Source organism: Exiguobacterium sp. SH4S7, from assembly GCF_004336795.1.
GTDB classification, from domain to species: Bacteria; Bacillota; Bacilli; order Exiguobacteriales; family Exiguobacteriaceae; genus Exiguobacterium; species Exiguobacterium aurantiacum_A.
Map to the genome: position 1 here is coordinate 170,808 of NZ_SJUT01000004.1, position 47,819 is coordinate 218,626.

The 47,819-nt window shown below is 55.0% G+C and carries 46 protein-coding genes and 2 riboswitches (1 of these 48 only partly in view); of the genes, 14 read left to right on the forward strand and 32 right to left on the reverse strand.

Features of this window, described 5'->3' with window-relative positions; all coding sequences use genetic code 11:
• On the forward strand, positions 1 to 871 hold the 3' portion of the coding sequence (gene cls / locus EVJ29_RS09890; protein ID WP_131505061.1) for a cardiolipin synthase. 596 nt of this gene lie to the left of the window's left edge; 871 of the gene's 1,467 nt are visible here — the last part of the coding sequence; the start codon falls outside the window, past its left edge; its stop codon occupies positions 869 to 871.
• A 49-nt stretch (positions 872 to 920) separates the two neighbouring features.
• Here cls and EVJ29_RS09895 read toward each other — a convergent pair whose 3' ends face one another.
• From EVJ29_RS09895 to EVJ29_RS09915, 5 genes are all read right to left on the reverse strand, one after another.
• Complete coding sequence (locus EVJ29_RS09895) at positions 921 to 1,898, reverse strand: hypothetical protein (RefSeq protein ID WP_131505062.1); 978 nt, start codon at positions 1,896 to 1,898, stop codon at positions 921 to 923.
• On the reverse strand, positions 1,895 to 2,923 hold the full coding sequence (locus EVJ29_RS09900) for a DUF58 domain-containing protein (RefSeq protein WP_131440713.1): 1,029 nt from the start codon (positions 2,921 to 2,923) through the stop codon (positions 1,895 to 1,897). Before EVJ29_RS09900 ends, EVJ29_RS09895 begins: the two co-directional genes overlap by 4 nt.
• A gap of 1 nt (position 2,924) precedes the next feature.
• Positions 2,925 to 3,833, reverse strand: coding sequence for an AAA family ATPase (locus EVJ29_RS09905; RefSeq protein ID WP_131442828.1), 909 nt, complete (start codon positions 3,831 to 3,833; stop codon positions 2,925 to 2,927).
• A gap of 96 nt (positions 3,834 to 3,929) precedes the next feature.
• Positions 3,930 to 4,625, reverse strand: a complete 696-nt coding sequence (locus EVJ29_RS09910) for an amino acid ABC transporter permease (RefSeq protein WP_016508715.1) — start codon at positions 4,623 to 4,625, stop codon at positions 3,930 to 3,932.
• A 6-nt stretch (positions 4,626 to 4,631) separates the two neighbouring features.
• Positions 4,632 to 5,480: a transporter substrate-binding domain-containing protein gene (locus EVJ29_RS09915; protein ID WP_070327248.1), complete on the reverse strand. Its 849-nt coding sequence runs from the start codon at positions 5,478 to 5,480 to the stop codon at positions 4,632 to 4,634.
• Between the two features lie 422 nt (positions 5,481 to 5,902).
• Here EVJ29_RS09915 and EVJ29_RS09920 point away from each other — a divergent pair, with 422 nt between their 5' ends.
• The gene (locus EVJ29_RS09920; protein ID WP_131505063.1) at positions 5,903 to 6,412 is read left to right on the forward strand and encodes a flavodoxin family protein; all 510 of its coding nucleotides are present in this window, start codon (positions 5,903 to 5,905) and stop codon (positions 6,410 to 6,412) included.
• A gap of 255 nt (positions 6,413 to 6,667) precedes the next feature.
• On the opposite strand, the gene EVJ29_RS09925 is transcribed toward EVJ29_RS09920, so the two are convergent.
• From EVJ29_RS09925 to EVJ29_RS09935, 3 genes are read right to left on the reverse strand one after another with little or no spacing between them, the layout of a single operon-like run.
• Positions 6,668 to 7,117, reverse strand: coding sequence for a GNAT family N-acetyltransferase (locus tag EVJ29_RS09925; RefSeq protein ID WP_016508735.1), 450 nt, complete (start codon positions 7,115 to 7,117; stop codon positions 6,668 to 6,670).
• A gap of 18 nt (positions 7,118 to 7,135) precedes the next feature.
• Positions 7,136 to 7,852, reverse strand: a complete 717-nt coding sequence (locus EVJ29_RS09930; protein WP_070327246.1) for an MBL fold metallo-hydrolase — start codon at positions 7,850 to 7,852, stop codon at positions 7,136 to 7,138.
• Between the two features lie 15 nt (positions 7,853 to 7,867).
• A complete protein-coding gene (locus EVJ29_RS09935) occupies positions 7,868 to 8,479 on the reverse strand; it encodes an NUDIX hydrolase (protein ID WP_131505064.1) in 612 nt (203 codons plus the stop codon).
• A 173-nt stretch (positions 8,480 to 8,652) separates the two neighbouring features.
• Between EVJ29_RS09935 and EVJ29_RS09940 the strand changes: the two genes are divergently transcribed.
• Positions 8,653 to 9,162 carry a DinB family protein gene (locus tag EVJ29_RS09940; protein ID WP_131505065.1) on the forward strand — a complete coding sequence of 170 codons (510 nt, stop codon included), beginning with the start codon at positions 8,653 to 8,655 and terminating at the stop codon, positions 9,160 to 9,162.
• Between the two features lie 71 nt (positions 9,163 to 9,233).
• Here the strand turns inward: EVJ29_RS09940 and parC are convergent, their stop codons facing one another.
• The 3 genes from parC to EVJ29_RS09955 form a co-directional block, all read right to left on the reverse strand.
• Positions 9,234 to 11,639 (reverse strand): DNA topoisomerase IV subunit A, encoded by a 2,406-nt coding sequence (gene parC / locus EVJ29_RS09945; protein ID WP_070327244.1) that lies wholly within the window; start codon positions 11,637 to 11,639, stop codon positions 9,234 to 9,236.
• A 2-nt stretch (positions 11,640 to 11,641) separates the two neighbouring features.
• Positions 11,642 to 13,609, reverse strand: a complete 1,968-nt coding sequence (gene parE / locus EVJ29_RS09950) for a DNA topoisomerase IV subunit B (protein ID WP_071397535.1) — start codon at positions 13,607 to 13,609, stop codon at positions 11,642 to 11,644.
• Positions 13,610 to 13,741: 132 nt separating this feature from the next.
• Complete coding sequence (locus tag EVJ29_RS09955; protein WP_131505066.1) at positions 13,742 to 14,146, reverse strand: CoA-binding protein; 405 nt, start codon at positions 14,144 to 14,146, stop codon at positions 13,742 to 13,744.
• 352 nt (positions 14,147 to 14,498) lie between these two features.
• On the opposite strand from EVJ29_RS09955, the gene EVJ29_RS09960 reads away from it, so the two are divergent.
• Both EVJ29_RS09960 and EVJ29_RS09965 read left to right on the forward strand, forming a co-directional pair.
• Positions 14,499 to 15,551 (forward strand): GGDEF domain-containing protein, encoded by a 1,053-nt coding sequence (locus EVJ29_RS09960; protein ID WP_131505067.1) that lies wholly within the window; start codon positions 14,499 to 14,501, stop codon positions 15,549 to 15,551.
• 16 nt (positions 15,552 to 15,567) lie between these two features.
• A complete protein-coding gene (locus EVJ29_RS09965) occupies positions 15,568 to 16,578 on the forward strand; it encodes a tyrosine-type recombinase/integrase (protein WP_131505068.1) in 1,011 nt (336 codons plus the stop codon).
• Between the two features lie 58 nt (positions 16,579 to 16,636).
• Here the strand turns inward: EVJ29_RS09965 and EVJ29_RS09970 are convergent, their stop codons facing one another.
• The 3 genes from EVJ29_RS09970 to EVJ29_RS09980 all read right to left on the reverse strand — a co-directional run bounded on the left by EVJ29_RS09970 (position 16,637) and on the right by EVJ29_RS09980 (position 20,227).
• Entirely contained in the window at positions 16,637 to 17,776 is a 1,140-nt protein-coding gene (locus tag EVJ29_RS09970; RefSeq protein WP_131464976.1) for a hypothetical protein, read from the reverse strand.
• Positions 17,773 to 18,984, reverse strand: coding sequence for a hypothetical protein (locus EVJ29_RS09975; protein ID WP_131464974.1), 1,212 nt, complete (start codon positions 18,982 to 18,984; stop codon positions 17,773 to 17,775). The genes EVJ29_RS09970 and EVJ29_RS09975 overlap by 4 nt, the downstream gene beginning before the upstream one ends.
• A 70-nt stretch (positions 18,985 to 19,054) precedes the next feature.
• The gene (locus EVJ29_RS09980; protein WP_131469297.1) at positions 19,055 to 20,227 is read right to left on the reverse strand and encodes a MalY/PatB family protein; all 1,173 of its coding nucleotides are present in this window, start codon (positions 20,225 to 20,227) and stop codon (positions 19,055 to 19,057) included.
• 117 nt (positions 20,228 to 20,344) lie between these two features.
• Between EVJ29_RS09980 and EVJ29_RS09985 the strand changes: the two genes are divergently transcribed.
• Entirely contained in the window at positions 20,345 to 21,001 is a 657-nt protein-coding gene (locus EVJ29_RS09985; RefSeq protein WP_131464970.1) for a M48 family metallopeptidase, read from the forward strand.
• 49 nt (positions 21,002 to 21,050) lie between these two features.
• On the opposite strand, the gene EVJ29_RS09990 is transcribed toward EVJ29_RS09985, so the two are convergent.
• From EVJ29_RS09990 to EVJ29_RS10005, 4 genes are all read right to left on the reverse strand, one after another.
• Positions 21,051 to 21,956 carry a methyl-accepting chemotaxis protein gene (locus tag EVJ29_RS09990; RefSeq protein WP_201739010.1) on the reverse strand — a complete coding sequence of 302 codons (906 nt, stop codon included), beginning with the start codon at positions 21,954 to 21,956 and terminating at the stop codon, positions 21,051 to 21,053.
• Between the two features lie 367 nt (positions 21,957 to 22,323).
• A complete protein-coding gene (locus EVJ29_RS09995) occupies positions 22,324 to 23,574 on the reverse strand; it encodes a hypothetical protein (protein ID WP_131489726.1) in 1,251 nt (416 codons plus the stop codon).
• 9 nt (positions 23,575 to 23,583) lie between these two features.
• Positions 23,584 to 24,885 (reverse strand): hypothetical protein, encoded by a 1,302-nt coding sequence (locus EVJ29_RS10000; protein WP_131489725.1) that lies wholly within the window; start codon positions 24,883 to 24,885, stop codon positions 23,584 to 23,586.
• 97 nt (positions 24,886 to 24,982) lie between these two features.
• The gene (locus EVJ29_RS10005; protein ID WP_131489724.1) at positions 24,983 to 25,366 is read right to left on the reverse strand and encodes a DUF302 domain-containing protein; all 384 of its coding nucleotides are present in this window, start codon (positions 25,364 to 25,366) and stop codon (positions 24,983 to 24,985) included.
• 174 nt (positions 25,367 to 25,540) lie between these two features.
• Between EVJ29_RS10005 and EVJ29_RS10010 the strand changes: the two genes are divergently transcribed.
• Positions 25,541 to 25,936, forward strand: coding sequence for a Spx/MgsR family RNA polymerase-binding regulatory protein (locus EVJ29_RS10010; RefSeq protein ID WP_070327923.1), 396 nt, complete (start codon positions 25,541 to 25,543; stop codon positions 25,934 to 25,936).
• 30 nt (positions 25,937 to 25,966) lie between these two features.
• Here the strand turns inward: EVJ29_RS10010 and EVJ29_RS10015 are convergent, their stop codons facing one another.
• The 5 genes from EVJ29_RS10015 to EVJ29_RS10035 all read right to left on the reverse strand — a co-directional run bounded on the left by EVJ29_RS10015 (position 25,967) and on the right by EVJ29_RS10035 (position 30,877).
• Entirely contained in the window at positions 25,967 to 26,629 is a 663-nt protein-coding gene (locus EVJ29_RS10015) for a methionine ABC transporter permease (RefSeq protein WP_131489723.1), read from the reverse strand.
• Positions 26,601 to 27,635, reverse strand: coding sequence for a methionine ABC transporter ATP-binding protein (locus EVJ29_RS10020; RefSeq protein ID WP_131489722.1), 1,035 nt, complete (start codon positions 27,633 to 27,635; stop codon positions 26,601 to 26,603). The genes EVJ29_RS10015 and EVJ29_RS10020 overlap by 29 nt, the downstream gene beginning before the upstream one ends.
• Positions 27,636 to 27,644: 9 nt before the next feature.
• A complete protein-coding gene (locus EVJ29_RS10025) occupies positions 27,645 to 28,466 on the reverse strand; it encodes a MetQ/NlpA family ABC transporter substrate-binding protein (protein WP_131463527.1) in 822 nt (273 codons plus the stop codon).
• 77 nt (positions 28,467 to 28,543) lie between these two features.
• A riboswitch (SAM riboswitch) is annotated at positions 28,544 to 28,647 on the reverse strand.
• Between the two features lie 41 nt (positions 28,648 to 28,688).
• Positions 28,689 to 29,705 carry an iron-containing alcohol dehydrogenase gene (locus EVJ29_RS10030; RefSeq protein WP_131489721.1) on the reverse strand — a complete coding sequence of 339 codons (1,017 nt, stop codon included), beginning with the start codon at positions 29,703 to 29,705 and terminating at the stop codon, positions 28,689 to 28,691.
• Complete coding sequence (locus tag EVJ29_RS10035; protein ID WP_131505069.1) at positions 29,702 to 30,877, reverse strand: aminotransferase class I/II-fold pyridoxal phosphate-dependent enzyme; 1,176 nt, start codon at positions 30,875 to 30,877, stop codon at positions 29,702 to 29,704. The genes EVJ29_RS10030 and EVJ29_RS10035 overlap by 4 nt, the downstream gene beginning before the upstream one ends.
• 76 nt (positions 30,878 to 30,953) lie before the next feature.
• A riboswitch (SAM riboswitch) is annotated at positions 30,954 to 31,054 on the reverse strand.
• Between the two features lie 177 nt (positions 31,055 to 31,231).
• On the opposite strand from EVJ29_RS10035, the gene EVJ29_RS10040 reads away from it, so the two are divergent.
• The 3 genes from EVJ29_RS10040 to EVJ29_RS10050 all read left to right on the forward strand — a co-directional run bounded on the left by EVJ29_RS10040 (position 31,232) and on the right by EVJ29_RS10050 (position 35,471).
• On the forward strand, positions 31,232 to 32,332 hold the full coding sequence (locus EVJ29_RS10040) for an AI-2E family transporter (protein WP_131463531.1): 1,101 nt from the start codon (positions 31,232 to 31,234) through the stop codon (positions 32,330 to 32,332).
• 258 nt (positions 32,333 to 32,590) lie between these two features.
• Complete coding sequence (locus tag EVJ29_RS10045; protein ID WP_131489720.1) at positions 32,591 to 33,835, forward strand: MDR family MFS transporter; 1,245 nt, start codon at positions 32,591 to 32,593, stop codon at positions 33,833 to 33,835.
• 142 nt (positions 33,836 to 33,977) lie between these two features.
• Positions 33,978 to 35,471 (forward strand): peptide MFS transporter, encoded by a 1,494-nt coding sequence (locus EVJ29_RS10050; RefSeq protein WP_131489719.1) that lies wholly within the window; start codon positions 33,978 to 33,980, stop codon positions 35,469 to 35,471.
• Between the two features lie 52 nt (positions 35,472 to 35,523).
• On the opposite strand, the gene EVJ29_RS10055 is transcribed toward EVJ29_RS10050, so the two are convergent.
• Positions 35,524 to 36,819 carry a glutamine synthetase family protein gene (locus EVJ29_RS10055; RefSeq protein WP_131440764.1) on the reverse strand — a complete coding sequence of 432 codons (1,296 nt, stop codon included), beginning with the start codon at positions 36,817 to 36,819 and terminating at the stop codon, positions 35,524 to 35,526.
• A gap of 306 nt (positions 36,820 to 37,125) precedes the next feature.
• Between EVJ29_RS10055 and EVJ29_RS10060 the strand changes: the two genes are divergently transcribed.
• Entirely contained in the window at positions 37,126 to 38,163 is a 1,038-nt protein-coding gene (locus EVJ29_RS10060; protein WP_070327226.1) for an SDR family oxidoreductase, read from the forward strand.
• Between the two features lie 51 nt (positions 38,164 to 38,214).
• Here the strand turns inward: EVJ29_RS10060 and EVJ29_RS10065 are convergent, their stop codons facing one another.
• Positions 38,215 to 38,538: a general stress protein gene (locus EVJ29_RS10065; RefSeq protein ID WP_035386614.1), complete on the reverse strand. Its 324-nt coding sequence runs from the start codon at positions 38,536 to 38,538 to the stop codon at positions 38,215 to 38,217.
• 103 nt (positions 38,539 to 38,641) lie between these two features.
• Positions 38,642 to 38,869 carry a hypothetical protein gene (locus tag EVJ29_RS10070; RefSeq protein ID WP_070327225.1) on the reverse strand — a complete coding sequence of 76 codons (228 nt, stop codon included), beginning with the start codon at positions 38,867 to 38,869 and terminating at the stop codon, positions 38,642 to 38,644.
• 134 nt (positions 38,870 to 39,003) lie between these two features.
• Here EVJ29_RS10070 and EVJ29_RS10075 point away from each other — a divergent pair, with 134 nt between their 5' ends.
• On the forward strand, positions 39,004 to 40,047 hold the full coding sequence (locus EVJ29_RS10075; RefSeq protein WP_233589544.1) for a GTP pyrophosphokinase: 1,044 nt from the start codon (positions 39,004 to 39,006) through the stop codon (positions 40,045 to 40,047).
• An 89-nt stretch (positions 40,048 to 40,136) separates the two neighbouring features.
• Complete coding sequence (locus tag EVJ29_RS10080) at positions 40,137 to 40,574, forward strand: MarR family winged helix-turn-helix transcriptional regulator (protein WP_071397555.1); 438 nt, start codon at positions 40,137 to 40,139, stop codon at positions 40,572 to 40,574.
• An 88-nt stretch (positions 40,575 to 40,662) separates the two neighbouring features.
• Here the strand turns inward: EVJ29_RS10080 and EVJ29_RS15420 are convergent, their stop codons facing one another.
• The 6 genes from EVJ29_RS15420 to EVJ29_RS10110 all read right to left on the reverse strand — a co-directional run bounded on the left by EVJ29_RS15420 (position 40,663) and on the right by EVJ29_RS10110 (position 46,482).
• Complete coding sequence (locus EVJ29_RS15420; RefSeq protein ID WP_131505070.1) at positions 40,663 to 40,842, reverse strand: hypothetical protein; 180 nt, start codon at positions 40,840 to 40,842, stop codon at positions 40,663 to 40,665.
• A 215-nt stretch (positions 40,843 to 41,057) separates the two neighbouring features.
• A complete protein-coding gene (locus EVJ29_RS10090) occupies positions 41,058 to 41,612 on the reverse strand; it encodes a class F sortase (RefSeq protein ID WP_236633503.1) in 555 nt (184 codons plus the stop codon).
• 31 nt (positions 41,613 to 41,643) lie between these two features.
• Positions 41,644 to 42,441, reverse strand: a complete 798-nt coding sequence (locus EVJ29_RS10095; protein WP_070327221.1) for a DUF4397 domain-containing protein — start codon at positions 42,439 to 42,441, stop codon at positions 41,644 to 41,646.
• A gap of 250 nt (positions 42,442 to 42,691) precedes the next feature.
• A complete protein-coding gene (locus EVJ29_RS10100; RefSeq protein WP_131489717.1) occupies positions 42,692 to 43,405 on the reverse strand; it encodes a glycerophosphodiester phosphodiesterase in 714 nt (237 codons plus the stop codon).
• Between the two features lie 11 nt (positions 43,406 to 43,416).
• Positions 43,417 to 44,883 carry a carboxypeptidase M32 gene (locus EVJ29_RS10105; RefSeq protein WP_131463540.1) on the reverse strand — a complete coding sequence of 489 codons (1,467 nt, stop codon included), beginning with the start codon at positions 44,881 to 44,883 and terminating at the stop codon, positions 43,417 to 43,419.
• Between the two features lie 66 nt (positions 44,884 to 44,949).
• Positions 44,950 to 46,482 carry an FAD-dependent oxidoreductase gene (locus EVJ29_RS10110; protein WP_131505072.1) on the reverse strand — a complete coding sequence of 511 codons (1,533 nt, stop codon included), beginning with the start codon at positions 46,480 to 46,482 and terminating at the stop codon, positions 44,950 to 44,952.
• 202 nt (positions 46,483 to 46,684) lie between these two features.
• On the opposite strand from EVJ29_RS10110, the gene EVJ29_RS10115 reads away from it, so the two are divergent.
• Positions 46,685 to 47,662, forward strand: a complete 978-nt coding sequence (locus EVJ29_RS10115; RefSeq protein ID WP_131505073.1) for a D-alanyl-D-alanine carboxypeptidase family protein — start codon at positions 46,685 to 46,687, stop codon at positions 47,660 to 47,662.
• The last annotated feature ends 157 nt before the right edge of the window (positions 47,663 to 47,819 follow it).

Sequence of the window (47,819 nt, forward strand, 5' to 3'; positions counted from 1 at the left end):
GCTGCTTGAAAGCGGAGGCGAGGTCAAGTCGTTCTTCCCGTCGAGCCTCGGCATCAACTTCCGCGTCAACAATCGCAATCACCGCAAGCTGTGTGTCATCGACGGGGACATCGGCTATATCGGCGGCTTCAACGTCGGCGACGAGTACATGGGGACGAACCAACATTTCGGCTATTGGCGTGACGTCCATCTGCGGATGAACGGGGAGGCGGTCCAAGAGTTGCTTGAACGGTTCTTGCTCGATTGGAACCGTTCCGTCCCGACGAAACGAAAAGCGTTGAAAGAAGAGTTCATTTGGCCAAGCAAGACACTCGAGGCGTTCAAGTCACCCGTCCAGATCGTCACCTCCGGTCCGAACTCGACGACGGAGCATTTAAAGAACATGCTCGTCAAGATGATCGGGGAAGCGAAAGAGACGATCTACATTCAGACGCCATACTTCATCCCGGACGCGAGTTTCCTTGACGCCTGCCGGATCGCCCTCATGTCAGGGACGAAGATTCAACTGATGATCCCGAACAAACCGGACCACATGTTTGTCTACTGGGCGACATACGCCAATGCGGCCGAGCTCGTCCGGTACGGGGCCGAGGTGTATACGTACGAGGGCGGTTTCTTGCATGCGAAGACGCTCGTCATCGACGGCGAGGTCGCTTCGATCGGGACGACGAACATCGACGCCCGCAGCTTCCACCTCAACTTCGAGATCTCGGCCCTCGTCTATGATGAGGCTGTCGCCCGGTCCGTCATCGACGCGTTCGACCGCGACAAATCGTGCGCTGAGCTGTTGACGCTCGAACGTTATGAGACACGGACGAAATGGATTCGCTTCAAAGAGAGCGTGTCGCGTCTGTTGAGTCCAATCCTATAAAAAAACCAGTCAAGACGCCCGGGTTCAATCCCGAACATCTTGGCTGGTTTTATTTTTTCAACACGTGTTTGACGTGTCGTTCAAACGCCTCGACGACCGTGGTCGGCGCTTCTTTCTCACCGTACTCGGCCGCCTCGAGCCAACTTGCGAACAAGCTTCCATCGGTAAAGTCGATCCGTTCTAACCACTCGTGCGCGGTCTCCTCGCGATGGCGAGGGTGCACCTGTTCGAGCCGGCGTCCGGCCTCGAGCAGGCGGACATCACGTGGCGTCCGCGTCAAGCGACGTTCCGTCCGTGCCGTCTGATGGGCCTTTTTCGGGACCGACAACACTTCGTGGATGTCTTTTCGCTTTTGTAAATAGAAGAACAACAGGACACCGCCGACGAGCAGGACGATGAAGAAGATGACTAGCGCGGAAGACTGATTCTTCGCCGATTCGAGCAACGTCTCGTTCGCGATCGTCTCGGCATCAATGTTCGGGTTGTCCGGTATCATGAATCGATTGACCCGGTCGGACGGGTCGAGCGTGATCCCATCGAACCAGCCGCCGATCCAAAGCAAGAACGGTCGGATCCAGGTGATGAGGTCGCCGAACAACAGCTCTTTGACCGTCCGGATGACAAAAGCCAGTCCGAGACCGACCGCTAGGCCGACGACGAGCGTCGACAACATCCGTTTATAGTCGCGACGGTAATACAGGCTCCGTTGCCAAAACAAAAACAGGAACGGGAACACGATCATGAGGAGCCGTTGCTCGGCTGGTGGGAACAGCCAATCCGTGATCAAGAACAACACGCTCGCGATCGCGTAACGGTCGGTCCAATCGAGCGTGCGGATGAAGGCGTGCACATACGTGAACAACAGCAACGTGATGCTCATCTCATACGAGAACCAGAGCGCACCGATACTGAGCAAAGTCTGGACGCCGAGCTGCCAGTTCCGCGGCAGACGGAGCGTCAACAGGAAGACGAGCGGATAGACGTGACCGACATAAAATGCCGCGAACAACCACCAGAGCCAGTTCATTTGCCGTCACCTCCGAGCCGAAGAATCGATTGGCTGCCGCCGTATTTGGCGACTTTCCGTTCGAACAATGACCGGGCCATCGGGAAGTCTCGTTCCGACAGACAAGCGAGCGTCGTCATGACCTTGCGGAAATGGGTCTCGCCGCTCCCGGGTGCGAGGTCGTACGTGATCCCGTCTTTCGTCAGCGTCGGGACGATCAGCCCATAGCTCGCGTTCTCTTTCTCGAAGTCACGGCACAGCGCCGCCGCTTGCGAGATCACGCGTTCCATCTGATGGGTGAGGGAGCGCCCGTCTTTCGTCAACAGGTCCAAGACGACGACGTACTCGTTCGCCTGGACGGGCTGTTCGGTCCGGGCCAGCAGTTCGCCCGTCTTCGCGTAAGCCGACCAGTACAGTTGACGCATCGGTTGACCGTGATACGGGGCGACCGACTGGAACGTCTCCGGGTCACGATAGGCGCTATGACGGACCATCTCCTCGCCCGGTAGCGTCGGCGGGCGTTTCGGGATCGGATAAGGCAGGAACTCTGGGAAGACGTACCCTATCCTTGCGAGCGGTTCCTCTTTATAGAGCGAGAACATGCGGAGCGGGTCACGGATCTCCATGCCGATCGCCTCGACACGGATCGGACCTCGCTTGATGGCTTTGAGCGGTAGGTCGTAAGAGACGACCGCCTCGCCGCCGACATAATTCTCTTGGCGCCAGAAGGCGTGGTTTTCCACTTCGACGGTCGGGTGGAGATAACCCGACAAGCGGACGACACCGAGCGGGACTTTCGCAGTCGAGATGAGGCGGATGACGTACGACTCTTCGTCACCCGGAAACAGTTTCAGTTCGTCCGTCACTTCGACACGGACGTGTTCGGCCAGGCGGAACAACAGCTCGGGCATGACGAGCGCGTAGATGCTGACGCCGAGCAAGGCGCTCGCGAGGAACACGTTCCCGTAAAGCGCCGTGAAGACCCCGACGACGAACAAGAGCCACATGTAGCCGGATTCTAGATAGCGCGGGCTGACGAGTTGCATGTCACACCTCGGATGGGACCGCGATGGTCTCTAACACAGATTTGATCAGTTTCGACGGTTTCGTCTTGAGCGATGCCTCGACCGTCAAGACGATGCGGTGCCCGAGAATCGGCAAGGCGAGCGCCCGGATGTCTTCCGGTGCGACGTAGTCCCGTCCGTCCATGTAGGCGTGGGCCCGGGCCGCCATCGTGTAGGCGAGCGTCGCCCGCGGGCTCGGCCCGACCTCGATGTCCCGGTGGTGCCGGAGCGCCTCGACGAAGTCGAGCAGATAGTCTTCCATTGCCTCGTGCAGCGTCACGTCACGGACGGCTTGCTGCATCACGGCGAGCTCTTCATGTTTCAACGTGAACGGAGCGGCGCTCAAATGCTCGTTCCGGAGCAGTCGGCGCTCTGACTCCCGTGACAGCGGGGCGAGCGAGAGCTTGAATAAGAACCGGTCAAGCTGTGCCTGCGGAAGCGGGAACGTCCCTTGTCCGTCGAACGGGTTCTGCGTCGCGATGACGAAGAACGGGTCCGGCAAACGGAGCGACACCTCACCGAGCGTCACTTGACGCTCTTGCATCGCTTCGAGCAGCGCCGACTGCGTCCGTGGCGTCGTCCGGTTGATCTCATCGACAAGTAAGATCGACGTGAAGATCGGTCCGGTCCGTCGCTCGAACGCACCCGTCGTCGGATTGAATAATTCCATCCCTAAAATATCACTCGGTAGCGTATCCGGCGTACATTGCACGCGCTGGAACGCGGCCGATACGGAGGAGGCGAGACTCCGTGCGAGCGTCGTCTTCCCGGTCCCCGGCCGGTCCTCGAGTAAGACATGTCCCCCTGAAAGCAAGGCAATCGTCGATAGCTTGATCGCTTTCGACTGCCCAATCACTAAACTATTTAAATGAGTCGTCCATTGTTGCACCATAATCAAATTTCCCCCGTCTGTTTTCTGATAATTAAGAAAATCATAGCACATTCGACGCTTACACAAAAAGGAAAACAAAAAACGATGACCGCTAAGTCATCGTTTCGGTGTATCCAAATAGCGTTCGAAATGCCGCTCGAGCCAGTCTTGGAAGAACGACATGAACGTACAGATTCCCCAGTAGATCAGAGCGACGACCAAATAGACGGTCATATAGTCGAACTCACGTCCGCCGACGATCTTCGCCTTGTTGAAGATCTCAGGGACGGTGATCATCGCGGCGAGCGAGCTCGCCTTGATCAGATCAAGGAACACGTTCGAGAGCGGGGGCAGGGCGATCCTCGTCGCTTGAGGCAACGTGACCCCTTTCAACGTCAGCCACTTGTTCATGCCGAGCGACCGGGCCGCTTCAATCTGTCCCTGATCGACGGCACGGATCGAGGCGCGGATGATCTCCGCGATATAGGCGGCCGAGTTCAAGCTGAAGCCGATGATCGCTGCCGTCAACGCCGCGAACTCGATCCCGATGAACGGGAACCCCGAGTAGAGAATGAACAAGATAATCAAGATCGGGACGCCGCGCATGAACGAGACGTAAAACGTCGACGGATAACGCACTAACCTTGACGGAGACAGCTTCCCGAGCGCGAGCACGAGCCCTAACACTAAACCGAAGAACATGCTGAGGAAGGAGATCCAGAGCGTGTTCGGTAGCCCACCTAGCAAGTATGGGAACGAGCGGATGGCGAGGTCGGCGTCAAAGATCGCTTCCCACTTCACACCTTCGAACATATCGCCTTAGTCCAATTCGACGATTGTCGCGTCGACGTCCGGTTCGACGGATACGTCAGCACCGTTATAGAACTGTTCGGAAAGCTCCTTCACCGTGCCATCCTCAAGCATCTCTTCGAGGACGCGGTCGATGTTCTCTTGCAAGTCGACGTTGTCTTGATTCATCAAGAGTGCGACGTCTTGCGGGTTATAGGCGATATCCGGGTGGATCGCGATATCGAATTCCGGGAAGAAGGCGAGGGCGAGCGTCTGGAGGTAGTAGTCGTTCAAGATGACGTCGGTCCGACCTGTCGACACGTCGCGAAGATACTGATCGTTCGTCGCGTTGTCGTAGATGACTTCTTCAGCCCCATACTGGCGCGCCACGTCCATGAAGACGGTCGTCGCTTCACCAGCTGCCTTTTTACCTTTCAAGTCTTCGAGCGACTTGATGCCTGAAAGATCGCTCTTCCGGACGATCGCCGTCCCGTACGTGTGCTTATACGGTACGGAGAAGGCAAACTTCTCTTTCCGGTCTTCCGTCACCGAGATGTCGTTCGCCACGACATCGACTTGTCCGTTCTGGACGCTCGTCAACATGTTATCGAACGCCATTTCTTTGAACTGGACCTCGAGGTCGAGACGTTTTCCGATCTCTTTCATGACCTCGACGTCAAACCCTGTCAAGTCGTCACTTTCTTCTTCGCGGAACGAGGCAGGGTAGAGTGTCCCGGCCGTACCGACCGTGAGCGTACCTTCTTCTTTGATCTCATCCCAACGTGTCGTATCGGCCTGATCGGTGCTAGAATCACCACACGCCGCGAGCGGGACAGCGAGCAAGATAACTGCTGCTAAACCTTTTGTCATACGTTTCATTCATGTTCCTCCTTAAAGTATCATCTGTCTAAAAATAGCATGATGAACGCCTAGAGGCAACTACGAAGAACATAGAAACAGCAGGTAAGATATTTTTGAAACGTTTATTCTAAAAGCGCTATCATGTCATTGAATCAGGGTTTCATACAGGTAATACAGATAAGAATAATTTATGAAACAGCATGCGATTCACCAACCTTCAACCTCTAGAGAATCGACAGGTGCGCAAGTGGGAGATAGAGGCAAGATGAGTCCACAGCTTTTTAAATCAGGTGAGAGGACTGTGCTAGGTCCCGAGAGGAAGGCCTATGCTACCCTGTCCAAGAACAGGCGAGGACAGTTAGGTTCTTTGCCATCGTTTAAGGGTATTTCCTCTGTAGATAGAGGGAGGGAAAACTAAAAACGATGGAAGGAGTGACATAATGAAGAATAGTAGCTTGATTGTGTATTACTCATGGATCGGCAGTACAGAAGTAGTCGCGAAAGAAATTCAAAGGCTTACAGAGTTTGACATTCAAAGAATCGAAGATAAAAAGAAGCGAAAACTCGGTAACATCGCCGGTGCAGCAATGGGAGCGTTTTTTGGTCTGAGAGGCGTTATCATGCCAATGGACTTTGCATTAAAAGAATATGAGCATCTATTCCTAGGAACCCCAGTCTGGGCAGGAAAGACGCCCCCGGCCATCAATAAATACTTAAAAGAGACTTCCTTTAAGAACAAGAAAGTTTGGCTGTGCATAACTAAAGGTGATGAAAAAGTTCCCCAACAGGTTATCGACTCAATTACAAAAAGGATTGAGAAGAAAGGCGGAAAAGTGATGGGCAGTATTTCGATAACGACAAAATGGGATCCCAAGACGAACATTCCTATTGCACTTGAGGATGTCCAGAAACCGATCTATGACTGGCTGAAAAGAGGAGGCATTTTATAAAATCTGAACGGAATCAAGCTGTGCCAACGTCTGAGCGAGGAAAAACAAAACGAATCGGTGGCTAAGGGAAGCACGACCTGCCGACATAACTGATCACGTGAACGTGGGAAGCAGGTGAGTCCTGAAAACTACCGAGGAATCGGTTCAAATTTTATTAGTTTACATAACATATATTATCAGTAAAAATAAAACTCCGTCTCAATCCTTTAGTATACTTAAAGTAGTGAGACAGAATCTGAAATTATGAGATCGGGATCAAATTCGCGTAAACCGGATCAATGTGACACCTGGTTCCGGTTCGAACTCGGCACTCGGCTCGAAGCCAAGCTTCGAATACAATCGTTTGGCCGGACCGTTATGTTTGCCGGTATGCACGTAGACAAGTTTGTCCTCGTGTAGACTGAGCACGTGTTCTAACAACGTCGTCGCGAGCCGCGCCCTGAAGTATGTCGGATCGATGCACAGCTTCGTGATCTCGACCGTGTTCTCGGCCGCCTCGATCGTCACAAACCCGATCATCCGCTCCTCGTTGTATAAGCCGTAGCTCAGACCCGGCAAGTTTTGAATGACTTCGACCGTCTCATATCGGGCCGGGATCTCGTCAAATCCGATCAGTTCGGCCTCGACCGCATAGGCGTTCCGTTGAATCTCGAGCATTTGCTCGGCTTGCCGGTAATCCGTCGTCCGAATCTCCCGTAACTCCATCTGTCATACCCCCAAAGATTATCGTGAAAAGCGACGGGCTTGCTTACGCTTAGCTCGTTTCAGTGCCAAATAGAGCCGATGTGTGCCTTCAAGCGCTTTGCCGTGGCCGACGAACGTATGACGCGGCGCCAAGTCAAGCAACCGCTCGGCATGGTCGACCGCGGCCCGCTTGTCCCATGTCGCCAGACCCGGGAGCGGGAACAACGGACGCGTGTCCCCTGCCACTGCGACTCCCCCATGTGATTGGAACGCGTCACCGGCGAACAACAGGCGATGCTGTTCATCGAAATAAGCGATCGAGCCCGGGGTGTGGCCGGCGGCGGCATAGACGCGAAGACCGAACAGCCGCTCACCCGGGTCGAGCAGCTTGTCCGGTAGCGACCGGATCGGCGGCAACGAGCCTCTTATGTTGAGTGGCCGCTCACCTGAGTCCGTCGTTCGGTCCCCTGCTAACAAGCGGGCGTCACGGCGTGAGACGTAAAGCTCGGCGTGTGGATGCGCCTTCAGGATCGTATCGACCCCACCGACGTGGTCCCCGTGGGCGTGGGTGAGCAGAATCGCGAGGAGGGGGCGATCTTGTGCCTCGATATACGTTAAAATGTCAGCGGCGTTCTGCTTCAACCCGGTATCGATCAAGACGAGGCCGAGCTCTTTCTCGATCAATTGGACGTTGATCGGCAAGACGGGTGAATAGAACGTCAGCTGGTGGACATCTTCAATCCGTGTGACTTTCATAAGACCTCCCCTTTCCTAGTCGAACAGTGTGACCCAATCGTCCTGCCACCGGGCGTCAAAGCACATATGGAGCTGTTCGAGCGTGTTGCGGGCGAGCGACAACGGCGGCAAGGCGTCACGCGAGAAGAAGCCGACCTCGCTCGTCTCATGGCTGACTTGAGCTTCCCCGCCGATCAGCTCACACTCGATGAACAGTTTATAATAATGTTGTGACAACGGCGGGTGCGGGTGACGGTGCATATCGAACAAGGCGACGAGGCGCATCGGGGCGACATCAAAGCCTGCCTCTTCCCCGATTTCCTTGATGATATTGTCTGACGGTGACAGCCCGACCTCACAGAAGCCACCTGGCAGCGTCCATAGCCCGTCCGACCGCTCACGCACGAGCAACAGCTCGTCGTCTCGGAAGACGACACCGCGTACGTCGAGCTTCGGTGTCGGATAGCCGTTGACGTGCGTCAGTTCAGTGATCTCATGCAAGGCGAGGTTCGACTGTCGGTCGAACATATCGGTCGCAATCTGCTGGAGCTCGAGATAGCGCTCACGGTCGAACTCGTCCTTCGTGAACGTCAAGCCCGCTTGCGACAGTGCTTGTAGCCGTTTGGCCCAAGTGAGCCAGTCTGACATAGAAATCCCTCCATCGTTTGTCCTGCTTATCCCATTCGCCATCGGGCTTGATTGTTCCTTTTCATAATACCCGCTCCCACAAGAAAGTATTTGTCGCGCCAGTCTGGAGTTTACGACACCCGGCTCATGGTATACTCGACGGAAGCATCCGTAGCAGTAGAAGGAGGAGACATATGACCGCCATCGAATTGTTGTCCCGGTTCAAGCAAGACCTCGACCAATACTCATCAAATCAACTCCGCTATAAGGAGAAGACGGATGTTTGGTCGATCGGGCAGATGTATGACCATATCATCGTCGTCGCCCATGAGTATCTAGACGAGATGGAAGCGTGTCTGACGAATGCTGAGCACCAACCGCTCGGGAAGACCGAGTTTGGGGAGCTGTTGTTTAGCGACGGTGGATTCCCCCCTATTAAAATCAAACTACCGGACGAAATGAACGGCCCGCCCGACAATACCGATAGCCGTGAAGCTTTGAAACGCCGTCTTGACGACCTCATCACACGGTTGGAGAAGTGTGCGCCGATGATTCACGCGGCCGACCCGAACTGTAAAGCGCTACATGGCGGCTTCGGCTGGTTGAACGCGCAAGAGTGGTACACGCTCATCGAGATGCACACGCGCCATCATCTACGGCAACAGACGGACTTGGAACGGTATCTTAGAGCGTTCCATGACTGACAAAGACGAATAGAGACAAAAAAAGCCTGCACACATGACATATACTGTCGCGTGTGCAGGCTTTTGCTGAATCAATCGAGATAGACGTCCTCGATGTCACCGAACGTCTCCTCGTCGAAGACGAATGAGCCGTTGGCGTAGCGGTCGAGCAGTGTCAGTTGTTTCGCGTTGACCGTCTTCGCGGTCTCTTTGCCGACGATGTGGATCGTTTCATCCCCATGCACCGGAAGCACGCGGCGGATCTGGTGCGGTTTTGATTTGACCTCACGGATGAGCATCGTGCCACGCAAGTTGCGGTTCGTGCAGTCGAATTGGTCTTCGAGCTTCATCTTCTTGACCGCTCCGCGTTGCGTCACGAGGACGAACAGCGGCGGTGTGAAGAAGGCGAACGCGTCGGCGACGACGTCACCGTCTTTCAAGTTCATCGCTTTGACACCGGCGGCACGCTGTCCGACGACCGGGACGTCGTCTTCTTTGAACCAAAGCCCGTATCCACGCTCAGAGACGAGGAAGAGTTGGCCTGGACCGTCACTGATGCCGGCGAAGACGACCTCGTCGTCCCCTTTCAGTTTCAGCGCCATGAGCGCCTTCGACTTGCGCTGGGCGTCATAGTCACGGAGCGGCGTCCGTTTGACCATGCCGTCTTTCGTGACGAACAGGCAGTGCGCGTCCGTCTCGAACGTCGAGACGACGTCGGCCGAGACGACTTGCTCGCCTTCGATCGGCACGAGGTTGGCCACGTGTTGGCCCGCGTCTTTCCATTTCGTCTCCGGGATCTGGTGGACCGGGATGAGCAGGTAGCTGCCTTTGTTCGTCCAGACGAGCAAGTGATCGGTCGTCATCGCCTGGGTGAGGAGGACGGACCGGTCTTTTTGTTTCATCTCCGGCATATCCTCGCTCGAGGCGCCGTATGAGCGCATCGACGAACGTTTCACGTAGCCGTCACGGCTGACGAACACCATCGTCTCTTCGACGGCGATCATGACCTCGGTCTTCAGTTTCAATTCTTCGACTTCGGCCTCGATGACCGAACGCCGCTCATCACCGAACTCGTCGCGGAGCGCCGTCAACTCTTTTGAGATGAGTTTCCGCTTCGTCGCGTCGACGTTCAAGATGTTGGCGAGGCGCGCGATCTCTTTTTGCAACACTTTCGCTTCTTTTTGGAGCTCGACGATGTCTGTGTTCGTCAAACGATACAATTGAAGCATGACGACCGCTTCGGCTTGACGGTCCGTGAACGAGAAGCGATCCATGAGCTTCTGCTTCGCCTCGGACTTGTCCTTGGCCGAACGGATCAGTTCGAGCGTCTCGTCAAGCACTGAGATGGCTTGTTCGAGCGCGTCGACGATCTCGGCGCGTTTCTTCGCCTGTTCGAGCTCGAACGTCGTCCGGCGGGTGACGACTTCCTCGACATGTTTCAAATAGGCATCGATGATCGGTAACAGACCGAGCTGTTTCGGTGTCCGCTGCACGATCGCGACCATGTTGTAGTTATAGGCGAGCTGCAGGTCGGTATGCTTCAAGAAGAAGTGGAGCACACCTTCCGCGTCCGCTTCTTTCTTCAATTCGATGACGACGCGGACCCCGGTCCGGTCGGTCTCGTCACGGACTTCGGCGACGCCTTCGACTTTCTTGTCGAGGCGGAGCTCTTCCATCTTCTTGACGAGGTTGGCTTTGTTCACCTCATACGGGAGCTCGGTGATCGTGATCTGTTCACGGCCGCCCTTGAGCGGCTCGATGACCGATTTGGCGCGGATGATGATCTTGCCTTTACCGGTCTCGAACGCTTTCAAGATGCCGTCTTTGCCCATGACCGTGCCACCGGACGGGAAGTCGGGACCTTGCATGTAACGGAAGGCGTCATTCGGTGTCTCGACTTCGCCGGCGAGTCGGGCGATGGCGAGATTGAGCACTTCGGTCAAGTTGTGCGGTGGGATCTCGGTCGCATACCCCGCCGAGATCCCGGTCGTCCCGTTCATGAGCAGGTTCGGTAGGAGTGACGGCAAGACGAGCGGTTCCTCGGTCGAATCGTCAAAGTTCGGCGTGTAGTCGACCGTGTTCTTGGCGATCGACGTCAGCATGACACCGGCGATCTTCGACAGCCGTGCCTCGGTATACCGCATCGCGGCAGCCGAGTCGCCGTCCATCGAGCCGTTGTTCCCGTGCATGTCGATGAGCGGGTAGCGGAGCTTCCAGTCTTGCGACAGGCGCACCATCGCCTCATAGACAGAAGAGTCACCGTGCGGGTGGTAGTTCCCGATGACGTTCCCGACCGTCTTGGCCGATTTCCGGTACGCCTTGTCGTTCGTGTTGCCTTCATGGTGCATCGCATACAAGATCCGGCGCTGTACGGGCTTGAGCCCGTCGCGCGCGTCCGGGAGCGCCCGGTCTTGAATGATATATTTCGAGTAACGCCCGAAACGGTCTCCGACGACCTGTTCGAGCGACAAGTTTAAAATGTGTTGAATCGTCGACATCGTTACATCACTTCCTCAATCGCTTTAGTCACATGTTCATTGGCGATGATCGAATCATCTTCTTGGAGGCCGAAGGCGACGTTCTCCTCGATCCATTCGCGGCGGTGGGCAACGTTGTCCCCCATTAGCACCGAGACGCGCTTGTCGGCGACGGCAGCGTCATCGATTGTCACGCGGATGAGTGTCCGTGTGTCCGGGTTCATCGTCGTCTCCCACAGTTGATCGGCGTTCATCTCACCGAGACCTTTGTAGCGCTGGATGATATAGCCTTTTTTGTACACTTTGACGAGTTTCTCGAGCGCTTCCTCGTCCCAGGCGTATTCGAACTGCTCCGACTTGCCTTTCCCTTTCGAGATGCGATAGAGCGGCGGCAAGGCGACGAACACTTTGCCCGCCTCGACGAGCGGTCGCATGTAACGGAAGAAGAACGTCAACAAGAGCACTTGGATGTGGGCCCCGTCTGTATCGGCATCGGTCATGATGATGACTTTGTCGAAGTTGCAGTCACTGAGATCGAAATCGTGTCCGACCCCGGCGCCGATCGCGTGGATGATCGTGTTGATCTCCTCATTTTTCATGATGTCATTGAGTTTCGACTTCTCCGAGTTGATGACCTTCCCGCGGAGCGGCAAGATCGCCTGGATCGTCCGGTCACGGCCTTGCTTGGCCGAACCGCCGGCCGAGTCCCCCTCGACGAGGAACAGCTCGTTCTTGGCGGCGTTTTTTGATGTCGCCGGCGTCAGTTTCCCGTTCAGAATGCTCGAACGTTTCTTTTTCTTGCCGTTACGCGCCTCTTCACGCGCTTTCCGGGCCGCTTCACGGGCCTGGGCCGCGCGGATCGCTTTCTTGATGAGCATCGTCGCCATCTGCGGGTTTTCCTCGAGGAAGATCGTCAGCTGCTTGGCCATGACGGCGTCTGCGCTGGCACGGGCTTCAGGCGAGCCGAGTTTCGACTTCGTCTGTCCCTCGAACTGGAGGAACTCCTCCGGGATCCGGACCGAGACGATGAGCGTCAAGCCTTCACGGACGTCGCCGCCGTCGAGGTTCTTGTCTTTTTCTTTCAACAAGCCGTTTTTGCGGGCGTACTCGTTCATGATTCGGGTCATCGCCGTCTTGGCGCCGACTTCATGCGTCCCGCCGTCCCGGGTGCGGACGTTGTTGACGAACGACAACACGTTCTCCGAGTAGGCGTCCGTGAACTGGAAGGCGAGTTCGAGCTCGATGTCGTTCTCGGTCCCTTCGAAGTAGACGGTCGGGTGGAGCGTCGCCTTGTCGTCATTCAAATAGTGGACGAACTCGGCGATCCCGTTCTCGTAATGGAACGTCTCTTGCTTGTCCGAGCGTTCGTCGGTCAACGTGATCGTCAACCCTTTCAATAGGAAAGCCGACTCCCGGAGCCGTTCGGCGAGCGTGTCGTAGTTATACGTCGTCGTCGAGAAGATGGTCGTGTCCGGCTTGAAGTAGACGCTCGTCCCGGTCTGGCGGGCTTTCCCCGTCTCGAGGAGCGTCGTCTGTGGCACACCGCCGTCAGCGAACGTCTGCTCGAACACCTTGCCGTCGCGATAGATCGTGACGAGCAGCTTGCTCGAGAGCGCGTTGACGACCGAGGCGCCGACCCCGTGCAGTCCGCCAGACGTCTTGTAGCCGCCTTGGCCGAACTTTCCGCCGGCATGGAGGACCGTGAAGATGACCTCCGGCGTCGGTTTTCCCGAGGCGTGCATCCCGGTCGGCATACCACGCCCGTGGTCACGGACCGTGATGGCATCGTCTTTATGGATCGTCACATCGATCTGGTCACCGAAACCGCCGAGCGCCTCGTCGATCGCGTTGTCGACGATCTCGTAGACGAGATGGTGCAGCCCGCGATGGTCGGTCGAGCCGATATACATCCCTGGTCGTTTCCGAACGGCAGCGAGCCCTTCGAGCACTTGGATGGCGTCTTCATTATAATTAAATAGTTTTGTTGACATGTCAGTCACCTCATCTTCGAACACATGTTCGTTTTTCATACCTAATTGTATAGCTGTTTCGGGTTTCTGGCAAGCCTTCCTCTCCGCGCCGTCGACGCGTGAAAAAAAGTAGACCTGCCGCAGGGGCAGGTCTCAGCCGAGGAGTCGAGCGTGCTCGACGTAAATACACCGGTTCTCGATGTAGTCAAGTCCGGCAGCATGAACGATTCGTTCGGCGTCCTTGCTCGACAGACCGAGCTGGTTAAAGACGAGTCCGACATCCCCATGACGGACCGCGTCCTCGGCAACGCCGGCCAAATATTCGTTCCGGCGAAACACGTCGACGATATCGATTCGTCCCGGGATGCTCTCGACCGTCGGATACACCTTGCGGCCGTTCCACGTCTCAAGCGTCGGATTGACAGGGATGACCGTATACCCGTGCAGGAGCAAATACTCCGCAATCTGGTTGGCGGTCTTGTTCGGGTTCGATGACACACCGACGACAGCGATCGTCTTCGCTTCAGCGAGATGTTGTTTCAAACGTTGGTCGTCCATCCTGAAATCCCCCTTTTGTTTACGTTCTCAGTGTAACGTTACCTCGTTCCCCGTTTCAAGCTTTATTTTCGCCTAACGGATGAACGGCTGTCGAAACAAAAGTTTATATCCCTCATAGTGGTTTACATAATAATGTATTGTCACCCTGTTGATTCGCTCTTAAATCGGAAGATGCCACCACGTCTGTTTTAACGAATCAAACGACGCTTCTATAAACCTTGCGTGAAATATCTATTTCACGCAATTATAACGTCATGAAATCAACGTTTACAGAGAGTGGATTGACTCGATTCTCGAACAGGCGTAGGCAAATCCTTACAGTTTCGGTATACTGGAACGAGGAGGTGTTCACGTGGGGACTGCCTATGAGGAACGTCGCGGTACACTGTATAATTACCGCATCACTTTTTACGGGAACGCGCTCGCATGGCTCATCCATGTCGTGTTCTTGGTCACGTTTTGGCGTCTCGACGTCACGGTGCTCGCCTGGTCGAACGTGTTCAGCGTTCTTTATTACACGCTCTCATTTTATTTCGTACATAAACGGTACTACCGGACGTTCTTTATCGGACTGTTCGTCGAAGTCGTCTATAACGCCATCATCTCGACGATCGTCCTCGGGTGGGGCGCGAACGTCCATTACTTCATCATCATGGTGGCGTACGGTGTGTTCTTCATGCCGAACGTCAGCCGCTTGGTCCGCGTCATGTCGACCGGGCTCGCGATGGCGATCTACGGGTTCCTCTACTGGAACGTCACGGTCGGGACACAGCCGCTCGCCCCCATGATCGAGCAAGTGATCGGGCTGACTTGTCTGCTGTCGACGATCGCACTCATCGCCGGGCTGACGTTCGTGTTCGAGAACTCGGTCGTCGAGGTGACGACCGAGTTAGAACGGTCGAACGAACGCTTGAACGTCCTCGCTTCACGGGACGGATTGACCGGGCTGTATAACCGGATGACCGGCTATCAACGAATCGAGCAAGCCATCGCAGAAGCGGTCGCAGACGGCCGCCCATATGCCGTCGCACTCGCCGATATCGACCACTTCAAAGCGTTCAACGAGCGCCACGGCCATGATTGTGGCGACCTCGTCCTCAAACAAGTCGCCGCCGCCCTCGAGCGGACCGACGGGATCTGTGTCCGTTGGGGTGGAGAAGAGTTCTTGCTGTTCATGAGCAATCAGACAGCAGATGAGGTCGCAGAGACGCTCGACTGTCTCCGGGAACGGATCAAGACGACCGAGACGATCTATGACGGGCGTCGCCTCAGTGTCACGATGACGTTCGGCGTCTCGTGCCGTGACGGATTAGAGGCCGTCGACACACTTGTCAAAGAAGCAGACGACCGCCTCAGGGCCGGGAAACAGGCCGGCAAGGACCGGATCGTCACATCGATCAGTTAACAAAAGGAGAGATTTTTTGAGTATATTCCGCCAGCTCGGGCAAGCGCCGGCACGTGTCACGACGCAGCGTTTCAAGCTGAACGGATACGAGCGCATGCCCGGCTTCATCCAACGTTTCTTGAACCATTTGGCCGCGAAACACTATTCAGAACAGACCGCGCAGCGGTACTTATACGATTTCTTCGACTTCTTCCGGTGGGTCGAGGCCGCGAGCGCATCCGAGGTCGACCCAACCACGGTCGACCTCGCCTCGTTCGTCGAACTCGATTATGCGGGCGCGGATGCCTATGCGTCCTATCTCGCGCTCGAGCTCGATAACGCCCCGAGCGTCATCAACCGAAAGTTGTCGACGATGCAGTCGTTGTTCAACTTCTTGATCGAGTCCGGGATCGCGTCACACAACCCGTTCCAAGCGGTCGAGCGTCCAAAGCGCGCCAAACGGAACCCGGTCTATTTGACGGAACACGAGTGGCTCGACTTCTCGACGCTCGTCCGCAGCAACGTCGGCATGTCCGACCGCGAGGCGAGCTGGTACGAACGGAACCGCGACCGTGATTTTCTGATCATCCAGCTGCTCGGACTGACCGGGATGCGCGTCTCCGAACTCGTCGGGCTCGACTGGAGCGACATCGACCTCGCGACCGGGACGATCCGTGTCATCGGGAAGGGGAACAAAGAGCGGGTCATCCCGCTCGCCTCCCCGCTCGAGCCGTTGCTGCTTGACCATCGTCAAGACGGGAACGGGCCGCTGTTCCGTTCCGAGAAAGGAAGACGCATCTCGGTCAGGACGGTGCAACACCTGCTCAAAGGACATATCGACCGGTTGAAACCGTATCTCCCGTTCTTGACCCACAAGCAGGTCACGCCCCACAAACTTCGCCACACGTTCGCTTCCCGGTTGGCGATGAGCGGGGTCGACGTCTTGACGATCCAACAACTGCTCGGTCACGAGTCGGTGGCGACGACGCAAGTCTATGCCCATATCGGTGACGAGAAGAAAAAACAAGCGTTATCCGGTTTACGATAATATATTATGTAAACCATACTGTAAAAGCACGGCCCTCGATTCGTAGAGGGCCGTGCTTTTACAGTTGTTTCGTCGACAAGATGACGATCGTCTCGTCGAGTACCGTATAATAAGCGTCTTCGAACGCCTGTCGCTCGTTCGCCTCCAAGTTGAAGATGCTGACCCCGCCGTTGCGCCCATCGGCCGATTCGTGGATGAAGTAGTTCGCGTCGAGCACCCGTTCGAACGGTGACGTGTCCAAAAATCTCGCCCCGGTCGTCGCATCGATCAACTCCGTATGCTCCATCGATTCTTCGACCTTGATGAAGATGGTCGAACTGACGTCGTCATACGTGAAATCGATCGGCTCATAGGCACCCCAGTCGACGACGGCGAGCTCGTGCAGGACGTCCGGTGCCGCCAGTTCGTACACCGTCTCCTCATTGGCTGCGTCGATGAACGCCGCAAACCGGAGTTTTTTGTCACGCTCCCCGAGATACTGGACCGTGTCCCCCTCCCCTTGCAATCGGATCAAATCATCGAACGGGATCTCGTCCGCTTTCGACCAAACGGCCTCGACCGCCTCGTCGAGCGGACAGATGAGAATCGCTTCGGAATGGTCGATCGGGTCATCGGGTGAGATGCGTCCCGATTCGAGCGCGTCATAGTAATCAAACTCGTCCAACCGTGCGTTACATACAATGTAAGACACGCCTTCGAGCTCCGTCGTGAACAAATACAGTTCACGGAAGCGCCCGGCATGGCCGACGAGCCGCTCGTCACGAATACGTTCTTCGCGGGACGTCTCGGCGTCGAACAGCCACGCCTCGTCCGTAGCCTCGAAACTCGTCAAAAAGAGGAAGTAACGGTCGGCGAGCACCCAGTATAACGTGCTGTTGCCCCGTTTCTCGAACGTCGTCAGCACTTCTTCATCACCTGTACGGTAGTCGAACGCGATCAGTTCCGTGCTCACGACCCCGGTCCGGTCCGGGGTCTCGTTCAAAAAATAGACACGGTCGGCGCTGATGAACAGTTTTGATATGCCATAGTCTTCGAAGACGCGGCGATTGATTTGCGTGATGGTGCCATCCGCTTCATCGTATCGAAAGATGGAAAAGCTCGTCTCCCCCGTCTTCTCACGGTAGTACACGGACGACTCGGTGACGGCGATCAAGTCTTCGTGGCTGATTGACATGGCACGTGCATCGACGATTCTCATAGAGCACCTCTTTCATAAGTGGATTCGATCGGTTCGACTGTGACGATACCGGGAGGACGTTTCGGGAACGAGATCCGAAGGTGGGCGTACTCGATGATCGACTGGTGAGAGTCTGCCTTCTCGACCCAGCGGATCCGTTGCTGGTTCGCGAGCGCGTGGCCGATCTTCTCTTCGATTTGAAACTTGGAGATGCCGCGATAAGCGACTTCTTGAATATAGGTCGACTCATCGGACTCGAACTGCTGCCACACTCCCATGACGAGCTGTCCGAGGGCCGAGACCCGGTTCTCGGGTAAACGGACCGTGCGCAACGTCTGCTCGACTTCTTTCAGACAGACGACCGGGTCGTCGGCGACCGCGAACAGCCGCTTCGCCGAGTTGTTCATGACCCGATAACGGCGCTTCCCGCTCTCGAGCCGAAGCACTTGGGCGTACGGTTCGACCGGTACGCCGTGGAAGAACGTGTCCGTCCCGCCCCAGGCGAACCCGAACGACGGGTCGAACTTCCGGATCGTTCGCATGAACGCGAGCATGAAGTCTTCGACTTCCCTGCGCTCGAGCCGGAGCCATTCGGCGAGCGCCAACGGTCCGTGCTGTTTCGAGATCCGGTCGACCGGAAAGAACAGGTCCCCTTCGGCGAGACGGTGGGGGCGCAATTCGACCCCATCGGCCCGGTAGTCGGTCGCTTGACGGCCGCTGCGCCCCGCGTAGATGATCCACTCGTCGTCCGTGCTCTCGATGGCGTACGCCTGATGCGCCCAAGGCGGCGTCACATATAGCGCCGGGAACTCCTCATACGTCTCGAGATGCAAGTACGAGCGGTCGTTCCAGATTTGGGCGAGCAACCGGACGATCTCCCCCGTATCCGAGTCTTTCGGGGCGATATAGTTGCCGGTGTTCCCGATATAGGTCAAGACGTGGAAGTCGTAGGCGTGGTAGAGATGCCGGACGATCCGTTCGAACACCGCTGCGATCATCCGCTCGAACAACGGGTGGTCCTCGCTCCGGTCGACCGTCGTCGCATCGACGGTACACATGAGCCAGCCCATGCGCACATACAGCCGGATGCGGAGCGGATAAGAGATCAACGGCGACGAGGACGCGTGGATCTCCGTCATTCCGATGTTGGCCATATTCTCAACCTCTAGCGTAAACCCGCTACGCCTCAGCTGCTCCTCCATCTTCTTCTTCCAATTGATCGTCTCCATCTGCCTCACTCGCTTTCTGTCGCCACGTCATCTTGACTGACTCGTTCTGAAATTTTTCCCGTTTCTCGTTTCATACAAACGCTTTTCCATCGGAATGGGTCTTGATCCGTCCGAGCGCCTCGTCAACGATCGTCCGGGATGTACCGAAGTTGAGACGCTCGAACGTCGACGCCGCCCCCCCGAACGGAACACCCGGTGACAAGAAGACCCGCACCTCCTCGTGGAGCCATTTCTTCCGAGCTTCGGGCTCAAGGCCGAGCGCGGCGAAATCGATCCATAACAAGTAACTCGCCTCCGGCATGAAGCACGTCAGCCGGGGTAACTCGGCATTCAGGCGCTCGACGACATAGGTGGCTTGTTCCTCGAGCTCGGCCGTCAGCTGGTCGAGCCATCGTTCCGCCCGGACGTCTGTGTAGGCGGCGATGATGGCCGTATTGGCGAACGGTGTCGGTAGGACGTGGTGTTTGTTTTGGACTTGGATGATCCGTTTGCGCCAGGCGTCATCCGGACAGATGATGTACGACGCGAACAAACCGGCGATGTTGAACGCCTTCGACGGGGCGCTCACCGTGATGACCCGGTCGTCGAGTCGATTGATCGCCGTATGGTGCTGCGACGGATATGTCAGATCGGCATGGATCTCGTCGGCGACGATGATAACGTCGTACGTTCTCGCCAACTCGACGACACGAGCGAGCTCGGACTCTGTCCAGACGCGACCGACCGGATTATGCGGTGAACAGAGCAAAAACAGTTTCGCCTGTCGCATTGCGTGTTCGAGGGCGTCAAAATCCATCTCATACTTGCCATCGACTTGTTTGAGCGGGGCGTCACGCACAACGCGTTTCAACCCGGTCACGAGTTCATGGAATGGTGGATAGACCGGTGATTGGATGACGATCCCGTCCCCTTCCTTCGTCAACGCCTCGACGATGTGGGTCAGTCCGGGCACGACCCCGCTCGAGAACAACACATGTTCGGGGGTGACGTCGAGTCCGTGTCTCCGCCCGTACCAAGAGCTGACGGCTTCCTGGGCTTCTTTCGCGAACATCGTATAGCCGAACTCTCCGGTCGCCGCACGCGCCGCGAGCGCTTCCGAGATCGAAGGTGCCGTCCGGATATCGATATCGGCCACCCAGAGCGGCAGTACGTCAGACTTCACATGGAACCAGCGCTCGAGGCCGTCCCATTTCACCGAGTCGGTGCCGACTCGGTCAAGCGGTTGATGTAAGATTGATTTCATAGTGATCCCTCCTGTCCCTACTGTAACAAAAATTGAAGCAACTGGTCGTCAAAAGCGTGGCGGATTTTCGAGACGTCGGCTATAATCGACCGAGAACAGTGTTTGGAGGTGACAACGATGAGCGTAAGTATCATCCGCCATAAACGGCGAAAGAAAGCGGCTTTCTACATAACGGCCGAAGGGATCGAGCTCCGCATCCCGGCCCGACTGTCGAACCGGGTCGTCGAGACGATCTTACGCGAGCATGCGGACTGGATAAACGACCGGCTCGCGGCATTACCTAAAGCCCCGTCATTGCCGAACGACCGGCTCCGTTATCGAGGTGAGACCGTGCCGCTCGTGCGCACGAACACCGTTGACGCCTTCGACTACGACGGGACAGCTTTCCGTTGCCCGGACCGGTGGGACGAGTCCAGGATAGGGGCCGCATACGAGGCGTGGCTCCGCGACGAGGCGCTCACTTATGTCACCGGGCGGGCGCCCCACTATGAACGTCTGCTCGGGGTGAGCGCCGCGCGCATCCGCATCGGCCATCAAAAGACGCGCTGGGGCTCGTGCAGCTCGCGCGGAACGATCTCGATCAACGTCCGGCTCATGCTCGCCCCGGTTGAGGTGATGGATTACGTCATCGCCCATGAGTGGACGCATCTCGTCCATTTCGACCACTCCAAATCGTTTTGGTCGACTTTATCCTCTGTTTATCCGGACGTCGATGGTGCGATGGCCTGGTTGAAACAACACGGTCATACGCTCGTCGTCAAAAAAACCAATTGAGCGGACTCGCCACCGACGACGGTGGCGGTTCCTTCAATTGGTTTTTTCGTCAGATCGCCGAAGTGAACTGTTCGGCCGTCCCGTTCAATGACTGGGCCGACTGCTCGATCTTCCCGAAGCGTTCGAGCGTCGCTTCCATGATGTTGACACTCGCATTAATGTCTTCGTTCGATCGTGAGACGCCGTCGACGATCGAGGCGAGCTCTTTGTTCATCCCCTCGGTGTTGGCCCGGACCTCGATGACGGCGCGCTCGACGAGACGAGACAAGTTACGGACCTCGGTCGCGACGACGTTGAAGCCGAGGCCGTGTTCACCTGCCCGCGCCGCCTCGATGGCGGCGTTCAGTGACAACAGGTTCGTCTGGGCCGCGATCTCTTTGATCGTGCTGGCGATTTTCGTGATCTCTGCCGCTTGGTCTTGAAGGTTGCCGAGCGTCTTCAAGTTTACCGATGCGTCCGACTCGAGCCGCTCGATCGTCCGCTTCAAATGTAGGCTCTCCTCCATGCCACGGCGGGCCCGGTCATCAAGATTCTCGGCCATATCACGGAACGTGCGGGCGTATCGTTCGATCGTCTGTTGCCGCTCGGTGATGTCCGAGGCGATCTTGACGACACCGATGACGTCATCCCCCTCATAGATTGGCATATACGTCGCCTCGAGCCAAATCGAGTCGCCCCGGGCGTCGACGCGCTCGATCTTGTCGGCCGAGCTGAACCCGTCGAACAACTTGTTCCAAAACGCTTGATAGTCCGTACTGTTGACGAAGTTCGGCGTACAGAACAGATGGTGCTGCATCCCGATCATCTCGTCGCGTTTGTATTTCATCGCCTTGGCGAAGGCGTCGTTCACATCGACGACACGGCGCTGGCGGTCAAATCGAATCATCGCCATGTTCGCTTCGATGGCGCGAAGCACGTCTGGTGACGATAGGCTGACATCTCTCGTTTCAATCATTCCGATAATTCCCACCTTTATAATTTGAGTTATTTCAGGACATTTTTCCTTTGTTAGTACAATCGAGTTCAAGTGTAACTTGTGATAAAAGTCCTGACTAGCGCCGTTTTTAACAGTAAGTCAATATCTTGAGTTTGAAGTATTTACCAACTTCATCACAGGTTATCAGACAATGAATCGCAAAAAAAGAACTCCTCGTTTACAGGAGTCCCATTCGACCTTTTCGTGAAAATGACGGTGCTGATCTTGTAAAAAGATTTGCTTCTACATAGTTGTCGATTCTTCGGTCAGTTGCGTGCGACTGTCGGATTCATCGACACCGCCAATCGTCGCTGCAGCCGAAGTCTCATCAAACCAAACGCTCTGCTTACTCCACTGCACTGGGGAAAATTTCATGGAATATTTTCGCACCTTCACTCGACAACTTGAACTGTTCGTCCGTGTTCATATCTTTCACGAAGACATCAACTTTCTGCGAACGTTTGTGGTAACTCAACTCGAACTGTTGACCACGATTTCCTTTCAGCAGCGTCAAATACATGTACTCTCCCGCTTCCCCATTCTTGGTCGAAGGTGTCCCCGTCTCGAGCGCCTCGGTCAATCGTTCATAGCCTTGCCCCTCGGTGCTGACTGCGTCCGGATAGTAAAACGGGACACTGGGATGGTACGGGTATTTATGGACATAACCGATCGAGACGGCATCGGTATCGGTCGGCTCCGTGATGAATGGATTCGGTTTGAATCGAATCGAGATCGTCTTCGTCATCTTTTGACCGTTTGACTCGTAGGTTAATTCGTATAACGGAAACGGTTCGAGCGGTTCGAGCGTACCGCCTTCAAGAAGCGTCCGGACACTTAAGTTGTCGACTCCGTCCAGTAATTCGCCATCGTTCAACGAATGCTGTCCATAGTGAATCCCGTCACTCGACATTAACATGTATGGCGTCTTCGTCTTCGTGCCATATCCTAACGCAACATGAGTGTCCTCCCTGACCACGTAAGGAGCAAAATCTAAATACGGTGTGAAGACCCCGTCGTCCCCGATTCCAAACTCGATGGACCCGTTGAAACCGGGCGAGATCGTATAAAGACTATCCAAGAATGGACGAATGGTGAGGTCTTGCCCGTAAGGATGGATCGCTTCTTCCCGTGATAACCTTTCCCGAATTTCTTCTGTCCCGCTTACTACGCTAGGTAGCAATGGAATCTCTCGCGCGGTCTCGTCTTTCAAAAACTCCGGCCTTGCCTCCAGCTTGACCGCCCGGTATCCCTCAACGTGGTCCGACTTACACAGCGCGTAAACGGAATCACCTTCGACGAACGATGTCTCATTGAAGGCGTATGTTTCAGTATCGGGCTCAGTGAACGGCATTCGGCTTGCAAACGTCACGCCAAGTAAGGATAGATGGTCCTCCTCGATATCGTTGAGTAACTCGCCTTGTTCACAATAGGTCAACATGTCCTTGGCCTTGATTGCCTGCACTTCAAGGTCATGTGTGATGTGCTCTGCCGTCCAATGGGCCTCGACAACATCATATCGGACTACTTCTTGGTCCCGGGCGCATCCTGCAGCCAAAACGAATAGCGATAGACAGATTCCTAATCCGAACTTTTTCATCAGTTCACCTCAATTCTTCGGTTTCTTCTTCAAGTCGGGGAAGTAGGACAAGAACGTCTCGGCCCCTTCGCTCGTCAGTTTGTACGTCTCACCGGTCAGTTTATCCGTCAAGAAGATATCTATCTTTTTTGAGCGCTGTTTATACGTCACTTCAAACTCTTGGCCTTTCAGCCCATCGAGAATCGTCAACTGATGATACTCGCCCGCATCCCCACTGCGATTGACCGATTCTGCCGCGTCTATGGCGTCGATCAAGTCGGTCATGTCGGTCCCGGCTGCCTTGAGGACATCCGGATAAGCAAGAGGCTGTTCATGGCTGAACGGTTTCTTATGTAAATAGACGAACGGTTCATCAGATTGCCACATGGACTGCATGTCGGTATGCTCCTGCTGAAGATCACGTTCTTCTTCCGTGATGAACGTCTCTTCCCGATACGTGATTGTCACCGTGTCCGTGATCGGCGCTCCGTCTTTCATGTACGTGAACGTAAAGATCGGGTAGCTCTTGCCGGACTCAAGTACCTGTTCGGTGAGCGGAATCCGTTCAATTTTTAATGATTCATATCTCGGGGCCGCCTCGGTCGCGTCAAACGTGACTTCAATCGGTTGAGACGAGAAAGAACCGTTCTGATGCCCCATCAACACGTACGGAAGCTTCTCTTCTGGACTGAAAGCCATCATCATTTGGACGTCACCCATCGACGACGTCGCCGGTTCGAACGTATTGATCGGGAACAGCGTCGGCCAACCTTCGACAGCGATCTCCATCTCCCCATACAGCGCCTGTGAGAAGCTGAATAACGAATCTGGAAACAATTCAAGTTCATGGTCATATCCGCTCTTTACCTCTGATTGCAGGAACATCGCTCCGTCCGAGGCTTTCGTCTGTAACACGGCAGGAGCACGGCCGATCGAAGTTCCTGTCGACGCGCTTATCTCTTCTGGGAAAGAGGGAATCACTTCCGCTTGGAGACGATGAGAGACCATATCGCGGCAGATTGCATAAGATTTATCCCCTTTGACGTATGTCACACTTTTGAACATGTAATCTTCCCCTGAGTTCGTCAAGGGGGACCGGCTCGCCACGACCGTGTCGAAGACCGTTAACTCCCCGTCTAGCGACGTCGTCAAGTCACCCGTGCACGCCGCTAACGTCTCATCGATATCGGTGACCGGCTCTGCCTCAAGCGAATATTTATTCACGGTCCAATGGTGATCGATATAATCCAATTTCAACGCGCTCGTCTCGTCTTTTCCGCATCCGGAAAGTAAAACCGCGCTCAACAGCATCCATTTGACAGATTGTTTCAACGTTTCCGCCCCTCGTCTTCTTGATGACCCAATTTTACCATTATCTTACTTATTAAAGAACATAAAAAAACCCGCCTTTGTCGGCGGGTGTCATCTCTTATATACTGCGGTCGATGGCGCGTGTCAGTCTAGTCTCGACATCCAGTGCGATGGACTGGAGCGACTCGTCCTCGATCAATTCGATCAGTTTCGTCGGTTTCGGCATGCCGACGTGGGTCGCCCCGTCTTTCGTGAAGACGGCGAGCTTGCACGGCAGGAAGTAGCCGCCCTCACGGTGCGCCGTGATGACTTTCTTGGCCTCTTTCGGGTTGCACACTTCGAGGATACGATAGTCCCCGTCGATGGCTTCACCTTTCTCTTTGAGCGTATCACTCAAGTCGAAATCCCACAGCACGCCGAACGCTTCGTCCTTGAGCGTCGCTTTCAACTTTTCGACCACTGCTTCGACCGACTGATCCGTCTTCACCGTATAATCAAACATGTAAGCCCCTCCTTGTTTGTTGTCTCTCTCGTCATGTACCCGAACTCGCTTGAAACGAATCGTTCCGACGATTTCGAAAAAAGTATATGTGATTTGAAACATATTCTACGCCGAACCCGTATAATCGAGAGACAATAAAGTAATCCAACCTTAGGAAAAGGAGAAGTGGTTGTCGTGACGGTCACCGTATTCACGCATACAAGCTGCAGTTCTTCCCGCAAGACGCTCGATTGGTTACGCGAACAGAATATCCCGTTCATCGAGAAGAAATTGACCGACCAAGGAATGTCGTTCACCGAGTTCAAGGAGATGCTCCGGCTCACCGAAAACGGGACGACCGATCTCTTGTCTGTCCAAAAAAGTGTCTACAAACAAGCGGCCGACCAGCTCGACGAGATGTCGCTCCGCGAACTGTACAGTTTTGTCGCGACGCATCCGCAGATCTTGAAGAGTCCGATCGTCGTCGATGACAACCGGATCCAGATCGGGTTCAGCGAGAAAGAGATCCGGACGTTCATCCCGCGGCATAACCGGATCGCCGACTTGAAACGACTATTAGACAAACAGTAAGAGCGCCGCAAATTTTGCGACGCTCTTTTGTCAGGCTTTCTTTAGACGGGCCGCCAAGCGGTTGCCGAATGATTGGATCGACTGCACGAGCAGGATCAAGACGAAGATCGTCACGTACATGACTCCCGGCTCGAACCGGAGATGCCCGTACTGATAGGCGATATCGCCGAGTCCACCCGCACCGACGAGACCCGCCATCGCCGTCGCACCGATCAGACCGATCGTCGCGATCGTCAGACCGAGCACGATCGACGACCGCGCCTCACGGATCAATACGTACCAGATGATCTTACGCGTCGAGATGCCCATCGCCTCGTACGCCTCGACGACGCCGCGATCGACTTCGAGCAGTGCCGACTCCATCAAACGGGCGATGTATGGCGCCGTGAAGACGATGAGCGGCAACAGCACGCCTTGGACGCCGATCGTCGTCCCCATGATGAAACGGGTGAACGGCAAGATGAAGAATAGCAGAATGATGAACGGGATCGAGCGGACGACGTTGATCACGCTCGACAATGCCCCGTAAAAGTAACGGTTCGCGAGCCGTCCATTCGGCCGCGTCAAGACGAGGAGCGTCCCGAGCGGCAAGCCGATCAGTGTCGAGATGACGAGCGCGATGCCGGTCATCGTCAGCGTCTGGATCGTGCCCGTCCAAATCAAGTCACCCCAATTTCCCCAAAACTGCAGCATGGTTCGTCACCTCCTTCACTTTGACGCCGCTCGCTTCAAGGTAGCGGACGGCTTGGTCGGTCTGTGCCTGGTCCCCGTCGAGATGGACGAGCAAGTTGCCGACGAGACCGCCTTTCAGCTTTTTGATCCCGCCCCCGATGATGTTCGGCAGCAGGCCGAACCGTTTCGTCAACTCGGCGAGGACGGCCTGTTCGGTCTGGTGACCGATGAACGACAAGTTGACGAGCGTCCCGTGCGAGCTCAACACGTCGACGACTTCTTTCGGCACGTCGAGGTTCGCTTTCAAGAAGCGGCGCGTCGTCGGATGTTTCGGGTCCGAGAAGACGTCGAGGACGTCCCCTTCCTCGACGATCTTGCCGGCGTCGATGACGGCGACCCGGTCACAGATGCGCTCGATGACTTCCATCTCATGGGTGATCAAGAAGATCGTCAGCCCGAGCTCGCGGTTGATCTCGAGCAACAGATCGAGGATCGACTCGGTCGTCTCCGGGTCGAGCGCGCTCGTCGCCTCGTCACTGAGCAGGATGTCCGGCTCGTGGGCCAAGGCCCGAGCGATGGCGACGCGCTGTTTCTGGCCGCCGGAGAGTTGCTCCGGGTAATGTTTACGGTGATCGGTCAGTCCGACGATATCGAGATACTTGTCGACCCGCTCGCTGATCGAGCGTTTATCGAGTCCTTCTAGGCGGAGCGGGATGGCGACGTTGTCTTCGACGGTCGCAGTCTTCAGCAGGTTATAGTGCTGGAAGATCATCCCGATGCGGTGACGGAGCTTTGATAACCCTTTTTTGTCGAGCGTCGTGATGTCTTGCCCTTCGATCTCGACTTGACCTGACGTCGGCCGTTCGAGCAGATTGATCATGCGGATGAGCGTGCTCTTGCCGGCGCCGCTCCGACCGATGATGCCGAAGATCTCACCCTTTTCAATCGTCAGCGAGACATCGTCGAGCGCAGTGACGGTCCCTTTGTTTACCGTGAACGTTTTTGAGATCTGTTTGAGTGCGATCATAGTGCCTCCTTAAAACGCCGGGACGATCGAGCCGTCGAACGTCTCTTCGATGAACGTCCGGACCTCGTCCGAGTGGTAGTAAGATTTGAGTGTCTCGACGACTTCATCGTCTTTGTTGTCGGTACGGACGACGACGTAGTTCGGGTACGGGTTGTCGACCGTGTCTTCATGGAACAAGGCGTCCTCATTGATCGATAGGCCGGCACCCATCGCGAAGTTCGTGTTGATGGCCGCGAGCGCGACTTCCGGGAGCTGGGTCGGGAGTTGTGACGCCTCGAGCTCGATGAATTCGAGGTTGAGCGGGTTCTCGGCGATGTCACGTTTCGTCGCCTTGTCCGTCAATCCTTCTTTCAAGGTGATGAGTCCGGCCGTCTCATACAGGCGCAGCGCCCGAAGTTCGTTCGCCGGGTCGTTCGGGACGGCGACTTTATCGCCCTCCTTCAACTCCTTGATGTCCGTCAGCTTGTCCGAATAGAGCCCCATCGGGAAAGCGACCGTCTTGAACACGTCGTCGATCTTATAGCCTTTGTCCGCCTTCTGTAGCTCGAGGAACGACAGCGTCTGGTAACTGTTCACGTCGAGACTGCCTTCGTCGAGTGCGGTGTTCGGCGTGTTGTAGTCGTTGAACACCTTGATGTCGAGCTCGAGGCCATCCTCGGCCGCGAGTTCTTTTACTTTCTCGGCGATCTGCTGGTGCGGTCCGCCTGTCACGCCGATCGTGAGGGCTTCTGTGCTGAGCGCTTCGCTCGCGTCCGATTGGCCGCACGCCGACAAGGCGATGGCCGCGAGTAGAGATGTTCCTGCGAGTACTGTTTTCTGTTTGATGTTCATGAATGATTCCTCCTCCAAAATAAAAGCCCGCTACTCATAAAGAGTGGCGGGCACGACAAGTCAAAGACAGTCGGACACGCTCATCTCCCAGACGTTTCGTCTGTTGGAATTAGCACCATGATCATTACGATCTGGTTGCCGGGTTTCATAGGGCCAGTCCCTCCACCACTCTTGATAAGCTATCGGTCTTATTTAATTGTTATCATCTTACTTTTAATTCTTTTATTTGTAAACAGAAAATACTAAATTTTCAAAAATTATTTTCAAATAGTCAATATCGAGCGGGACGGGTGAACGTTGCAATTCGGTCTCGACCCGGACCGCCTCGACCAGTTGCGGGATGTCGGCCGGCACGAGTCCGAGCGTCTCAAGTGACGTCGGCGCGCCGATCCTGGCGAGCCACGCCTCTAAATATGGGGCGTCAGACGAGCCACGCAACCGTTCTTGGACAAGGAGGCCGAAGCCGACCTTGTCGCCATGTAAGAACGGATGGGTCGACTCGAAGCGGCTGAGCGCGTTGTGGACAGCGTGGGCGACGGCAACGCGTGTCCCGGCGTCCCCGAAACCACCGACGGCACCGCCGACGGCAAGGATGTGATCGACCGCGAACCGGGTCTCTGGCCCATACGCGGTGAAACTGGACTCACTCAAGTCGAGTTCGACGAGCCGGCCGCATTGCTCGGCCAAGGCGAGACCGGTATTGACGCCGGCATCAGGCGAACTGTCGCCGCTCAAATAGCGGGCCTCGTAAAACTTGGCGACCGTGTCGATGACGCCGGCCCGGAAGTAGTCGTACGGCGAGTCGGTCACGACCCTTGCGTCGACGATGACCCGCTCGATGACGACGCGAAACACGTCGTAGCGGTCATAGGTGCCGTGCTCGTCATAGATGACGCTGAGCGGTGTGAAGGCGGCACAGTTCGAGGCGAGCGTCGGGATGACGATCAGCGGGACACCTTGCCGGTAAGCGACGAGTTTCGCCGTGTCGACGAGCTTGCCCCCACCGACGGCAAGGAGGACGTCCGCATCCTTCAAACGGAGCCGTTCGACCTCGGCGTCCGTGCATTCGCCACGGAACAGCGATGTCGGATAGGCAGTGATCGCTGGCAGGACACGCTTGACGACGTCAAAACCGTTCTGCCCGCGCAGCACGTGAGCACGACGGCCAGCGATCAATTCATCGAGCCGCTCGAGCCCGTCATCCGCATGGTCGTACTCGAGCACGGCTTGGCGGATCATGCCCGGACCTCTTCATACGTCGCGAACAGTTTCTCGATCCGCTCGACGGCCTCGTCGATCTTCGGCTCGGCGGAGACGAGCCCGAACCGGACGTACCGCTCGCCTTCTGAGCCGAAGAAATAGCCCGGCGTCACGGCGACCCCTGCCTCGTGGAGCAGCTTATGCGAGAACGATTTTGCGTCCCCGTCCGGCACTTTCGCCCAGACGAAGAACGAGCCACTCGGGGCCGTGATGTCCCATCCGGCCTGACGTAACCCGTCGACGAGCCGGTCGCGGCGGGCCTCATACAACCGTGACAAGTCGTCCCGGAGCGAACGTGGCGACTCGAGCGCGGCGATGGCCGCCTCTTGGATGGCCGAGAACACACTCACATGGACGTGGTCTTGATACGTGTTGATCGCCTCGATGATGTCGCGGTTGCCGACGGCGAAAGCGACCCGCCAGCCGGACATGTTGAACGCCTTCGACATCGTATACACCTCGATGCCGATGTCTTTCGCACCCGGCGTCTGCAGGAAGCTCGGCGGGACGTGCCCGTCGAAACCGATGCTGCCGTACGCGAAGTCGTGGACGACCATGAGGTCATGCTTATTCGCGAACCGGACCGTGTCGTCAAAGAACGCGGGCGACGCGACGGCGCCGGTCGGATTGCTCGGGTAGTTCAAATACATGAGTCGCGCTCCCTGCGGATCGAGCGTCTCGTAATCAGGAAGATAGCCGTTCTCTTCCCGGAGGACGAGGTCGTGGACGACCGCACCGGCGAGACGCGCCCCCGAGATGTAGTCCGGGTAGCCCGGGTTCGGGAGCAACATGCCGTCACCTGGCTCGAGCACACATTGCGGGAGCGTGATGAGTCCCGACTTGCTGCCGATCAAGATGGCCACTTCGGTCTCGGCATCGAGCGCGACGCCGTATTCGGTCTGGTAGAACGTCGCGACCGCTTGCTTCAGGCGCGTCTGTCCCCGGAACGGTCCGTATTGGTGTGTCGCCGGGTCGAGCAGGGCCGTCTGCAACGCCTCACAGATCGGGGCCGGTGTCGGCAAGTCGGGCGTTCCTTGGCCAAGCCGGATGACCTCGCGGCCTGAACGCTCGAGTGCGGCGACTTCAGCGGCGAGTCCGACGAAATGCTGGGGTGGTAACGTTTTAAGTAACTTCGAGCGTCTGTCTGTCATGAATAGTCCTCCTATGCAAAAACACCCCTTTCCGAGGAAAGGGGTGTCGAGATACGGACGTATTCAAACAACCACCTTTCCATCTCTCAAGGTCACCTTGCTGGAATTAGCACAGTATTGAAACAATCTGTTGCTGAAGCTTCATCGGGCCAGTCCCTCCGCTTCTCTTGATAGAAAGTGTTTTTATATGCAATTGATAATTTCTGTAATATGTCATTTAGTAAACCAAACGTTACCAACCTTGTCAATCCTTATTTCAAAAATTCCTTACCGCTATTGAATCCCGGTAAAAAAACGTTCATAGTAAAAGGTGAACGTTATTCTGCAAAATTTACAGCATGAGGGGATAGACCATTGGAACTAAACCGTCAATTGATATGGAAGTTAAGCGTGATCGGGCTGATTCTGCTCGTCCTATGGAAAGTCATCAGCGAGCCGGACACGATCTCTCGGGTCATGCAGTATGCGTTTCAGCTGTTGACGCCGATCATCATGGGGATCGCCATCGCGCTGCTCCTCAACACCGTCCTATCCTATATAGAAGAGCGGTTCCACTTGAAGCGCTACCAAGGCTTGTTGATCGTCTACGTCACGTTCATCGGGATCCTTGTCGTGTCAGCGGTGACGCTGTTCCCTCGCATCTATTCGAGCGTCGCGTCTCTCATCGAGGAGCTCCCGTTTTATATTCGCCAAATCGATGGCTTTCTCGGGCAGCTGAAAACGTATGTCGAGGAGTATAATGCGACGATCGCCCAAGCGATCGATTTTAACCGGTTCGAGGAACGGTATTCCGGATGGGTCGAGACGGCCGTCGTGTCTTCGGTCGGTTACGTGTCGAGCTTCACGATGACGTTGATCAACTTGTTGATCGGGATCGTCATCTCGATCTACTTGTTGAAAGACAAGGAAGTGTTCGCCCGGATGTTCAAGCGTCTACTGTACGCGATGTTCCCGGTCGCCTCGGCGAAGACGACGATCGACATCTTCCAAGAGATGGACTATATCTTTAAACGCTACATCATCGGAAAGTCGCTCGACTGTCTCATCATCGGCGTGATGGCCGTCATCGGGCTCTTGATCATCGGCGCGCCGTACGCGCTCTTGCTCGGTGTCATCATCGGGGTGCTGAACTTCATCCCATACGTCGGGCCGCTCTTAGGGATGATCCCGGCGTTCATCATCACCTACTTCTACGACCCGTTCACGGCCCTGCTCGTCTTGTTGTTCATCTTCTTGCTGCAACAGTTCGACGGACTTTGGCTCGGCCCGAAAATTCTCGGCGACAGCGTCGGGATCACCCCGTTCTGGGTCATCACATCGATCATCATCGGGGGGAGCCTGTTCGGCCTCGTCGGGATGTTCATCAGCGTACCCGTGACCGCGATGATTCAAGTCGTCTTGTCCCGGTTGATCGATTATCGGCTCACCCGCAAGAATTTAAATGAACTGTTATGACGCAAGTCAAAATATGTTGACACATTTCAAGAATCTGTCATACAGTTGAAACGAAGAGTAAACTTTCAGAAAGGAGGACCCGCCATGTCAGTCATGACGCAGCCACATCGTATCCAATTTCATACTGACAGGTCGGGGTCTTCCGTTTCATGAACTGAAGTCACCCGCCTGTCTTCCGAGGCGTGCATAAGCAAGTAGGGACGAGTATGCCTCCGTGCATCCTTCGTCCCTTTTATTTTGTAGAAGCAGGTGAAACGCATGATTCAATCACTCAAACGGCTCGACCGTAACATTTGGATTCGCTTCCTCGGCGAGACGATCACCGGTGTCATGATGTTCATGATCGCCCCGTTCCTCGTCCTCTATTACAGCGACAAGCTCGACAGCTACGTCCAAGTCGGCGTCATCTTAGCGACCGGACCGATCATGGCGCTCATCGGCTCGGTCGTCGGCGGACGTCTCGCCGACTTATACGGTCGAAAACCGGTCATGATGACCGCCATCCTCGGTGATGCGGTCGCGCTCATCGGTTTCGCTTTCGCGGAAACGTTTTGGCCGCTGCTCCTTTTGAACGCCATGCTCGGTTTGACGAACTCGCTGTTCCACCCGGCAGCGAGCGCGATGGTCGCCGACGTGACCGAGCCGGAACAGATGAACGAGGCGTTCGGTCTCTTACGGATGGGGCATAATATCGGGGCGGCGTTCGGTCCCCTGCTCGGCAGTGCCGTCTTGTTCATCGACCGACAGTACATCTTCTTCACGGCAGCGTTCGTCTTCGCCTTGTACGCGCTCGTTCTCGGACGTTTCATCCGCGAGTCGCTCCCAGAGACGACCGAAGCGGAGACACCGTCGAACCGTGACGTCTTACGCGTCTTTTACAACGACAAAGTCTTTCTCGTCTTCATCTTCGCCGGCGTCTTCATCTCGATGGGCTTCTCGCTGATCGAGAGCATGTTGCCGCTGTTCTTGAAAGAGTCGATGCCGTCGTTCACCGACCGCGAGAACCCGTTCGCCTATCTGCTCGCCTTGAACGGCATCATGGTCGTCTTGTTCCAATTCCCGATCGCCTCAAAACTCGGGCGCAAACCGTTCGGCAACGTCATGCTGGTCGGGGCGACGATTTTCGGGATCGGGATGATGTTGATTGCGGTCGTGCCGCGGCTCCTCTATACGCTCGGTACCCCGTACCTCGTCCTCGTCGGTATCCTGCTCGCCGTATACGCGTTCTATACGCTCGGCGAGATGATCATGTCGCCCGTCCAACAGACGTTCATCGCCATGATCGCCCCCGAGAACATGCGCGGTGCCTATAACGGGGCCGCCAGCATCCAATGGTTGATCGGCGGCGTGACCGCACCGCTCATGGCCAGCCTGTTCCTCGACCAACGCGCCGGGCACATCGCCCTCATCCTTGTCGGGGCGGCAAGTTGTTTGTCGGGTCTCATCTATTGGCGTCTCGGGAGATATGTTAGCGCTGAAGAAGCCAGGCAAAAGACCGCTTAATTGTTCAATCCACCTAAAACAACTTGGTTTAGGTGGATTTTTGTTTCGTTTCAAATCTGTTAAAATTTGAACTTCACTTTCATTTTTCCTTTACAAACATAATGATTCTTCTTATGATAATACGGTCAAGGAGGGATCTTTCATGGAAAGGATCGATAAACAGAAAATTGTGGACAGTGTGCCACAAAAAGGATTTTTCGGACAGCCGAAAGGCTTGTTCACGTTGTTCTTCACTGAATTTTGGGAGCGTTTCTCGTACTACGGCATGCGGGCCATCCTCGTCTTCTACATGTATTACGAGGTATCGGAAGGCGGTCTCGGTCTCGACCAGAACGTCGCCCTGTCGATCATGTCCGTGTACGGCGCGCTCGTCTACATGTCAGGAGTCATCGGGGGATGGCTCGCCGACCGCGTCTTCGGGACGTCCCGGGCCGTATTTTTTGGTGGTGTGTTCATCATGCTCGGTCATATCGTCTTGTCGATCCCGGGCAGCCTCACGTTCTTGTTCATCTCGATGGGTCTCATCGTCATCGGGACCGGACTGTTGAAGCCGAACGTGTCGAGTATCGTCGGTGACCTGTATCACGAGACGGACCGTCGCCGTGACGCCGGGTTCAGTATCTTCTACATGGGGATCAACCTCGGGGCCTTCATCTCGCCGTTGATCGTCGGCGGCGTCCAAAAGAGCTACGGCTTCCATTGGGGCTTCGCTCTCGCCGCGGTCGGGATGTTCATCGGTCTCGTCGTCTTCGTCCTCACGAAAAAAGGCAACCTCGGCCTCGCCGGGTCTTACGTGCCGAACCCGTTGACGGCGTCTGAAAAGAAGAATGCGATCAAGTACACGACATTGGCCGTCATCCTCATCGGAGGATTACTGGCCATCCTGATCCCACAAGGCTTGTTCACGATCAACACGTTCATCGGTCTCGTCGGTGTGTTCGGGATCTTCATCCCGACGATCTACTTCATCGTCATGTACCGGAGCCCGAAAACGACAGAAGTCGAGCGGTCACGCATCATCGCCTACATCCCGCTCTTCATCGCCTCGGTCATGTTCTGGGCGATTCAAGAACAGGGCGCGACGATTTTGGCAAGCTATGCCGATAAGCGGACCGATCTTGAATTTTTAGGGTTCACGCTGTCGCCGGCCTGGTTCCAATCACTGAATCCGTTGTTCATCATCCTGCTCGCCCCTGTGTTCGCCTGGTTATGGGTGCGGCTCGGTGATCGTGAGCCGAGCATCCCGACGAAGTTCGCTTTCGGGATCTTGTTCGCCGGTTTGAGCTTCCTCGTGATCTTGCTGCCGGCCTACTTCGGTGGACCGGACACGCTCGTCAATCCGCTCTGGCTCGTCCTCAGTTACTTCATCATCGTCCTCGGTGAGCTCAGTCTGTCTCCGGTCGGTCTGTCGGCGACGACGAAACTCGCCCCGGCCGCCTTCTCGGCCCAAACGATGTCGCTTTGGTTCTTGTCGAACGCGGCGGCACAAGGGATCAACGCCCAGCTCGTCCGGTTCTACTCGCCAGAGAACGAGATGCTCTACTTCGGGATCATCGGCGGAGTAGCGATCGTGCTCAGCATGATCTTGTTCGCGCTGGCCCCGGTCATTAAAAAGTATATGCGCGGTATCCATTAAGTCAAAAAAACGCCATTCCTCGCGCGAGGAATGGCGTTTTTTATTTATCGGATTACTTACGGACTTGGATGAGCGACAAGTAACGATCGATCATGTCGTGGTTGAAGTAGTCGTGGAAACGGTCTTGCTTCAATGCTTGGATCGACTCATGGAACGTCGCCGGGAGCGACGAGATGCCTTGGCTCTCGATCTGTTTCGCCGAGTACTCGAACAAGTCGTCCTCGTTCGGTGCCGACGGCTCGATCTTATGCTCGATCCCTTCAAGACCGGCGTAGATGAGCGCCGCAAGTGCCAAGTACGGGTTCGCGCTCGGGTCTGGGTTACGGACCTCGACGCGTGTCGCGCTGCCGCGTGAAGCCGGGATGCGGATCATCGAGCTACGGTTCGACGGGCTCCAACAAATGTTGACCGGTGCCTCGAACCCTGGGACGAGGCGCTCGTATGATTCTGGGAGCGGGTTCGTGAAGATGGCCGTCGCCCGGGCATGCTTCAAGATCCCTTCGATGAAGTGGCGGGCCGTGTGCGAGAGACCGTAGTCAGACTCCGGCTCTTCAAAGGCGTTATCGACCGGGTTGCCGTCTTTGTCGTTGTTCCAGACCGAGATGTTCAAGTGCATCCCTGAACCGTTGACGTCACGGAGCGGTTTTGGCAAGAACGATACTTTAGCCCCTTTTTCCTGTGCCGCGAGCTGGACGACTTCCTTGAAGAACTGGATGTTGTCCGCCGTGTGCAAGGCGGTGTCGTACTTGATGCCGATCTCGTGTTGGGCCGGTGCGACCTCGTGGTGGACCGCTTCGATGTTGAATCCGACCTCGCTCAAGCGGTTGGCGATATGTTGACGTACTTCGTAGCCTTTATCTTCTGAACGTGTCGAGAAGTAACCGGCCTCGTCATAAAACTCGCCGTTTTCGTCAAAGATGAAGAATTCTGGTTCGGCCCCTACGAAGATGGAGTAACCGTCACGGGCAGCGCGCTCTAACGCGTCTTTCAACACGTTGCGCGGGTCGAACTCGTAACGTTCGCCGTCTGGTGTACAGACGTCACAGAAGAAAGCGAGGATGCTCTCGTCACCGTCTTGTTCGTAGCGTGGTCGATCTAAATCCGGTCTCAAGAATAGGTCTGAGTTTTTGATAGAAGAAAAACCGGCGATTGACGAGCCGTCGAACATCGTCTTCCCTTCAAAAACTTCCGGCAACAACTTTGCAGAAAGAGTCAACAGCTTCAAGTCTCCGATCACGTCAGAGAAATACATGTGGATTTGTGTAATCCCTTTCTCTTGGACCGTTTTTTCAATCTCTTCTTGCTTCTTCCTATTGCCGTCCTTATCAGTTCCGAATAGATTTGCCATGATTCTTAAAAACCTCACTTAATTTATTTGACAGGTCATCACTGTCATGACGTACCATACGTACGCTTCTCCTTAAGTCATAACCTACTTTTTAAAAAGTTAAACCCCTATTCTTTCGATTTTGGCGGCTCGGCATCGATGACCACGCTCCTCGGGAAGGAAGAGCGTGGTCCTGCTCGCGCGTTTGTTTTACTCGCGGCGGATCGCGTAGACCGTTGATGCTGCTATAAAAATCTGAGTTCGAAGTGGCTCATTCTCGTGACGCTTGGTATGATGGGTAGAGACTGAACAGAGAGGAAGAACGCTGTGAATATATTTATGACCGGTGCGACCGGATTTTTAGGAGGGCGGCTCGCCCGCGAACTGATTGCCCGAGGACATCGACTTTGCGTCTTGGCCCGAACGCCACAGAAAGTGACGGCGATGTTTACGAAGAGTGAACTTCGTTCGATTGACGTGCTCGCCGGTGATTTGACGGCTCCGCTCCTTGGAGCGGACGAGGCGTTTATCCAATCAAACGTTGATCAATTCGATTTGGTGCTCCACATGGCGGCGCTCGTCAAATTCGACGAAGAATTGCGCGAGGAGCTGTTCGATACGAACTTGACGGGGACGAGACAGGCCCTCGCTTTAACGAAGGCGTTGCACTGCCCCCGCTTCTTCCATGTCAGCACGGCCTACACGCTCGGGGCTCGTGAAGCAGGGGATGAGACGCTATATGCGACGGACCAGCCGTTCCATAATCCGTATGAGGAGAGCAAGGCCCATGCCGAACGCGAAGTCTGGGCGGCCCGACACGACCTCGCCGTCTCCATTTTCCGGCCGGCCATCATCGTCGGCGACTCGAAAACCGGGGAAGCCGACTCGAAGTTCACGATGTACGGTTACATGCGCGCCCTCGAGGTGTTCAAGCGCCGCCTCGAGCGTCGAGGTGCCCCGGCCGAACCGATCCGTCTGCTCGGCTCGGAGACCGGTACGTCTAACCTCGTCCCGGTCGATTACGTGGCCGACGTGTTGCTCGCCGCCATCGAGCACGCCCGCCCGAACACGATTTACAACGTGACGAACGATGCCCCGCCTCGGAACGAGACGATGCTCGAGTATATGAAGCAGGCACTCGCGTTCCCGCATCTCAAGATCACCGAGACTCAATCCTCAAAGCTCAGCAACGTTGAGCACACGTTCAACGAGATGGTGAAAGTGTTCAATCCTTATTTGAATCGTAATATCGTCTTCAACGATCAAAATACGAAGCAACTTTTAGCCGATGCCGGCTATAAGCCGCTTGATTTGGATGAACGGTCGCTCCGCCGGATCGTCGATGCCTACTACGATACGAAGTGACATCAAAAAACGGACCTGACAAATTTGTCAGGTCCGTTTTAAAATGATTACTCAACTCTTGTCGCAAACGAGAACGATTTTACCGTCCTGAATCTCACTTTCAAGTGATTCGACCATCTGCTTCGTCAGCCCGAGGCTCTCGAGCTGGTCAAGACGGTCATCCGAGTTTTTCGTGAATTTTGACACGAGTGATTCCCACATGCCTTTCTCGGTGATGCGGTAAGGCTGCACACCCGCTTCGGCAGCGAGTCGAATCGTCAATTCTTCATCTTTGGCAAATAAGTAAATGCTCTCATTGACGCATCCGCCCGACACCATTCCGTTCACTTCATGGTCGACCGAAGTCATATCTGGCACAATTCTCGTTTCTAACATCTTTCATCCTCCTAAACGTTCGCTTTCTAAAATCGAATAATATACTATTCCCGAAAAGTGAGTCATAAAACCCGATTGGACGAATCGTTTTATTAACAAGAGGTCAATGTATCGTGTAAGACCAATACTCGATCTCGAAGTGGTCGACGAGCCCTTGGATGCGCTGCCGCTCCTCGGCTTCGGTCTCCACCCCTTCCCGTCCGACTTTTATCCGGAACAGTTCGGGTTGCGAACTGGGCTTCGAGACTTTGTAACCGGCCTGTTGCAACAGGCCCGAAACGATTTCAAGTTTCTCGCGCTCAGGCGATTTGAACGTATGCGACACTTTCATAACATTCTCCCTTCCCCTTTTTCTCTGACGTATTGTATCATATCAACCGGGAAGTACCGCCGTGCTATCAAGTTTTCATTGATGATATAATAAGAACAATGAGACAAGGAGTGATTGAGATGCCGAGACAGGATATGAACACAATCATGCTCGACTATATGAATGAGAAAGAGGACTATGAGGCGTTCGCCGCCAAGCTGAAGTCGCTGCTGAGCGAACTGTTGGACGATGCCGGGATCCAGTTCCACTCGATCGTCGCCCGAGCGAAAGAAGCCGAGAGCCTATATGCGAAACTGTCCCGCAAGCCGTACCAGTACCGGTCGCTGCGTGACGTCCAAGATTTGGCCGGGATCCGGATCGTCACTTATTTTCATGATGACGTCCGCGCCGTCGCCCATATTCTTGAAGAAGAATTTCGAATCGACCGCGAGCAGTCGATCGACAAGTCGACGTTGCTCGACCCGAACGAGTTCGGATACCTGTCCGTCCATTACGTCGTCGGATTGAGCGATAAACGGCTCGCCCTCGGTGAATATCGCCGTTTTGAGGAGAAAGAGGCCGAGATCCAAGTCCGCTCGATCCTCCAGCACGCCTGGGCCGAGATCGAGCACGATTTAGGTTATAAGAATCCGAACGCGGTCCCACCGGAGATCAAGCGCAGCTTCAGCCGTGTCGCCGGACTGCTCGAGATCGCGGACTCGGAGTTCGTCAATATTCGCAAACAGTTGCGCACGTTCGAACAAGAGACGGTCGAACGGATCGTCGAGTCACCGGAGAAAGTCACGATCACCCGCGATAACTTGAACTACTATATCGCCAACGACGTCACCGTCGAGAAGCTTGATAACGCCATCTTCCAAAGCGACTGGTTGCTCGAGACCGACTTGTCGACCATCGTCGAGCTGACGCGCATGTTCCATTATGCCGAGATCCGAACGTTTCAAGATTTGAGGGATACGCTCGATCGTTACTTCAATCGAGCCGTTCAATGTGCGACGCTACTGCCGTCCTCGTTACTGCCGCGTCAAGGGATGGGTGTCGTCTATGCCGTTCTCGCCAAACTGCTCGCGGAAGGCGATGATCAACAGATCGAATTCTTCTTCCGTCGGTTTTATCCGGACTTGAAGCATTACGACGAAATCATTCAAGAATTGCGTATCCACGAAGAGCCATCATAACTTTACAGACTTCATGTTTTTGTTGTAGAATGTTTTTATGTACTGAAATATATGCAAATAATGATTTTTTATAGAAGGGACTTTCGAGGATGACAACACCTGTACACACGGCATCCCGTCGCCAGCTCGTCGCAGACGCTGAGCGTGGGATTCGCATGAACTACCGCGGAGTGAAAAAGAACCTCCGCTCGATGTTTTCGCAATACTTGACGCGTAACGAATTCTTCATCCTCCGATCGCTCTGTCAAAATAGTCCACAAATCGCCTCGGCTTTGTCGAATGAGTTTCAATTCTCGGCCTCGATGATCACGGCCCTTGCTGATGAGTTGACGAAAAAAGGCTTGATCTCCCGCGAACGCAGCGATCGCGACCGTCGTGTCGTCGAACTTCAAGCGACAGAGGAAGGCCGTGTCTTGTTCGAAACGCTCGAACACATGAAAATCGAGTACTTGATGGACGTGTTCGGCGATTTTTCAGACGAAGAATTGGTCCTTCTCTCGAAGTTGCTCGACCGCATGGACGCCTAAGGCGAACCAGACTTTATAGTGAATACGACTTAAAACAAGCAACAGGTCCCGAATCATCGGGACCTGTTGCTTGTTTTAGATATCAGATTCATTCACCTAGCCGCGTCTGATCGGCTGCCTGTTCACGCGCCCTCATCTTTTCATTCCATCTTGGGTGCTCTTCAAAAAACAAGTCTTGCTCGTTATGGAGACGCATTTCTCTCATTTTCTTACTCAGTTCCCGTTTCTCTTTCACTGAGTCACGACCTAACACGAACTGCCAAGTCAAATATATGCCGATCGCAAGTAGGAAACTGCCGCTGCCAGTCCCAACTCTCTCATAACTGATTAACCAAAAAATAATGAACAGTCCTACATTTGCGATGTGTGTTCTTTTTAGCACGCTCTGTTAAATCCCCCGTCAATTTATTCAATCAATTTTCCGACAGTTTATAATATATCAAAAAACTCGGGATGATTTTCATCCCGAGTTGAAAAATTGTGCTATTGCTTAACAATCGCCGTGACGACAATCCGGTCTCGATACCCATGTTCTGGGTCATAAGGACCCGCACACGTGATGAGTTGAAGACGAACCGATTGTGTCGCCGCGAAAATCGAGGCGAGCGGAACATCTTCGACCCGGTACCGTTCGACTGACACGACCTCATATTCGATCACTTGCTTGTTACGTTGGAGCGTCACCTGCTCTCCAAGTCGTATCTGATCAAGATTAGCGAAAATGGCCGGGCCTTGTAAATCGTCTAAATGTCCGGATAAGACGACGTTGCCTTTCGCTCCTGCTTTCGCCCCGTAACGATACCAGCCGACCTCGGCTGCTTCAGCCGGTGTGTCCATCCGGTCGTATCGGTCTTTACCGACCGGTTGGATGACAGTATCGACTTCAATAGACGGGATCTTCAGTCGTTTTGGAACGAACGTCTCGGTGTGAAAGGACTGACGATCGATTTCAGTAGCGGCCAACACGAGCGGTTCTGCGAATCCGACAGTTGAAAGTTTCGCATCCGCGTCCGGGGCATCCGCTACTGGTGCTACCATGAGGAACGAGAACGTTCCGATCAAAAGTAGCTTAAGCGTCTTGTTTCTGACGACGAAAGACGTAGAAGCCAGCTGCTGCTGCGCCAAGTACTGCTGCTGCGAGCAACCAGTTCATTGAAGCTGTCTGAGCGAGACCGCCTTGACCTGTCTCAGGAGCTTCGGCCATTTCTCCACCATCAGCTGCGAGGAGTACTTCGAAAGCAGGTTCCCCTTCAAGAAGGCCGATTGCGAATGCCGTATAGTTTTTACCGCCTTCGAGGGCGACGCCGTCAAGCGCTTTTACGACGTCAGTCGCGCCAGCTGGGCGAACTTCAAGATCGTACGTTCCAGCATCGAGTGTACCGTAGTCACTGACTGCTTTGAACTCGAGGTTTGAGAAGAGTGGGTCTCCACCTTTTGGAGCTACATCGACTGCAGGTGCGTCAGGTGCGAAGTGAGCGACGCGGACTTTCGATTTGCCATCTTCAAAGTTGGCGTCATCTTCCATCGCTGCGATCTCGATGTTTGCAAGTTGACCGATCGCTGCCGCTGTGTAGAATTTACCAGCTTCGATTGAAAGATCGGCTGCGACGACGACTGTCTCAGTATCGCCTGCTGGTTTGATTTCGACGTTGTAGTCACCAGCCGGTAGTGTCAAGTAATCCGTAAGCGCTTTGAACTCCGCGCCTTCGACTGCGACTTCACCGTTGACATAGACGTCCACCGCAGGGGCGTCAGGCGAAGCGTGGAGCACACGGACCATCGCGTTCTCGTGTCCATCTGCACTGACTGGCAGGATGAACGCGAACGCTAGAGCAAGTGTACCAAGTAAAGACATCAATTTCTTCATGTGAAATTTCCTCCTTTTTTTCCTTGGGTTGACCGATCGACTGCATACGACAAGTTTGATGCGATGCTGCATAGTGTGCTACATCTGATTGCTATGTAGCTGGTGACATCTTAAACTTAAGACAACAGGACGACGGCGTAAAGATGACGGTGTGCTTTGAATATGCCGGTCGGCACATTTGGTTGTTACCGTTTTCTTTACATAGTCTTCCTTCCCGTTTCCATAAATTTAAAAACCCCGTAACGACCTGTTACGGGGTTGAATGTGCTCGAGCCCACTCGATATCGTTGACGAAAATCGCATCGACACCGAGCAGTTGGAACCGTTTCAGCTGTTCGATCGTCTTGACCGTGTACGGACGGACCTTGACACCGTTCTGTTGAATGAGCTTGATCTCGTCATCGGTCATCGTTCGGACACTTGGATGCACGCCTGTCGCCCCGAGCTCGTTCAAGTAACCGGCCAAGTCGAACAACGGTTGGGAGATGAGCGCGGCAGACTCGTACTCGGGTGCTAACCGCTTCAACCGGTAGAGCGTCTCATGATTGAAGGAAGAGAACAGGACGCGGTCGGCCGGGAATCGATGGGCTCGCAGCGTCTCGACGAGCCGGTCTTCGATCCCCTCGTACCGGTCGATGTCGGTCTTCACTTCAAGGTTGAGACAGACGCCCGTTCCTTTTACTAAGTTTAACAGGTCGTCTAGTGACGGGATGCGCTCCTCGAGGTCGAATAAGACACCGGCGTTGTATCGTCCGAGCTCGGACAACGTCATCTCGGCAATACGGCCCGACCCGTCTGTCGTCCGATCGATCGTCTCGTCGTGAATCAAGACGAGGCGACCGTCTTTCGTCAAATGGACGTCCGTTTCAATCCCGTCGGCATGGGCGGCGAGCGCTGCGCGAAACGCCGCCATCGTGTTCTCCGGGAACTGGTTCATCACCCCGCGGTGCGCGAATAGCTTCATCGGAAGACTCCTTACTCGGTGACGTATTTTTTCGTCAAATAGCGGACGAGCGGACGGACCGAGATATCGCCTCCGGTCACTTGCTTGATCAGCTCGTTCGGGGTGAGCGACTTACCGTGGCGATGGACGTTCGTCTCGAGCCACTGTTTGATCGGACCGAACTCGCCTTCATGCACTAACGTCTCAAAGTCGGACCGTTCCGATTTGAGCGTCTCGGTCAACTGCGCCGCATAAATCAATCCGAGCGCATAGCTTGGGAAGTAGCCGAATGAACCGCCGGCCCAATGGACGTCTTGCAATACGCCTTTCGCATCATTCGGCACCTCGACGCCTAAGTACTCTCGATATTTCTCGTTCCAAGCGTTCGGCAGCTCGGCGACGGTCAAATCACCTTGGATGAGTGCCTTCTCAAGCTCGTAGCGAATGATGATATGGAGGCTATACGTCAGTTCATCCGCCTCGATCCGGATGAGCGATGGCTTCGCCTCGTTCACGCCTGCGTAGAACGTATCGAAGTCGATATCTTGAAACGCCGGATGCCGTTCTTGTAGCCGTGGATAGACGCTGCGTAAAAATGCTTCGCTGCGCCCGACGAAGTTTTCAAAGAAGAGCGACTGTGACTCGTGGATACCCATCGATGCGCCTCCTCCGAGTCCGACCTCATCGAGCGCCTCGTCGATCTGTTGCTCGTAAGTCGCGTGGCCCGCCTCGTGCATCGTCCCGAACAGGGCGTTGCGGAAGTCCGACTCATCATACTTCGTCGTGATCCGCACGTCGCGGCGGTTGATCGTGATCTCGAACGGATGCACGGTCGCGTCGAGACGACCGCGGGACAAGTCATAATCGACGACCCGCATCCAATCGTGACAGATCTGTTCTTGCACCGCCGCCTCCATCGACCAGTCGAGTTCATGCTTGCTCGACTTCAACTGACGGATCAACGGGACGAGCTCGTCCCGTAGCGTCTGGAACAATTCGTCGAGTTGTTCGACGGTCATACCCGGTTCGTAATCATAGAGCAACGCATCGTACGGATGCGTCTCATATCCGAAATAATCCGCGAACTTACGCTGGAACGCGACGATTTTTTCTAAATACGGGGCGAATGTGCCCCAATCGTTCTTGTCTTTCGCTTTTTCCCATGCCGTCTCGGCTTCAGAGACAAGTGTGACGTAGGCCTGATACTCCGCCGGAGGGATTTTGGCGTTCCGTTCATATTGCGTCTTCGCCACGGCGACCGAGCGGACCTCGGTCGGTGTCAACTCTTCGGTCGCTGTCATCTCGGCGAGCAGTTCCGCGAACGAATCGCTCGTCTGACGTTTGAACGCCTCTGTCGACAAGTAACCGATCGTCTCGGCACGAAGCGGGGCCGACTGTTCCGGCATCTGTGTCCGCATGTCCCAATATAGTAGCGAGATCGCCTCATCGAACGCACGTAACTGTTTGAAATGTTCACGCCATTGCTTTGTAATTTCCATCTGATTCCCACCCCTATGACAGTTGTTTCCTTACCTCTCTACTTTAATCGATGTGACGAAAAATGCCTATTCTTTCGACACATCCGCTTTTTTCTCATAGTGGAGCGGCTTCGTCGCCGGACCTTCAAGGACGTTTCCTTGCGTGTCAAAGCGCGATCCATGGCATGGACAGTCCCAAGACCGCTCCGCGTTGTTCCAATTGACGCCACAACCCATGTGCGTGCAACGGGTCGATACGAGGTGACAGTTGTTATCGAGATCCCGATAAGCGCCGACTTTCTTGCCATCGACGTGAACGACCCCACCTTCGTCGAGTTGGAGGTCGTCGAGCGAGCCCGGCTTCTCGAGCGTTCCTTTGACGAATTGGGCAGCCGTGTCTATATTCGTCTTCAAGAACTGACCGACATCCGCCGGTTTGAACTTCGAACGGAGCGGATCCAACAGTTCGGTAAACCGGTTCTCGTGACCGGTCAGTAGGTCGGCGAGCAACAGTCCGGATGCGATCCCGTTCGTCATCCCCCATTTGGCGAATCCGGTAGCGACGAAGATGTCCGGTTCACGACTGAACATTTGACCGACGTAAGGAAGATGGTCCAACGTGATCAAGTCTTGGGACGACCAACGGAAACTTGATTTTTTAGCGCGGAACGCCTCATTCGCGAACTGCTCCAACCGGTCGTAGCGCGTCCGCGTCTCCGTCACGTGACCGCTCAGATGCCCCTCCCCCCCGACGAGGACGTACGAGCGATCGCCGTCATCGAACGTCCGGAACGAGCGACTCGGCGAATCGACGCTCAAATACATGCCGTCCGGCACGGGACCGTTCGTCTCGCAAGCGACGATGTAGGACCGTTCGACCTCAAATTTCGAGAAGTATAGTCCACGGATGTCGTTGAACGGATAATGCGTCGCGACCACGACTTGATCGGCTTGGACACGGCGCCCGGTCGATGTCGTGACGATCGGACGCGGACTTTGGCTGATCTCCGTCGCCCGTGTTTTCTCATAAAGCTTCCCGCCCGCTTCGACAAAGCGACGCGCCAGTTCGTTCAAATATTTCACCGGATGAATCTGGGCTTGGTCGCGGATGACGGCTGCTTGTTGTACCGGAAATGGAAAGACTGCGTTGACCTCGTTCGTCGCATCCCCACCATTCAACCCGATTTTTTGATACGCCTCGATCTCGGAGGCGAGCTGACTCGAGCTGTCGATCGTATAAAGATATGAATCTTTCACTTCGTAATCGATGTCAAATCCGGTTTCGACTTGACGTCTCAAATAGTCGAGCGCCTCATCGTTGAACTCATAGTAAAGACGTGCCGTCTCTTCATTGAACGTCTGCATCAATTTCGAATAGATGGCGCCATGCTGGACGGAACATTTGGCCGTCGTGTGCCCGGTCGTGCCGCGGCCGACTTCCATCGCTTCGAGCAGGACGACCTGCTTGCCCCGGTTTTGAAGCTCATAGGCGGTGACGAGTCCGGCGATCCCTGCCCCGATGACGACGATGTCACAAGAAACGGAGCTCTCGAGTCGTGGATACTGTAGGGTGCGATCGTGTTGTCGCCACAATGAATTCGTGAATGGATAGCGATGCATGATGATACCTCCTTTAGGAATGAACGTGTCTGCTTATGTGTATACCCATTCCCTTCTGTTTCATCACTCGATAAATATTGACCTGTTTCTCGATTTTGAAGACGATTTCATTGCCCGACATCCATTATGGTAGAAAAGTAAACTATGAAGGAGCGATTGCAAAGTGAAACGTACCCGTAGACATCGTAGACACACCTATATAATGAGACGCTTGACCGTCGGCTTGATGCTCGTCGGAATGATCGCGATCATTCCGGCACTCATCGGCTTCAAGCAAGAAACACCGGTGAAACCTGATCCGAAGGCGCCGGTGGCCGAACCGGTCAAACAAGGACCGTCTTTCCCCGATATCCCGATCCAAGAATGGGTAGAAGATTCCACTTTGACCGCCGACCCGGAACAGGTTCTTGTCGGGGCGATGACGTTCGTTGATTTGACGGACGGTGTCGTCTTGTTGGACAAACACGGGGAGGAGCGTGTATACCCGGCCAGTACGACCAAGCTGATGACGGCATTGCTCGCCTATGAGAAAGCGGCGGTCTCCGGCGAACTGGACCGCCCCGTCGTCGAAGTGCACGCGACGACGCTCGACATCCCCTGGGACAGTCACATCGTCCATCTCGCTGTCGGCGACCGCCTAACCGTCCGGCAAGCGCTCTACGCGACACTGCTCGAATCGGGCAACGATGCCGCCAATAGCTTGGCGGAGTATGTGAGCGGCTCGACGGCGGAATTCGTTGAACTGATGAATGAACGGTCCCGCGTCCTAGGCTTGACTGGAACAAACTTCAAAAATGCCCACGGCTATTCGGACCCGGACCACTATACGACGGCACGCGACATGGCTAAAATCACTTACGCGTTCGGGACGTATCCCGAACTCGTCGAAATCGCCGGAACGTATGAGTACGAGGCGAAGTTCGAAGACAAAGATGGATTGATGAAGCGACGGTGGTGGTATCACCTCGGGTCGGCGATCAACAGCCGCAGCATCCACTACTCGGACCTCGTCAAGGCGACGAAGACCGGCTATACCGACGAATCGGGCTACACGATGGTGTTCTTGATGGAGCATCAAGGCAAGCAGTACGCGCTCGTGACGATGCAGGCGCGTTCCGGACAGACGTTCCCGACGATGCGGCTCGTCGAACAACTCGCATTTGGACGTCAGGCTGAATGAACGTTACATATGACGAAGACCTGAACTGATTGATATGCTCCCCAATAGGTAGACAGATGAAATAACAAATCTGTTTATCTATTGGGGAGTGTTTTTTTATGGCGAGAAGTCGGCATTCGATTGAACAAAAACTGAGTGCACTACGTATGCTGGAAGA

Excerpts from the sequence above, each read along its gene's own strand:
- EVJ29_RS10100 (WP_131489717.1), bottom strand. The coding sequence starts at position 43,405 with ATGAAGCTATTCGCGCACCGCGGGGTGATGAACCAGTTCCCGGAGAAC.
- parE (WP_071397535.1), bottom strand. The coding sequence starts at position 13,609 with ATGTCAACAAAACTATTTAATTATAATGAAGACGCCATCCAAGTGCTC.
- EVJ29_RS09915 (WP_070327248.1), bottom strand. The coding sequence starts at position 5,480 with ATGAAACGTATGACAAAAGGTTTAGCAGCAGTTATCTTGCTCGCTGTC.
- EVJ29_RS09985 (WP_131464970.1), top strand. The coding sequence starts at position 20,345 with ATGAGCGTAAGTATCATCCGCCATAAACGGCGAAAGAAAGCGGCTTTC.
- EVJ29_RS10020 (WP_131489722.1), bottom strand. The coding sequence starts at position 27,635 with ATGATCGCACTCAAACAGATCTCAAAAACGTTCACGGTAAACAAAGGG.
- EVJ29_RS10005 (WP_131489724.1), bottom strand. The coding sequence starts at position 25,366 with ATGTTTGATTATACGGTGAAGACGGATCAGTCGGTCGAAGCAGTGGTC.
- parC (WP_070327244.1), bottom strand. The coding sequence starts at position 11,639 with ATGTCGACGATTCAACACATTTTAAACTTGTCGCTCGAACAGGTCGTC.
- EVJ29_RS09995 (WP_131489726.1), bottom strand. The coding sequence starts at position 23,574 with ATGAAAAAGTTCGGATTAGGAATCTGTCTATCGCTATTCGTTTTGGCT.
- EVJ29_RS10095 (WP_070327221.1), bottom strand. The coding sequence starts at position 42,441 with ATGAAGAAATTGATGTCTTTACTTGGTACACTTGCTCTAGCGTTCGCG.
- EVJ29_RS10055 (WP_131440764.1), bottom strand. The coding sequence starts at position 36,819 with ATGGCAAATCTATTCGGAACTGATAAGGACGGCAATAGGAAGAAGCAA.
- EVJ29_RS09925 (WP_016508735.1), bottom strand. The coding sequence starts at position 7,117 with ATGGAGTTACGGGAGATTCGGACGACGGATTACCGGCAAGCCGAGCAA.
- EVJ29_RS10025 (WP_131463527.1), bottom strand. The coding sequence starts at position 28,466 with ATGAACATCAAACAGAAAACAGTACTCGCAGGAACATCTCTACTCGCG.
- EVJ29_RS09955 (WP_131505066.1), bottom strand. The coding sequence starts at position 14,146 with ATGGACGACCAACGTTTGAAACAACATCTCGCTGAAGCGAAGACGATC.
- EVJ29_RS10075 (WP_233589544.1), top strand. The coding sequence starts at position 39,004 with ATGAACACAATCATGCTCGACTATATGAATGAGAAAGAGGACTATGAG.
- EVJ29_RS09935 (WP_131505064.1), bottom strand. The coding sequence starts at position 8,479 with ATGTCAGACTGGCTCACTTGGGCCAAACGGCTACAAGCACTGTCGCAA.
- EVJ29_RS09980 (WP_131469297.1), bottom strand. The coding sequence starts at position 20,227 with ATGAAATCAATCTTACATCAACCGCTTGACCGAGTCGGCACCGACTCG.
- EVJ29_RS09895 (WP_131505062.1), bottom strand. The coding sequence starts at position 1,898 with ATGAACTGGCTCTGGTGGTTGTTCGCGGCATTTTATGTCGGTCACGTC.
- EVJ29_RS10015 (WP_131489723.1), bottom strand. The coding sequence starts at position 26,629 with ATGCTGCAGTTTTGGGGAAATTGGGGTGACTTGATTTGGACGGGCACG.
- EVJ29_RS10105 (WP_131463540.1), bottom strand. The coding sequence starts at position 44,883 with ATGGAAATTACAAAGCAATGGCGTGAACATTTCAAACAGTTACGTGCG.
- EVJ29_RS09910 (WP_016508715.1), bottom strand. The coding sequence starts at position 4,625 with ATGTTCGAAGGTGTGAAGTGGGAAGCGATCTTTGACGCCGACCTCGCC.
- EVJ29_RS09975 (WP_131464974.1), bottom strand. The coding sequence starts at position 18,984 with ATGGAGACGATCAATTGGAAGAAGAAGATGGAGGAGCAGCTGAGGCGT.
- EVJ29_RS10030 (WP_131489721.1), bottom strand. The coding sequence starts at position 29,705 with ATGATCCGCCAAGCCGTGCTCGAGTACGACCATGCGGATGACGGGCTC.
- EVJ29_RS10080 (WP_071397555.1), top strand. The coding sequence starts at position 40,137 with ATGACAACACCTGTACACACGGCATCCCGTCGCCAGCTCGTCGCAGAC.
- EVJ29_RS10065 (WP_035386614.1), bottom strand. The coding sequence starts at position 38,538 with ATGTTAGAAACGAGAATTGTGCCAGATATGACTTCGGTCGACCATGAA.
- EVJ29_RS09905 (WP_131442828.1), bottom strand. The coding sequence starts at position 3,833 with ATGGTGCAACAATGGACGACTCATTTAAATAGTTTAGTGATTGGGCAG.
- EVJ29_RS09920 (WP_131505063.1), top strand. The coding sequence starts at position 5,903 with ATGAAGAATAGTAGCTTGATTGTGTATTACTCATGGATCGGCAGTACA.
- EVJ29_RS09930 (WP_070327246.1), bottom strand. The coding sequence starts at position 7,852 with ATGAAAGTCACACGGATTGAAGATGTCCACCAGCTGACGTTCTATTCA.
- EVJ29_RS10035 (WP_131505069.1), bottom strand. The coding sequence starts at position 30,877 with ATGACAGACAGACGCTCGAAGTTACTTAAAACGTTACCACCCCAGCAT.
- EVJ29_RS09900 (WP_131440713.1), bottom strand. The coding sequence starts at position 2,923 with ATGCAACTCGTCAGCCCGCGCTATCTAGAATCCGGCTACATGTGGCTC.
- EVJ29_RS10090 (WP_236633503.1), bottom strand. The coding sequence starts at position 41,612 with ATGGTAGCACCAGTAGCGGATGCCCCGGACGCGGATGCGAAACTTTCA.
- EVJ29_RS10050 (WP_131489719.1), top strand. The coding sequence starts at position 33,978 with ATGGAAAGGATCGATAAACAGAAAATTGTGGACAGTGTGCCACAAAAA.
- EVJ29_RS10110 (WP_131505072.1), bottom strand. The coding sequence starts at position 46,482 with ATGCATCGCTATCCATTCACGAATTCATTGTGGCGACAACACGATCGC.
- EVJ29_RS09990 (WP_201739010.1), bottom strand. The coding sequence starts at position 21,956 with ATGATTGAAACGAGAGATGTCAGCCTATCGTCACCAGACGTGCTTCGC.
- EVJ29_RS09940 (WP_131505065.1), top strand. The coding sequence starts at position 8,653 with ATGACCGCCATCGAATTGTTGTCCCGGTTCAAGCAAGACCTCGACCAA.
- EVJ29_RS10070 (WP_070327225.1), bottom strand. The coding sequence starts at position 38,869 with ATGAAAGTGTCGCATACGTTCAAATCGCCTGAGCGCGAGAAACTTGAA.
- EVJ29_RS10045 (WP_131489720.1), top strand. The coding sequence starts at position 32,591 with ATGATTCAATCACTCAAACGGCTCGACCGTAACATTTGGATTCGCTTC.
- EVJ29_RS09970 (WP_131464976.1), bottom strand. The coding sequence starts at position 17,776 with ATGAGAATCGTCGATGCACGTGCCATGTCAATCAGCCACGAAGACTTG.
- EVJ29_RS10115 (WP_131505073.1), top strand. The coding sequence starts at position 46,685 with ATGAGACGCTTGACCGTCGGCTTGATGCTCGTCGGAATGATCGCGATC.